The sequence below is a fragment of the Stagnihabitans tardus genome (genome assembly GCF_009925085.1).
Taxonomy (GTDB): Bacteria; Pseudomonadota; Alphaproteobacteria; order Rhodobacterales; family Rhodobacteraceae; genus Stagnihabitans; species Stagnihabitans tardus.
On the sequence record NZ_JAABNR010000012.1, the window covers coordinates 110,251 to 162,340 of the forward strand.

Below are 52,090 nucleotides of genomic sequence, written 5' to 3' on the forward strand. Positions count from 1 at the left end.
CTGATCGGGCGGCCCTGGGACGAGGCGGGGTTGCTGAACCATGCCCATGTGCTGGAGCGTGCGGCGGGTTTTGTGGCCAAGCCTGCCAAATGGTGGTAAGCGGACCGAAAAGAAGAGGCGAGCAGATGCGCAAGGCTTATCTTGGACTGGCAGCAGTGGCGGCGCTTGCGGCTTGCCAGTCGTCGGTGCCCGACAGCAACCCCCAGGGGGCGGGCTTCCAGGACTATAACTCCTATGTCCGCAACCGGGCGGCAGGGGTTCCGATGCAGGGCTCGGCCTATGGCGCGCAAGGTGGCGTGATGGGCGAGGGCGTGGCGACGCAACCCATGGCCAGCACGGGCTTTTCGCCCGATGCGGCGGCGGCGGCGATTGCGGCGGCCGAGGGCGGAAGCACGGCGCCGATGAACGCGACCGGGCTGGTGACGGGCGGGCAAACCGTGGCGAGCGGCGCGGCCTTGCCGCCCATCGATCCGGCCTGCCAGGGCCGTGGCCAGACCATGGCCGGGATCCAGGAGACGACCTCCGAGATGAACTATGCCTCGGGCGGGGTCTCGGACGAGCAGGATTTCGGCGCGGTGACGCAACGCGAATCGATCGAGAGCGACAAGCAGCGCATCGCCTGCAACCGCCAGCAATATGTCGTGGTCCAGCCCGGGGCCATCCCGCAGCGCCCGGGCGACGAGGGGCCGAATATCGCGGCCTATGCCCTGGCCACGACCAATGCGCCGGGGGTGAAGCTTTACACCCGTCCGCCCTTCTACCTGACCAATCCGGAAAAGGCCTGCGCCAAGTTCACCTCTTCGGACAAGGCGCAGCAGGCTTTCCTGGCAGCGGGCGGGCCGCAGCGCGACAGCAAGGCCCTGGACCCCGATGGCGACGGCTTTGCCTGTTCCTGGGACCCGCGCCCCTTCCGGGCTGCGGCGCAGTAAGCATGTCTTCTCCCAATCATTCGGAAAGGCGCGGGGGCATGACCCCGCGCCTTGTCGTTTTGCACTATACCGCCATGGCGAGCTTTGCCGAGGCGAAGGCGCGGCTTTGCGATCCGGCCCATGAGGTCTCCGCCCATTGGCTGGTCGATGTGGATGGGCGGGCCGAGGCGCTGGTGGATGAGGCGCGCCGGGCCTGGCATGCGGGCGCCGGGGCCTGGGGGGGCTGTCAGGATGTGAACTCGGCCTCGGTGGGGATCGAGATCCAGAATGACGGCATGAGCCCCTTTCCGGCGCGGCAGATGGCGGGGGTGGAGCGGCTTTTGGGCGATGTGCTGGGGCGCTGGGGGATCTCTCCGGCGGGGGTGATCGCGCATTCCGACATGGCGCCCTTGCGCAAGCGCGACCCGGGGCCGAGGTTCGACTGGCGGCGGCTGGCCTTGGGCGGCCTCTCGGTCTGGCCCGAGGACCGGGTGGCCAAGGCGCAGGGCTTTTCGTCCTGGGCGGCGGAGTTTGGCTATCGCGGGCCGGAGGAAGCGGTGCTGGGCGCTTTCCGGCTGCGGTTCCGGCCCTGGGGGCGCGGTCCGGTCTCGGCGGTGGATGCGGGGCTCATGCAGGACCTCGCGCAGCGCTTTCCTGCGGTTCTTTAGTGGAGCGGCTTCGCCGCATTGTTTTTGTCTCGCCTCTGGCCTGCGGCCAACCTGCTCGGGGTCGGGGCTTGCGGCCCAACCGGCTCGGGGCTTGACGCTGCGGGCGGCTTGAGGCATTGCGCCCTTGCGCGGAGGGCTGGATGACCGCGGGGGCAACCTCGAGGAAAGTCCGGACTCCAGGAAGTAAGGGTGCCGGGTAACGCCCGGCGGGGGCAACCCCAGGGAAAGCGCCACAGAGAAGAGTCTGCCGGGCCTAAGAGGTTCGCCCTTGGCGGCTGGCGATGGTGAAACGGTGGGGTAAGAGCCCACCACGGACCTGGCAACAGGGACGGTATGGCAAGCCCCACCCGGAGCAATGCCGAATAGGGGTCCTGTCGCGGAAAGGTCCGGGCCGACAGCGAAAGCTGCCGGAGACCTCCGCGGGGGAGCTTCGACCCAGGGACCCGGGTTGGCAGCTTGACCGCCGTGGCGACACGGTTGGCAGAGGAATGGTCATCCAGGGGCGCAAGCCCCGGACAGAATCCGGCTTACAGGCTCTCCGCGCAAATCTGCCTTTGGAACAGGGGCTTGGGGGCGGCAGGACCCGCGCGCCCCGGGCTTCGATTTCACCCCGGATGGTTTGGGGCAAAAACGCCCCGGAATCGCTTCGGGGCCTGTTGACTCTGGCGGGCTTCCGAGTAAAAGGCAGGCTGATCATTTTGACGGGAGCCTATGGCTTTCCCGCTGCAGGAGAGACGACCATGGCCAAACCGGCGACGATCAAGATCCGTCTGAACTCGACGGCTGGCACCGGGCACTTCTATGTCACCAAGAAGAACGCCCGGACCATGACCGAAAAGATGACGGTCACCAAGTATGACCCCGTCAAGCGGGAGCATGTCGAATACAAGGAAGGCAAGATCAAGTAAGATCGCGCCAGGCCGGACTTTGCAGAGCCGCTCCTTCGGGGGCGGCTTTTGCTTTTGCTGCGCCTGGTGGCCTTGGGGGACGACGCGCCTATTTGGACAAGTCTGAATCGGGCTTTTGCGGCTCTGATTGCGGGGGGGCGGCGATGCGGGTGATGATCGTGGGGCAGCCGGGGTCGGGGAAGAGCTGGCTCGCGCGGCAGGTGGCGGGGCCGAAGCTGCGCCATCTTGCGGGGCGGGGCGCGGTGGTTGATTTCCTGCACGGGCTGGGCAAATGAAAAAGGCCGGGGTCTCCCCCGGCCTTTCGCGTCATGTTGGTCCGATCACTCGTTCCGCTGACCCAGGAACTGGAGCAGGAAGGTGAAGAGGTTGATGAAGTCGAGATAGAGCGTCAGGGCGCCCATGATCGCCGACTTCTCCAGCCAGGCCGCGTCACCGCCACGGGCGTGCTGGATGTAGTTCACCTTGATCGCCTGGGTGTCATAGACCGTCAGGCCGGCGAACAAGAGGACGCCGATGAAGGAGATCGCGAAGGCCAGCGCGCCCGAGCCAAGCCAGAGATTGACCAGCGAGGCGACCAGGAGGCCGATCACGCCCATCATCAGGAACGAGCCAAAGCCCGACAGGTCGCGCTTGGTCGTGTAGCCGTAAAGGCTCAGGCCCGCGAAGGAGGCGGAGGTGGCCAGGAAGGTCGAGGCGATCGAGCCGCCGGTGTAGATCAGGAAGATCGAGGACAGCGACAGGCCCATGGCCACGGCGAAGACGTAGAAGAACAGCTGCGCCGCAGCGGCCGACAGGCGGGGCACCATGGCCGAGAAGCCAAAGACCATGACCAGCGGCAGGAACATGATCACCCATTTCAGGGGCGACATGTAGAGCGCCTCACCCAGGCCCGTCAGATAGGCGGTCGACGAGATCTGCACCGCCTCGGCCGAACCGGGGACCGTCGTGACCGCAAGGCCCGAGATCGCCCAGGCCGCCGCAGCGGTCACCAGCATGCCCACGGACATCGTGCCGTAGACCTTGTTCATATGCGCGCGCAGGCCCTCGTCGATGGCAAGGCCGGCACTGGCGCCGTAAGTCCGCGTCTGAAAGTCAGCCATTTTTCCCTCTGTCTGTCATAGGGGCCGGAACTACCGACCACTTGGGCAGAATATCGGGACTGACCTTGTCGATTTCAAGGATTTCCGCGCAGGTTTTCGCAAGACTTCATTTTGCGCCCGACCTCGGGCTCAGCGCGCCTGCCAATGCCCGGGCGCGTCCCAGAGCGGCCTCTCGGCCTCGGCTTCTGCCTCGGCCCGCGTCAGGCCGATGTCGCGCAACATGTGGTCATCCAGTGCGGCCAGGCCCCTGCGGCTGCGGTGCAAGGTCAGGGCGCGGACAAGACCGGACCAGGGGCGGCGGCGGCGGGGCAGGGAGAGAGCGAGTTCCATCACAAATCCTGATATCGTTGAGGGTTTCATCTGTCTTGCAGATGATGCGCCGTTCTGCGACACAACGGAAATGAATGATCGTTGTCCCCTGCATCAGGATTGGTGATATGCCGCGCAACCTTGACCTGACCGCCCTGCGGTCCTTCGTCACCATCGTCGATGCCGGGGGCGTCACCCGGGCGGCGGGGTTCCTGAACCTGACGCAATCCGCCGTCTCGATGCAGATGCGGCGGCTGGAAGATGGCCTTGGCGTCCAGCTTCTGGACCGCAGCTCACGCAAACTTGTCCCGACGGCGGCGGGCGAACAGCTTCTGTCCTATGCGCGGCGGATGCTGGGGCTGAACGACGAGGTCTACGGGCTTTTGACCCAGGCGCGGTTCGAAGGCGAGCTGACGCTTGGCGTGCCCCATGACATCGTCTATCCCGCCATCCCCCAGGTGCTTCAGCGCTTTGCCGCAGAGTTTCCCAATGTGAAGGTGCGACTCCTGTCCTCGTTCACCCGCATCCTGAAGGAGCAGTTCGGGCGCGGCGAGGCTGACGTGATCCTGACCACCGAGGATGGGGTCGAAGAGGGCGGGGTCTCTTTGGCCGAATTGCAGCTGGTCTGGGTCGGGGCTCCGGGGGGGCAGGCCTGGCGGCAGCGGCCCTTGCCCCTGGCCTATGAACAGCGCTGCATCTTCCGCAAGGGGGTGCAAGAGCGGCTGGACGCGGCGGGCATCCCCTGGACCCTGACGGTGGACAGCGACAACACCCGCACGGTCGAAGCGACGGTCAGCGCCGATCTCGCTGTCCATACCGTGCTGGAGGGCACCGAGCCGCGCCATGTCGAGCGCATCAGTCATGGCGGGGCGCTGCCCGAGCTGGGGCGGCTGAAGATCAACCTCTACCAGGGCCATGTGCCGAGCCCCGCCAGCGAGCGTCTCGCTCAGTTGATTCGCGCCGCCTATGCGCCGGGCCGCCCGCGCAGCCAGCCCAAAGAAGACCTGATGCCCGCCTGAGGCGCAGAGGACGGGGAGAATCATTGCATTTTGCGAAAGTTTACCCCGGGGATTTTTGCAAAATGCATTGCAATTTGCCACTCTCCCTTAGGGAGAATGGCTGACCGTTCAAAACCCTTTTCGGCGATTTCGACAGTCAGAGATTGATTTCTTGTCCGGCCGTATAATTGAACCTGTTCAAAAAGACAGGCGCCATGTCGATAAACCGTTTGGTTGCAGCTTTGTCGCGTCCTGCGGGAAATTGGCATGTTTCTTGCTTATAGAGTGGTGGGGACGGTACAGAGTCAGGAGCAAGCTCATGAAACACCCGGTTGACGCCCATGTGGGCAAGCGTATCCGCCATCGGCGCTGGATGGTCGGCATCACGCAACAGCAACTGGCCGAAAAGGTCGGCATCAAGTTCCAGCAGGTTCAAAAGTATGAGACCGGGATGAACCGCGTTTCGGCCTCCCGTCTTTGGGACATCGCCGAAACCCTGGGCGTGTCGATCAGCTTCTTCTTCGAAGGTCTCTCGGGCGCCGAAACGGCCCAGACCAGCGACATGATGAACGACAAGGAGGCCGCCGAACTGGTGCGCTCCTACTACGCCATCCCCGAGGCCCAGCGTCGCCGCCTCTTCGATCTCGCCCGGGTTCTCTCCGAGGCTGCTTGACCGATCCGTCTCGCCCCTCTATCGCCGTTTCAGCGATGGAGGGCGGCATGGACAAGACGCTGGCAGATGAGCTTATGAGCGTGGCCGATGCGCTGGCAGATGCAGCGCGCGCGGCCACGCTCTTGCATTTCCGCACCGAGCTTTCGGCGGAAAACAAGGAGACCGACCGCTTCGATCCGGTGACCGTGGCCGACCGCCTGTCGGAAACCCGGATGCGCGAGATCCTTGCGGCGCGCAGGCCGCAGGACGGCATCCTGGGCGAGGAGTTCGGCACGACCACCGGGACCTCGGGCCTGACCTGGGTGCTGGACCCGATCGACGGGACGCGCAGCTACCTGGCGGGCACGCCGACCTGGGGCGTCTTGATCGCCGTCATGGATGAGACGGGGCCGATCTATGGCCTGATCGACCAACCCTATATCGGAGAACGTTTTTCGGGCGGCCTCGGCCGCGCCGAGGTCGTGGGGCCGATGGGCCGCCGCCAGCTCAAGACCCGCGCCGCGCGGCCCCTGTCGCAGGCCATCCTCTTCACCACCTTCCCCGAAGTCGGCACGCCGGAGGAGGGCGCAGCCTTCAACCGCGTCAAGGCCCAGGCCCGGATGACGCGCTATGGCACCGACTGCTATGCCTATGGGCTCATCGCGGCGGGGCAGATCGACCTGGTGATCGAGGCGGGGCTCCAGGCCTATGACGTCCAGGGCCCCATCGCGGTGATCGAGGCGGCGGGCGGCGTCGTCACCAACTGGGAGGGTGGCCGCGCCCATATGGGCGGCCGCGTCCTGGCGGCGGCCAACAGGGCGATCCATGCCGAGGCCCTGGCGCTGTTGAACGCCTGAGCCGGGCTTCCGGCCTCGCCCTGGCCAAGGTCGAGCCGAAATCGGCTTGTCGGCTGTCGTGTCGCAAAACCAGGCGGCTTGATCTTTCGGCCTGAGCGGAAAGAGTTTCCGCTGGCCTCCCCCTTTGTCTGCGCCCGCCTTTCTGGCACTCTGTCCCCGCGCGAGTCCTTCTCCCCTTCTGTCGCGCAGATGACCCGGCACCGAAGGGGGTGAAAGGGTCCTCTCATGTCCGAAATCCTGATCCGTGGTGGCCATGTCCTGACGATGGACCAGAGAGCCGAGTTCGAGGGCGATGTCCTGATCCGGGATGGCGTGATCGTGGCGGTTGGGCCGGGCCTGACGACGCAGGGCCGCGTGGTTCAGGCGCGGGGCAGGGTGGTGACGCCGGGCCTCGTGAACACCCACCATCACCTGTACCAAAGCCTCACCCGGGCGGTTCCCGGCGGTCAGGATGCGCTGCTCTTTGGCTGGCTGAAGACGCTCTACCCGATCTGGGCGAAGTTCGGGCCGGAGGAGATCTTCACCTCGACCCAGGTGGGCCTCGCGGAACTGGCGCTGTCGGGCTGCACCCTGACCAGCGACCACCTTTATCTTTACCCCAACGGCTCGCGCCTGGATGATTCCATCGCGGCGGCGGCAGAGGTCGGCCTGCGCTTTCACCCGACGCGCGGCGCCATGTCGATCGGCGAGAGTGACGGCGGTTTGCCGCCCGACAGCCTGGTCGAACGCGAGCCCGCGATCCTGGAAGACATGATCCGCCTGGTCGATGCCCACCACGACCCGCGCCCGGGCGCCATGGTCCGCGTGGGTCTTGCCCCCTGTTCGCCCTTCAGCGTCTCGCGCGATCTTATGCGCGAGGCGGCGATCCTGGCCCGGGACAAGAAGGTCATGCTCCACACCCACCTGGCCGAGAATGACGAGGACATCGCCTATAGCCTCGCCAAGTTCGGCTGCCGCCCGGGTCAATATGTCGAGGATCTGGGCTGGACGGGCGATGACGTCTGGCATGCCCATTGTGTCAAGCTGAATAGTTCGGAAATTGCAATGTTTGCCGGGTCAGGCACCGGGATTGCCCATTGCCCATGTTCGAATTGTCGCCTCGGCTCGGGCATCGCGCCCATCCGCCAGATGCGGGATGCCGGGGTGAAGGTGGGGCTCGGCGTCGATGGATCGGCCTCCAACGACATGGGCAACCTGATCGCCGAGGCCCGCCAGGCCATGCTCCTCCAGCGCGTCTCGCGCGGGGCCGATGCCATGTCCGCGCGTGAGGCCCTGGAGATCGCGACCCTCGGCGGCGCCCGGGTCCTGGGCCGCGACGACTGCGGCATGATCGCCCCGGGCAAGCGCGCCGATATCGCAATCTGGGACACCAGCGGCATCGAAAGCGCCGGCTCCTGGGACCCCGCCGCCCTGGTCCTGGCTGGGCCTACCCGCGTGCATGACCTCTTCGTCGAGGGCCGCCAGGTCGTGGGCTCCGGCCAGATGCTGACCATCGATCTGCCCCGTGTGATCGAGCGGCAAAACCATCTGGCCCGCCGCTTGGCCGCGTGATACCCAAGACCATGCGCCACAATTTCGAAGCCCAACGCCGCGAGACCTTCGACACCTTCCGCGACATGCCGAAGGGGCCGAAGCTCCCTGACCGCGCCCCGGTCGATTTCCTCTTCCTGCCCGAGGAAGAGGAGGCCCGCTATGACGCGCTCGGCAAGGCCCTGCGCGCCAAGGGCTTCGACGTGACCCGCGACGACGACCTCCTCGTCGCCACGATCACCCTGGCCATCAAGCCCGAAGCGATCTGGGAGGCCGAACGCCTCGCCACCGAAATCGCCCTCGGCTTCGACTTCTACCCCGACGGCTGGGACCTGGGCGTCGAGGATCAAGCGTAAAGGGCTGAGGCCCTGGTTTCATCTTTTCAAAAATATCCCGGGAGGGGTTTGGGGAGGGCTGGCCCTCCCCAAGCGGTCAACGCGCGATTCCCCCCACCCAGACCGCCCTGATTGCCCGATCATCGCCCAGCATGATCGTGGGGAAGACCTGCTCCCAGATATCCTCGGCCCGGCGCGTCGCCTGTTCGATGGCGGCGGTGCTCTTCAGGTTGACGACCACCAGGTCCGCCTCCATCCCCGATGCGATGTTGCCGACCTTGCCTTCCGCCCGCAAAGCCCGCGCCGAACCGCAGGTCGCCAGCCACCAAAGCTGTGACGGGTGCAAAGCCTGACCGCGCAGCTGCGCCACCTCATAGGCCGCCGCCATGGTCCGCAGCATCGAAAAGGACGACCCGCCCCCGGTGTCGGTCGCCAGCCCCACCCTGAGGCGCGCGGCCAGCCCCATGTCGAAAAGCCCCGAGCCGATGAAGGTGTTGGACGTCGGGCAATGCACCAGCGAGGCCCCGGCCTCCTCCAACCGCGCCCGCTCGCGGGGGGTCAGGTGGATGGCATGGCCATAGACCGCCCCCTCGCGCAGCAGCCCTTGCGCCTCGTAAGTATCGAGATAATCACGGCTTTGCGGGAAGAGCTCCTTGACCCAGGCGATCTCGTCGACCTGTTCCGACAGATGGGTCTGCATCAGGCAATCGGGATACTCGCGCCAAAGCCCACCCAGGGCCGCCAGTTGCTCGGGCGTCGAGGTGGGCGAGAACCGCGGCGTGATCACGTAAGAGAGCCGCTCCACCCCATGCCATTTCTCCAAAAGCGCCTTGCTGTCGTCATAGGCCGATTGCGCCGTGTCGCAGAGGCCCGGGGGCGCATTGCGGTCCATGCAGGTCTTGCCCGTCCAGGCCCGCATTCCCCGGGCGCGGGCGCCTGCAAAAAACGCATCCACCGAGGCGGGATGGATCGTGGAATAGGAACACATCGAGGTCGTCCCATGCGCCAGGGCCAGGTCGAAATAGCGCTCTGCCACCTCCGACGCATAGGCGGGATCGGCGAAGCGCATCTCTTCGGGGAAAGTATAGGTGTTCAGCCAGTCGATCAGCCTTTTCCCCCAACTCGCGATGATCGCGGTCTGGGGGTAATGGACATGGGCGTCGATGAACCCGGCCGAGATCAGGTCCTGGCCATAATCGGTGACCCGGGCCTCCGGATAGGCCGCCCGCAAGGCCCGGGCCCCGCCGCGCGCGAGGATCCGCCCGCCCTCGATCACCAGCGCCTCGTCCAGCCGCGCCGTGCCGCCCGCGAAGGCGTCACCCGCAAAGGACAGGACCTGTCCCATCAGCAAATCGGCCATGACGCTCTCCCCTGTCGTTGCCGCAATTCTAGGCGTCGCAGGCGGCGGGGTAAATTCCTTGGGGCTGCCGTTTGATGGAAACTGCTTTCTGCAAGCGGAAGGTAATGGCCGCAGCAGGGGTTTGCCGATATTATGAACAAGGGAGAGCCGGGTTTTTCATCGGCTGGGGTGGCAGGGCATGGACGACATCAAGGCGCTCGCGCGGAGGGCCGCTTTCGCGAGGCGCAAAGAGGCTTTTTCTCGCGGGCAGGGGCAGGCGGCAGAGATCCTGGCCGATGTGCTGGCGGGATATGCGCAACTGGCCCTGTCGGGCTATATGCCAATGCGGACCGAGATCGACCCGCTGCCCGCCATGGCGCGCCATATCGGCCCGGTGGGTGTGCCGGTGATCACCGCCCCCGCGACGCCTCTGCGGTTCCGCCAATGGACGCCCGAGGCCCCGATGATGACCGGCGATTTCGGCGCGCTGATCCCCTCCGAGGGCGCCTGGATCGAGCCCCAGGTCATGATCGCCCCGCTTCTGGCCTTTGACGCCAGGGGCTTTCGGCTGGGCTATGGCGGGGGCTTCTATGACCGCACGGTCCAGGCCCTGCGCGCGCGCCACAAGGTCACGGTCATTGGCTTTGCCTTTGCCGCGCAGGAGGTGGACGAGGTGCCGATCGACGAACACGACCAGCGGCTTGATGCCATCGTGACAGAAGAGGGCGTGCGATGGTTCGTGTAATCCTGTGCCTTTGGCTTCTGGCTGGCCCTGCGGCTGCGGCTTGCGTCGATCTGCCCAAGGCCGCCATCTCAGATACCGGAGAGCGGGTGGATTTCCTCGCCCGCTCGGGCGGCGATGTGACTTACGAAACGGTGATGTCGAACGGCAAGATCGGCCAGTCCACAATGCGCAACGGCTTTTTCCAGATGCGCATGGCGATCAAGGGGGAAGTGGCGGAACGGGTCTTTACCTGGCCCGAGCAGCTGCCTTTGCCCGAGGAATTGCCACTCGATCAGCCCGTGACCTTCAAGGGCACCATGACCGACGGGCAGAAGTCCGGAGAAGTGACCATGACCCTGACGGCGCTGCGCCACGAGACAGTGTCTCTTGGGGGCTGCGACTACCCGGTGATCGTGGTCAACCGCGAGATGTGGATGAACGGACAGCCCTGGATTGCCATGACCGTCTGGTATGCCCCGACCCAAGCCATGCCCCTGCAATACGCACCCGACATGAACGACCCCACCACGCTTCGCCGCATGGTCAGGCTTGAGTGATCACTTCGCGATCTTTTCGTCCCGCACGAACATGTTGCCCCAGGCGCGGTCGATGAGCTCGGGGGTCATCTGGTAGGGGATGCCCTCGAACTCGCAGATGGCGATCATCTGGTCGATCAGGAAGACCGGCTGGTAGTTGGCGAAATTGTTGTTGATCGTCGGATACTTGACCTTCAACAGATGCAAAAGCGCGGTCTCGTCCAGCGGCATCTTCTTCTTGCGGGCCACCATGGCGAAGATCTTCAGGAAGTTGTCCTGGCTGGGCCCGTCGATCTTGATCTTGAAGAAGATCCGCCGCAAAGCCGCGCCGTCGAAAATCTCGTTCGGGTGGAAGTTGGTCGAGAAGATGACCAGCGTGTCGAAGGGCACCGTGAATTTTTCGCCCGATTGCAGCGAGAGGATGTCGCGGCTTTCTTCCAGGGGCACGATCCAGCGGTTCACCAGCTTCTGCGGCGGCTCGGCCTGGCGGCCCAAGTCGTCGACGATGAAGATGCCGCCCGAGGATTTCAACTGCAGGGGGGCCTGGTAGGTGCGGGCGACGGGGTTGTATTTCAGGTCCAGCATGTCGAGGGAAAGTTCACCCCCCGTGATGACCGAGGGCCGGTCGCACATGACATAGCGGGTGTCGAAACGAAGCCCGCTGCGGCGGAGCGCGGTCGGGTCATCGACCTGCTCCACGGCGGCAGAATGGACGATCGGGTCATAGACCGTGATGATCTGGCCGGAGTATTCGATGGCGCGGGGGATATAGACCTTGTCGCCCAGGGCCGCCCGGATGCCGTTGGAAATAGAGGATTTCCCGTTGCCCGGCGGGCCATACATCAGGATGGACCGCCCCGAACCCACGGCAGGCCCGAGGTTTCCGATCAGGTCATCGGGCAGGATCAGGTGGCCCATGCCCTTCATCAGGTTGTCGCGCGTGATCTTCATGTTGCGCACGGACTGCCGCTTGACCTGTTCGGTATAGGCCGCCAGGGGCACGGGCATGGCGCCGTAATACTCCGACTGCGACAGCGCGTCCAAGGCCCGCGCCTTGCCGCCATCGGTCAGCTGATAGCCCATCTCGCCGCCCGAGGTCGCATGCAGCGTCCCCGTGGCCTCGACGAGGCGCTGCTGGCGGGCCATGTCGATCAGCTCTTGCACCAGGGTGCCGGGCAGGCAGATCACCCGGGCCAGCGCCGAGACCTGGTCCAGGTTCATCCGGAACATGGTCTTCAACAGCAGGTCCCGCATCATCACGATCGAGATCCCGACCTCGTCCAGCGTCTTGGGCTGGGCGGGAGGGGTGACGCCCGAGGCGGGCGGGGCGACTTGCATGTTCATCTCGGCACCTCGCATGAATATCCGCCTCTTCTACCCGTCAAAAAGGGCAGAGTGATGGCAGCGGCTTGGCTATTTCATCGCCTCTGAGAGCAGGTAAAACACCAGGATGCCGCTGAGGCAGAGGCCGAAGGGCATGTAGCGCTTGCGCTTCCAGCTTTCCCAATCGGGGGTGGCAGCGGTCACGGCGGGGATGGCTTTGGCCAGGCGGTGGCAGGCCAGGCCGCCGATCATGCAGGCCGAGATGAGGAAAAGCGAGAAACGCAGGTCGGCCTGGACGAAGAAGGGCGCCATGGCGGTGGCGAATTTCACGTCGCCTGCGCCCACGCCCATGACGAGATAGGTGATGAAGCCCACGACAAAGGCGATGGCCGCAAAGCCAAAGCCCCAAAGCCAGTCCGACCAGGGCATGACGAAGGGCCCGATGACCAGCCAGACCGCCCCAAGGGCCAGCACGGCGAGGTTGGGGATCTTCATGGTCGAAAGGTCTTTCCAGCTGACCCAGATGGCGATGACCAGGGTAAAGGGCAGGAAGATCAGGGCAGAGGTTGCAGGCATCATTGGCCCTCCAGCGCGGCGAGGCTGCGGGCGGCCTCTTCGAAATAGGTGGGGGCGGTGTCGACGGCCTCTTGCAGCAAGCGCTTGCCCGTCGTCGGATCGCCCTGTTTCACGGCGGCAAGGCCAGCGGTGTAAAGCAGTTTCGCCCGTTCATCCTGCGTCATGGTGATCACGGGCAGGTCGTATTTGCGCTGCAGCGCGCGGGCCATGACCAGGTTGTTCTTGGCGGTGAACATCTTGGAATCATAGGTCAAAGCCTGAAGGAAGAGCTTCTCGGCCCCCGGACCATCGCCCCGCGTCAGCTTGGAAAAGCCCCAGTTGTTCAGGATCGACTGCGGCTTGTTCGTCAGGCCCACGGCGACGGAGTAAAAGCTGTCGGCCTTCTTCCAGTCCTTCTTGCTGTCGGCCACCATGGCCTCAAGCCGATAGCGCTCATAGGTCTCGACCGTGGGCGGGATCGCGTTCAACGTCGCCGCCGCCTTGTCCCACTCGTTCGACCGGATCAGCACATCGGCGAGCGCCAGGCGGTCGTCGTCATTGGCCTCGGGCAGGGCGAGGATCTCGCCCAAGGTCGCGGTGGCCTCGGCGTAAAGCCCGGCGCGGGACTGGCTGCGGGCGAGGCCGCGCTTGAGGTCCAGGTTGTCGGGCGTGACGGCCAGCGCGTTCTTGAAATAATTCACCGCCTCCATCGGATCGGCGACGGTCAGCATGATATCGGTCAGGTTGGATTGGTCGACGGCCTGGGCCTCGGCGACGGCGCGGTCGGCCTCTTCGCGGCTGAGGCCCTGTTGACAACCGGCCAGAAGACCCGCGCCCAGAAGGCACAGGACCAGAAGATTGGGGTGGCGCATTTTGCGTCCTTTTGCTGCTCGAACCCGGAAGGGCGCCTAAAGCTGGCTCAGCAGGACGAAATCACCCGTCCCGCGTCGCACGAGATTGAACTTTGGCGCCTCTTGGGCATCCTCTTCACCATAGACGGTTTTTTCCGACCGGGCGATAGCCAGCTTCAAATTCTGCCGGATCGAATCCGAATTGCCACTGTCGAGCTCGAAGGCCTGCTGGAAGATCGCCTTGGCCTCGCCGAACTTGCCCTGTTCCATCAGGACCACGCCCAGGTTGTTCAGGGCGGGGACGAAGGTCGGCTCTTCCGTCAGGGCGCGGCGCAGGACCTGTTCGGCCTGGTTCAGCCGCCCAAGTTTCAGGTCGGCCGAGCCCACGGCCGAAAGCACATCGACCGACATGCCATCCTCGGCGGCGGCGCGGTAATAGGCCTTGAGCGCGAGTTCATATTCCCCCGCCTCCATCAACCGGTGGCCGACCTCCAGCCCATCGACACCGCGCGCGCTGCCATCGACCGCCGGGGGCGTCATGCCGCCAGAAGAAAGCCCCCCGCCACAGGCAGGGAGCATCAAGAGCGCAATCAGAAGAAGCTTTCGCAAAACCCACCCCTTGCGGGAGGCTCAAGGGCTTCCCATCGCCAGCATCTTTGTGATGCCCATGACCGAAGGCCCGATCAGAATGATCATCAAGGGCGGCACCGTGAAGAGCATTGTGCCCAAGGTCAGCTTGGTCGGCAAGGTATTGGCCTTTTCCTCGGCCCGCAACACGCGTTTGTCGCGCATTTCCGAGGAATAGACCCGCAGGGCCTCGGAAATCGAGGTGCCATAGGTGGCCGATTGCACCAGGGTCGTGACGAAGGAGGAGACGTCGGGCACGTTCACCCGCTCGGCCATGTCCTTCAAGACCATGACGCGCTCCTTGCCCGCCTTGACCTCGTGCGAGACCATGTCGAGCTCGTCGGCCAGGGCCGGATAGCCGGCACGGGTTTCCTTGGCCATGCGGTTGATCGACTGGTCCAGCGACTGACCGGCCTCGATGCAGACCAGCATCAGGTCCAGCGCATCGGGAAAGCCCTGGATGATCTGCTTCTGCCGCTCGCCCACCCGGCGGGTCACCCAGTATTGCGGCAGGTAATAGCCGCAGGCGCCGGGGATCAGGACGACGAGGATCTTGAACTGGGTCGAAACCTCCGAGGTCTGGCTGACGATGACCATGTAGATCAGGCCAGCGAGCAGAAGGCCGATGCCAAGCGCGAACTGGGCGAAGTGGAACATCCGCACCGCGTTCTTGTTGGTATAGCCCGCCCGCACCATGCGCAGCCGCGCGGCCGACATGGTCTCGGCGTCTTGCGGTTCCAGGAAGGCCGAGAACTTTTGCAGCTTGTCGACCTTGCCATCGCCCCGGCGCAGCGCCTGGCCCTTGTCCTTGGACTTGGGGTCGGCTGCGGGGGCCCGCATGGCCTTGAGCTTTTCGAAGGGCTCGGGCTTGCGCTTCATCACCTGGGGCAGGACCGCCAGGATCAAGAGAAGCCCAAGCAGGCCAACGACATAGAGCGGACCCAAGGGACCAAGCTTGGCGGTGATGGTGGTCTGGAGAGCGTCGAGCATGTGGGTCAGACCTTGATGTTGACCATGACCTTCATGAAGATCACGTTGACGGTCAGAAGGACGGCGACGATCAGGCAGGCGGGAATGAAGGCCGCCGTCTCTTTCACGTCGTCATAATAATTGGGCTGGATGACGTTGATCATGACCAGCGCGCCGAGCGGGAAGGCCGAGAGGAAGCCGCCCGACCACTTGGCCTCGGCCGTGATGGCGCGGACCCGGCGGAAGAGCTTGAAGCGCGCCCGGATCACCTTGGCCAGGCCCTCGAGGATCTCGGCCAGGTTGCCGCCCGATTGCTGCTGGATCGTCACGGCGACGGCCAGGAAGCGCAAGTCCTGGTTGTCCATGCGCTCGGCAAAGGCTTTCAGGCTTTCGGCGATGTCGCGGCCGTAAGAGGCCTCGTCGGCGATGACGCCGAATTCGGTGCCCAAGGGGTCGGCGACCTCTTTCGACACATTGGCGATGGCGGACGAAAACGGGTGACCGACGCGCAAGCTGCGGACCATCAGTTCGACCGCGTCAGGCAGCTGTTCCTCCAGAAGCGACATGCGCTTCTTGGCCTTGTTGTTGACCCAGACATAGACCCCGCCGATGCCCATGGCGACCGCGATGCCGCCGCGCACGACCGGAGAGGCCTCGGTGCCGATGGTCAGGCCGACGAAGGCAAAGACGCCAAGCCCGGCCATGATCATGACCAGTTGCTTGGGGCTGAAGGCGATATTGGCCTTCTGCGCCTTGGAGGCCAGAAGCGAGTAAAGCGGGATGCCGCGCGAATTCATGTGCTGCGACATCTCCTTGCGGAGCTGTTCCAGCACTTTCTCGCGGTCCTGGTTCTTCTCCAGAAGCGCAAGGCGACGCGACAGGCGGTTGTTCAGCTGGATGGATTTGCCAAAGACCGTGAGGTAGAGGCCTTCCACCAGGAAGATCACCGCGACGAAGACCAGAAGGTAGATAAGCGGAGCTGCGCTGAGCGTCATGATGGGACCTTAGACGATGGGTTCATAGATCGACGCCGGCAGGTCGAAACCCCATTGCCGGAAGCGCTCGGAGTAATGGCTGCGCACGCCCGTGGCGTTGAAGCGGCCGATGATCTTGCCATTGGGCTCGACGCCGAGGCGCTCGTAGCGGAAGACTTCCTGCATCGAGATGACCTCGCCTTCCATCCCGGTGATTTCGGTGATGGACACCATGCGGCGCGAGCCGTCTTGCAGGCGGCTTGCCTGGACGATCAGGTTGACGGCGGAGGCGATCTGGCTGCGCACGGCCTTCAGCGGCATTTCGATGCCCGCCATGGCGACCATGTTTTCAAGACGCGAGATCCCGTCGCGGGCAGAGTTCGCGTGGATCGTGGTCATGGATCCGTCGTGGCCGGTGTTCATCGCCTGAAGCATGTCGATGACCTCTTCGCCGCGGGTTTCGCCCACGATGATCCGGTCAGGCCGCATCCGCAGCGCGTTGCGCAGGCAGTCGCGCTGGGTGACCGCGCCCTTGCCTTCCACGTTCGGCGGGCGGCTTTCCATCCGGCCCACGTGCACCTGTTGCAGCTGCAGTTCGGCCGTATCCTCGATGGTCAGGACGCGCTCGTGGTTGTCGATGAAGGACGACAGCGCGTTCAGCGTCGTCGTCTTCCCCGAACCCGTACCACCCGAGACGATCACGTTCAGACGGCAGGACACCGCCGCCTGCAGGTAAAGCGCCATCTCTTCGGTAAAGGCGCCGAAGTTCACCAGGTCCTGGACCTTCAGCTTTTCCTTCTTGAACTTCCGGATGGACACCAGGCTTCCATCCACCGCCACCGGCGGCACCATGCAGTTGAAGCGCGAGCCGTCCGCCAGGCGCGCGTCGCAATAGGGGTTCGATTCATCGACCCGGCGCCCCACGGCGGAAACGATCTTGTCGATGATCCGCAAGAGGTGGCGTTCATCCTTGAAGGTGATGTCGGTCAGCTCCAGCTTGCCCTTGCGTTCGACGAAGACGCGCTGCGGCCCGTTCACCAGGATGTCGTTGACGGATTCGTCCTTCAGCAGGGGCTCCAGCGGCCCCAGCCCCATGACCTCGTCATAAAGCTCCTGGTTCAGCTGGGCGCGGTCGGTGGCGTTGAGTGCCACCGACATTTCCGACAGCGCCTCGGAGGAGATATCGGCGATCTCGGTCTTCAGGCTGGCCTCGGTGGCCGATTCCAGCGCGGCGAGGTTCAGGTTTTCCAGCAGGCGCTTGTGAAGCTCGACCTTGAGCTCCATCATCTTTTCCTTGCGCTTGCGCTCCTTGTCGGAGGCAATCGCCTCGGCGGGGGCGGCAGCGGGCGCCGCGCGCGAGGGCGCTGCGGGCTTGGCAGCAGGCGCAGCGGGTGCCGCGACCCGGTCGCTCGCAGCGCCAGAGCCCACCGGGGCCAGGCTCGGCTTTCCTGCCGGCGTTTCGTTCTTCTTGAAGCGAGAAAACATGAAGGCCCCCGTTTACTTGCGCGCGGTTTCGACGGATTTGTTGAGGTCGAACAAGGACTTGGCCAGCTTCTGAATCTCCTTGCGCAGGGGATTCTTCGCGGCGGTCTCGGACAGGGGCAGGCCGTGGTCATTGGCCTGCGTCACCTGGGCGCCTCCGTCGGGCAGTTGCAGTTCGATGGAAATGTCCAGGCTTTCGGCCATGCGCTTGACGCGGCTCTTGCCCGACAGATCGGTGAATTTCGGCGCATGGTTCAGCACGTAGCGCAGCTTTTCATGCGGCAGGCTCTCGGCCTTCAGCGCGCGCACCAGGCGCAGGACGTTCTGCGCCGAGCGCAGGTCAAGCTGCAAGAGCGCGAAATAGACATGGGCGCGGGAGAGGACCGCTTCGGTCCAGGCCACGACGGTCTTGGGCATGTCGATGATGACGAAGTCGAAGTTGGCCCGCGCCATGTCCAGGATGCGGCTGATCTCTTCCGGGCCAATGATGTCCAGGGGCAGCATGTCGGCGGGTGCCGTCAGCACATGCAGCTTGTCGTTGAAGGTCACCATGGTCTGCAACAGCGCATCGCTGTCGGCATTCACGGCGTCCGACAGGAAGTCATAGACGGTTTCCTTGCGCGGCAGGTCCAGATAGGTCGCGGCTGAGCCGAACTGGAAGTCGAAGTCGATCAGGCAGACGCGCGGCGCATCGCCCGGCATCGCGGCCAGCTCCCAAGCCAGGTTGGTGGCAAAGGTCGAGGCCCCGGCCCCGCCGCAAAGTCCATGGACCGGCAGGATCACCCCGTCGCGGTCGCCCTTGGCCTTGAAGCCGGGATGGGCCGCCTCGGGCTCCTGCGAATGGGTGGTCAGAACGGCCGGAGGCGCGGGCTTGCGGATGCGCTCGATCGTCTCGTGCAGCGCGCCCTCGGGCAGGGGATAGGGCAGGAAGTCGTCCGCCCCCAGCCGCAAGAGCTGGTGCAGCGCCATGGGCCCGATCTGGTTGGCGACGATCAAGACCTTGATCGTCTTGGCTTTCGCCTGGCGGATGATGTCGGTGATGCGGGCCAGGTCGCCCTCGTCCTCGCTGTCGACGGCGATCACCACGAATTCCAGCGTCTGGCTGTCAGGCTGGTCCAGGAAGACCGCCGCATCCTCGAACCCCAGATCCCCCCAGCTTTCGCCCAGCTCGATCTCCATGTCGTCGATCAAGAGGTCAAAGTTCTGCACATCGCGCGAGATGGTGCAGGCCAGGATCGACGCCGGCTCCGGCTGAAGATTTGCAATGCTCGACATGAACCCATCCTCGTTTTTCGACCAGCTTGGACAAGACGGATTTTCCGGCTCATCCTGGCCCGGGTCGGCTCTTTACGGCCGACACTCGTGCCCCCGGGTATGAAGGTGCCGTCAGATGGTGGCGAGATTGGGGCCGAAATGCCGTGAATCTGGGGAATTTGGGCCTTGGGCCACGATTTGACGAAGGGGCGTGAACAATCGGCGGGAATGAAAAAGGCCCCGGAAACCCGGGGCCCCTGTCGGTCTGGATGGGCTCAGTTGCCGCCGCCCGCGTCGCCGATGGCGGTCTCGACCGTCGTGTTGGGCGTATGGGGCCGCGTGCCGCTTTCGACATAGTCGCGCATGATGATGGCGGCATATTTGCCGTTCAACAGCCCCGCATAGCCCTTGGCAAAGCCCGAAACCGTGGTGACGGCGCGGCGGTTGCGCTCTTCGCGGCTTTGGGTCTGGACCACGGGCTGGGTTTCACCCAAGGAGACCAGCGCCTCGAGCCTTCCGCGCGAAATCCCCTGGGACACCAGGTAGTTGACCGCCGCCTTGGCGCGGCGCAGGCCCAGGCCCTTGTTGTAGGATTCCGATCCCACGAGGTCGGTATGGCCATAGACCGAGAACTTGACCTCGGGGAAGCGCTTGATCCAGACGGCCTGGGTCGCCAGGACCTGCTTGGCCTGCGGCGTCAGCACGTCGGAGTTGAAGGCAAAGGTGATGACCGTGGGCACTTCGGCGTTGAACCGCGTGCCCAGGAGCTCGGTCGCCTGACCCTCGCCCATCATGGCCATCGAGTTCATCATCGTCGGCGTGCCAAAGGCGCCTTCATCGACCTCGGAGCCCACTTCGCCCGTGGTGCAAGAGGCCAGGGCCAGGAGGGCGGCGGCCAGAAGAGAGGTGGTTTTCATCATGCTCATGGCCTCATTCCATCGAATAGCCATAGGCGCCGCTGAAGTCCTGCCGGGCCACTTCGCCCGCCGGGGTATTCGCGCTGCCTGCGGTCTTGCCGAAAAGGAAGAGCTCTTTCTCGGAGGGCAGGCGGACGCGGTCGGTCGGCAGGGCCAGGGTATCGCCGCGCACCGGGGTCACAAGGTGCGGCGTGACGATGATGACCAGTTCGGACTGCTTGCGCTGGTAATCGGCCGAGCGGAACAGCGCGCCCAGGATCGGCACATCGCCCAGCCACGGAACCTGGTTGTTCAGGTCGGTGAAGTCGTCCTGCAACAGGCCCGCGATGGCAAAGCTCTCCCCGTCGCGCATCTCGACCGTGGTCGAGGTCTCGCGGCGCTTGAAGGCATTGACCGAGATCCCGTTCGTCGTCACCGAGGTCGTCGTGTCGATCGAGGACACGGCCGCGTTGATCTGCAGGTTGATCGTGTTGCCATCCACCACCACGGGGGTGAAGTTCAGCTCGACCCCGAAGGGCTTGTATTCGATGGAAATCGCGCCCGAATCGGAGGTCACCGGGATCGGGTATTCGCCACCCGCGAGGAACTTGGCCTCCTGGCCCGAAAGCGCGGTCAAGTTGGGCTCGGCGAGCGTGCGCACGACGCCCTTGGCCTCCAGCGCCTCGAGCAGGACGCCGAATTCCAGCGAACCGGCGGTGAAGCCCAGGCCCAGCGCGCCTTGCGTGCCGTCCTTCAGCTGAAGGAAGCCGTTGTTGATATTGTCAGCCGTCTGCGCGGCCAGGGTGCCCGTGGCGCCAAGCGCGCCCACGCTGTTGCCCCCGCGCAGGCCCAGCGAGGAGGACAGGCTCTTCGAGACCGACCGCTGCATCTCGGCGAAACGGACCTTCAGCATGACCTGCTGCGTCCCCGCCACCATCAGAAGGTTCGATACCTTGTCAGGCGCATAGCGCAAGGCCAGGTCAAGCGCCCGGTCTAGCTTGGCGGTGGAGGACACCGTGCCCGACAGGACGATCCCGTCATTGGCCGTCCGCACCTCGATGGGCTCGCCCGGCAGGATCTGCTGCAGGCGCTCCTTGAATTCCTCGATGTCGAGCGTGACATGGACCTCGACGTTCGAGATCAGCTTGCCGTCCTGCGACAGAAGCGTCATCGTCGTGCGGCCCGGCGTCTTGCCCAGGACATAGATCGTCTTGTCCGACAGGGTCGAGATATCGGCGATGCCCGGATTGGCCACCGACAATTCGGCAAAGGGCGTGTCGCTTTCGACGACGACCGCCCGGTTGATCGGAACGCTCAACGGCTCGTTGGCATTGCCCTTCATGATCGAAAGGGCCTGCGCCAGTGCCGCATCAGGCATGACGACGGGGCTGGCCACAGCCAAGCCCATCACAGCCGCCACCCAAAGGCCTCGCATCTTCATCGACCTGCCCTCTCAACAATGCCCAACGACCGGGTCTTTTCTGCCCGTTTCCAGTCCAAAATGCCCCAAAGGGCATTTTTAAGCAAGAATCAAAAGCTTGGGGCAAGTTCCTTATGTGGATAACCTGCAACACCCGCTGCCAGTTGCGCCAAAAGCTAACGGCCCCACAGGATATGGGGCCGTGATGCGCCTAGTTCGTGCAGGGAATCTCGGTCGTCACCACTTCGGTCCCCTTGCGGGTCTTCAGCGTGCAGACCTTTTCGGCCACGGGGGCCACGGCGGCCTGTTCGGGCGTGATGCCCAGGAGCTGGTTGCTGTCGACCTCGATCTTGGCGGTGATCTCCGAGGCATCGGTGCCCACGATCGCCAGGTTCAAGCGGCCCGTCGCGGCAGCTTGCGTCAGACGCGCCACCTGTTCCCGAGAGGCCGCAAGCGTCACGGTCCGCGCCACGCCCTCGGTCGCGACCGAGTTGTCGGCCTGCTGGTCGACGCCCACGACACGCACGCCGCCTTCGATCAGCCGCGTCATCTCGCCTTCCTGCATGCCGCCCGCAGCACCCGTCCAATAGACGTCCACCCGGTCGCCGACATTGACGAAGCCCGCCACGCCCGAGGCCATGTCGACCTTGACCGCAAAGGCGCTTTCGCCCTTTTCCAGCGCGGCCGAAAGACCGGCGGGCTTGCCCGGCTCGGTCACGGTCTCGGCCAGGACGGGCGTGAATTTCTCCATCTGGCGGCTGACATAGCGCGCCGTCTTGCCATCGTCGGGGAAAAGATCCTCCGGCGTGGTGAAGGCGTTCTCGGGCAGGGCGCTTTGCTGGACGAAGATCAGCTGGACGTCGTCCTTGGTCAGGACCTCGCCGTATTTCTTCACCTTGTTGACCGCGAAGATCTGCACCAGGGGCCCGGTCTTGGCGCGCAGGTCGCGCTCGCGGGCCAGTTCGGCCTGGGACTGGTTGAAATATTTCTGCGTCATGTAGACGGCCGAGCCCGCGAGGGCCACGCCAACCACCAGGACGAGCGAGAAGACTGCGCGCATCACATTACCCCATTACCCGAGAAGGCCGGAGGGTTCGCCCCCGACCTATTGCGATTGATAGCCGACGCCCTGGGCCCCGATGTTGTCCCCGATCAGGCTCGAGGCGCTGTCGGCGCTGAAAGCGACCGGCATCAGCACCAGCATCCCGATCCCGATGAGGGCAGCGGTCAGGACCACCCAGTCCACGGTGACGGCGCCGTTCTCATCCTTGCGGAAGATAGTCCATGAAAGCTTCATGATGACCTCTTGTGCCTGCCGGCTTGCAGCCGAGGCGTGGTTAATCCTGCTGACCCTGGCGGATCGTTCTGGCCGAATTGCGGCGCCACTTGGGCCGGATTCAGACAAGGAGCAGGGCTTCGCCACAGTCTTGCCCATTTGGTAAAGGCGCGCCTGGCGCCTTTGAAAGATCGGGCCGCACCCGCGAGGGGCGCGGCCCAGGCCGGGAGAGCTTCAGCTCTCCTGCACCAGCGATCAGTTGCCCGAGGTGTAGCCGATGGACTGGCCGCCCAGGTTGTCCGAGATGTTCGTGCCCATGGTCTCGATCCCGCCGCCGACCGAGGTCACGACGACCATGCCCAGGCCCACGATGGCGGCGGTCAGCACGACCCAGTCAACGGTCACGGCACCGGTTTCGTCGGAGGAGAAAGCTTTGAAGAGTTGAGCGAGTTTCATGATGTCATCCTTCGATGTTGGTTGTCGGTTTCTACCGTTCGGCTTAGTGGCTGCGGGCCTCTGTTCCCGCGTCCCCGTCCGGATAAGTCTGTTATCCCCCCCCATCGTGGCCGCGATGCGTCGCGCTTTGGGGGTTTTGCGTGTCTTTTGCGGGCATTTTTGTGGCATTCGGACCCGGGCCCCGGTTTCGCGCCCGAGCTGCGGGACAGGCCGCGCCAGCTGCGGGGTGATTCTCCCGGGGCGCGCTCCGCGCCTGGTGAACGCCAAGGCGCGGCCAAAAGCGAAAGGCCGCGTCTTGCGACGCGGCCTTCGTCTTCTGCGGTGTGACCCGCGAAGGGCTTAGTTGCCCGAGGTGTAGCCGATCGACTGGCCGCCCAGGTTGTCCGAGATGTTGGTGCCCATGGTCTCGATGCCGCCGCCGACCGAGGTCACGACGACCATGCCCAGGCCCACGATGGCGGCGGTCAGCACGACCCAGTCAACGGTCACGGCACCGGTTTCGTCCGAGGAGAAAGCTTTGAAGAGTTGAGCGAGCTTCATGATGATATCCTTGCGATGTTGGTTTCGGTTTCTACCGTTCGGCTTAGTGGCTGCGGGCCTCTGTTCCCGTGTCCCCGTCCGGATAAGTCTGTTTTGCCCCCCCATCGCGGCGCCGATTGGTCGGGAAAAGGGAAAATTCGGACAGATTTCATGGCCGAATTGTGGCGGGGAGGGGCCTGGCACAGTCCTGGAGCGGTCCTGGCCCTGGGTGGGCAAAAGCAAAAGGCCGCGTCTTGCGACGCGGCCTTCGAATGTCTGCGGTCGGAACCGCCGGGGGCTTAGTTGCCCGAGGTGTAGCCGATCGACTGGCCGCCCAGGTTGTCCGAGATGTTCGTGCCCATGGTCTCGATCCCGCCGCCGACCGAGGTCACGACGACCATGCCGAGGCCGACGATGGCGGCGGTCAGCACGACCCAGTCAACGGTCACGGCGCCGGTTTCGTCCGAGGAGAAAGCTTTGAAGAGTTGAGCGATTTTCATGATGTGATCCTGTCAGTGTTGGTTGCGGTTTCGCCGTTCGGTTTCGCTGGCTTCGGCCTCTGTTCCGTTTGCCCCGTTCGGATAGGTTTGTTTTGCCCCCCCATCGCGGCGCCGATTGGCCCGGAAAAGGGAAAATTCGGACAGATTTCATGGCCAAATTGTGGCCTTTCGGTCGAGAATCCCGGCTTTGACGGCGCAAATCCCTGAAATCCTTGGCGCGACCCGGCTTCTCTGGCAGGGTCGCGCCAAAGAAGAAACGAGCAGGCAATTCCCATGACGGCGAGATTTCGGGCCCTTGGCCTGGTCCTTTGCCTTTGCGCGCCCGGTCCCGGCCAGGCCGAACCGGTCCCCGGGCCGGGTGATTCTGCCGCCATGCCCGACGAATCGGCGCAAACCCCGGTGGCCGAGCCCGAATCGGGCCCCAAGATCATCAAGCCCGGCAATTTCACCTTCAAGCGGCTGAAGGTCTCGGACATCAACCCCTCCAAGCGAATCGCCGTGCAGATCGACCCGGAGGAGCAGGCGGCCCTTTTGGCCGCCGCCCCCAAGATCGACCCGCGCCCCGATTACCGCGACACCGAACCCGAAGCCCCCGCAACGCCGCTTCAGCCGCAAGTGGCCACCTCGGCACATTACGACTGGTTCTGGAACACGGTCCCCACCGCCATCGGCGCCAATGACGACCGATTCTTCCTGGCGCTTTCCGCCCTCTCGCAGGGGCCCGATGGCGCAGAGGTCGCAGCCCCGCGGCTTCAGACCATGCAGAACCTCGCCTCGACCTGGGGGGCGACGATTCTGCAAGAGACCGTGGGCACCAAGGTCTCGCCCGCCCTGGTCCTGGCGGTCATGGCGGTGGAGAGCGCGGGCAATCCAAAGGCCGAAAGCCATGCCGGGGCGCAGGGTTTGATGCAGCTGATCCCCGCCACGGCCGAGCGCTTTGGCGTCACCGATTCGCTGGAGCCCGGTCAGAACATCAGGGGCGGCGTCGCCTATCTGAACTGGCTGATGGGGAATTTCGACCTCGACCCGCTCATGGTCATCGCGGCCTATAACGCCGGAGAGGGCGCGGTGGCCGCCAACCAGGGCGTGCCCCCCTATGCCGAGACGCGCGACTATGTGCCCAAGGTCCTGGCCGCCTGGCAGGTGGCCCAGGGGCTTTGCGTCTCGCCGCCCATGCTGATGACCGACCCTTGCGTCTTCAAGGTGATCTCGGCCGCCCAAACGACCGAGGCCGAGGCCGCCGGGGTCCAGGTCATCGGAGCTAGGCCTGCCGCCCCGCCGCCCGATGGGCTGAACCCCTGACCCTCTCAGCCCGCAACCGTCTCCATGATGCTGCGGGCCATGATCACGCCATAGGCCGCGTTCATGTGGCTGTAGTCGAAATCGTTGCCCGCCAGCGCATCCCCGGCATCCGGGGCACCGGCGCGCGAGAAATCGGCCCGGGTCAGCCCGGTTGCGCCCAGGACCTCGGGCGGAGGGGTGATCAGGTGCAGGCCCTTGTCCGCGAAGACTGCCCGGGCGCGGTCAAGAAAGAGCTGCAACCCGGGCCCCTTCACCAGGCCGCGCCGGATCAGCTCTGCCCAGGGTTTCGTGCGCGGACTGGTCCCCTTGACGCAGCCCTCCGACATGCGGGGCTTGGCCACGAAGATCACGCGCGGCCTGATGATCGCGGCCCAGGCCGGGTCGGGCAAGAGCCCGGTCAGGTAGGAGTCCATCAGGGCGAGATAGGTCTCTTGCGTCAAGGGAGGCAGGTCGGGCGCCTCTGACAGGCCCGCGACGGAATGGCTGTTCAGGACCTGGGCATTGACGATTTCCTCGATCCTGTGGCCCAGGATCACCACGGTGTCATAGGCGCGCAGGTCGACCTCCCTGCGGCCAAAGGTCCTTTCGACGCGCTGCGCCTCGACCTCGGTCACCTGGGACGTGGCCGTGATGCCGAACTGCAGGTCCTCGGTCAGGGCCATGGCGGCGAAGACCTTGGCGGGGGCGCCGAAGAAATCGACCTCGGCCCCGGGGAATTCCGCCGCGATCTGCTCGTAGCCCAGCTTGACCGCCCCAAGATGGGACGAGCCCATGAAGAGGATCTTGCTCATGTGTTGAAAGCCTCCAGCAGGGCTTCCTCGCAGATCAGCCCATCCTCTTCCTCCAGTGACTCCACCGGCTCGGCCTGGGCCTTGACGCGCTTGGCCCGGAGCTTTTCCGCGCCGGTCTTGTCATGGGCCGCCATGAAAAGCCCCATCGCCGTTTCGACCCCACGGCTGTTCACGCTGCGCAGGTTGGGCTCGTAATAGGCCCCCCGGGCGCTTTGAGAGGTGATGACTTCATACGAGGGGAAATAGTCGACCGCCTTGAACCGTGCCGAGATCGCGCCGCAGGCGGCCCGCAGGACCGATTTGGAATAGACCGTCGCCACCTCGACATGTTCGCCCGAGGCCGTGGCGGTCAAGGGCACGGGCGAGACCGTGACGATGAAGCGCAGGCGCGGGTTGAAGCCGCGCAGGATCTGGCGGACCTGGATGAAATCCGCGACGATTTCGGGATAGGCAAAGTTCTTGAATTCGAAAAGCTCGGGGTCGAAGCGGCCCGCGATGGTCCCGGGCGCCGTCGGATAGACCGTGCCCTCGGCCCCGCGCGACACCCAGGCCTCGGTCAGGCCAAAGGTAAAGACCATGATGTCGGTCTGTTGCATCATCTCTGCCACGGCCTTCAGATGCCAGGCGCGGTGCAGCATCACCTCTTCAGGGCTGGCAAAGCCCCTGAGCTCGATCCCGGGGCGCAGGGCGTCGTAAAAGCGGCCGTCCTTCTCCCAGACCGGATGGGCCGGGGTGAACTGCCCCAGGGCCTCCTGGAACAGCTGCAAGAGCTGGCGGATCGTGTAGACATTGCCATAACGCGCCGAATAGAGCCCATAGCCTTGGGCCTGGGCCACCTCGGCAGAGACCTTGCCTTGCAGGGCCTTGGGCAGGGGTTCAAGGTCAAGGACGTTGTAGCCTGCCTTCTTCAAGGTGCGCCCGACATGTTGGGCGAAACACGAACTCGCCGTGGCGATTCGGGTCAGTAAAGAGCGCGGCGGAACAGCTCGCCGGGTCAAAGGCCAGAGGCTCGGTAACGCCGCTGCGCCAGAAGGCCCTTGGCTCCGGATCCTGGCAGGGAGAGGTCATCTGGTCGTCCTTTTCGACAGTCGCAGATCGCAGTCGGGCCACCGTGGCGAGAGACCTCCACCCGTCTTGGTGCCCAGGAAACTGCGCCTTGCCGATCCTGTCATTGCAGCGTTGGCCGCTCCGGTTGAAGGCCGCGCCTCGGGCTGATAGGACCAAGGCGCGGGCTCATACTCCAACCGGTAGAGAGAGTGGACTTAAAATCCATACAGTCTGGGTTCGATCCCCAGTGGGCCTACCACCGCCTTTCCCGGGCCTTTGAACGAAAACCCCTGGCCCGGTTCGAGGAAACGTTAATCCTGCCTTGGCACACTGGCCGCGAAACCCAGGGGGATCGCGCGCGATGGTGGAAAGGACGGGCGGGGCCGGCAATGATGTGCTTGACGGCTCCCAGGTGGATGATGTGCTTGTTGGGCTTGGCGGCGATGACCTGCTGCGCGGGCTTGGCGGCAATGACCTCCTGGTCGATACGATGGGCCTGGCTTCGACGATCGAGGGCGGGGGGGGCAACGACACCCTGGCCATCGGCAACACGACGCTTGCGGGCAGCCTGGGCGGCGGCAGCGGAGAGGACGTGCTGCGGCTGGGCACCGCGGGTCTTTGGGCGCTGACGCTGCAATCCATCGAGGTGCTGGAGGTTTCGGGCGTCGTCACCGCCCGCGCCGACCAGTTCGAGGCTTTCGACCAGATCCGCAAGGCCTCCGGGGACCAGAGCTCTTTGGTCCGGTTGCAACTGGCCGCACCGCAGGGCCTGGCGCTTTTGAACCTGACCGACGAGCTTTCGGCCGGAGGCGGTTTGCGTGCCGTGGCGCTGGGCGGCTCGGGGCTCGGCGACCAGGTGACGCTGGGCGGGGGCGATGACACGGCCGAGGGCTTTGGCGGCGACGACAGCCTGACCGGGGGCACGGGCAACGACTGGATCGACGGCGGGCTCGGGGCCGATCAGCTTGACGGCGGGGCGGGGGATGACACGCTGATCGGCGACGAGGGCGAGGATCAACTGCTCGGCGGCGGGGGCAACGACCTCTTGCGCGACACCTCGGGCGTGACGGCGGCGCTTTACGGCGGGGGGGGCGACGACCTGATCCAGATCGCCTCGGCGCGGTTCCTGGGCGGAACGATCTCGGGCGGGACGGGGATCGACCGGCTGGCGCCCTCGGTGGTGGACCTGTCGCCCCTGACGCTCGAGGGGATCGAGGTCCTGGAGCTGACCATGGGCATCTCGGGCCGGGCGGCGCAGTTCGACGGTTTTGACACGATCCAGATTGCGGGCCTGCCGGGGGCGCGGGTCTCCTTGACCCTGACCGCCTCGGGGGCCGATTCGGTCCTGGACCTGTCGGACGAGCTTGCGGGCCGCAGCCTTTGGCTGCTGGGCAGCGCCGATAACGAGACCCTGGTGGCGGGCGCCCTGGACGACCGGGTCGAGGGGGGCCTCGGCCGTGACAGCATCGCGGGCGGGGCGGGGGCGGATTGGCTCTCGGGCGGGCAGGGGGATGACAGCCTTTCCGGAGGGACAGAGGCCGATACGCTGGTGGGGGGGCTGGGGTCCGACGTGCTGACGGGCGGGGCGGGCGACGACCTCTTGCAGGACAACGAGCTTCTTGCCGGCGCGATCTATGGCGGCGAGGGCAATGACCGGGTCGAGATCTTCGGCCCCGGGACCGGGACGCTGGCCGGAGGGACGGGGGTCGATGTGCTGGCCAATGCCTCGGCCACATCGGGGGTGGATATCTCGGGCCTGGCGCTGTCGGGCTTCGAGGTGCTGGAGACAAGGGGCCAGCCCATCCGTCTGACCGCCTCCGAGCTGGGCGGTTTCGCCACGATCCGCACCGGGGCCACGCCGGGGACGGTCTTCCTGTGGCTGGCCACGGCGGACGCGGCGGTGGACCTTGCCCCGCGCCTGACCGATGGCCTGCGGGTCTGGGGTTCGGTCATCACGGGCTCGGGCCTTGCCGATACGGTGACGGGCGGGGCGGGCAATGACACGATCGCGGGCGGCAATGGCGACGATCTGCTCAGCGGCGGGCTGGGGCGCAATGCGCTCAGCGGCGGGAATGGGGTGAACACCCTGACCTACCAGGCCTTTGACCGGGGGGTCAGCGTCTCGCTCCTTGGCGCCCGGGCCGACTACCTCGGCGGCGGCGACACGATCTCGGGCTTTCGCATCGTGCTGGGCTCTGGCCTGGACGACAGCCTTGGCGGCGACAGCGCCGAAAACACCCTGCGCGGCGGGGCGGGCAACGATGTGATCCGGGGCCTCGGCGGCGCGGATCTGATCGAGGGCGGCACGGGCGATGACACGCTGGAGGGAGGTCTTGGGCCTGACCGGTTCCTCATGGGTGCGGGCTTTGGCGCGGACCGGATCGAGGGCTTCGTTCCGGGTCAGGACATTATCGACCTTTCCGCCTTCGACATCTATTTCGAAGAGCTTTCCCTGACCACGACGGGTGCGGACACCGAGGTTCTCTTGCCGACCGGCGAGCGCATCCTTCTCGCGGGCCTGACCGAGGTGCAGGCCCTGGCCTTCGACTTCGGCTCCCATGCGGCGCGGCGTTTCGACGGGACAGCGGGGGCCGACCTGGCCAGCGCCTCGGGCCTGGCCGGATTCGCAGGCATCGCGGCCGCCATCGGGGACGGGACGGGCGACAGCTTCTACGGCGGGGCCGGGGCGGACACGGTTCAGGCCGGCCCGGGCAATGACAGCATCTTCGGCGGCGCCGATGCCGACAGCCTCTCGGGCGGGGCGGGGGCGGACAGCCTCGCGGGCGGGGCGGGGGACGACCTCTTGCTTGGCGGGGCGGGGGCGGACACGCTTCTGGGCGATGGGAACAATGACACGATCCGCGGCGAGATGGGCGACGTGGTCGACGGTGGCAACGGGATCGACCTCTTCGACGGCTCCGAGGCAGGCGCCCTGACCCTGACCCTGGGGCTGGACGTCCTTGGGATCGAGGATCTTCTCGGCAGCGGCTTCGACGATGCGATCACCGGCGACGCGCTGGCCAATCGGCTGGACGGCGGGGCGGGCAACGACAGCCTCTCGGGCGGGGCCGGGGATGACACCTTGACCGGCGGCCTGGGGGTGGATTGGCTGGACGGCGGGGCGGGCAATGACCTGATCCTCGCCGAGGCGCAGGATATCGTGACGGGCGGCGCGGGGATCGACACGGTCCTTGCGGCGGAAAGCGTCACCCTCTCCGCCGATGTCGAGAACCTGACCCTGACGGGCACGGCGCTTTCCGGCACCGGGAATGGACTGGCCAATGTCCTTCAGGGCAATGCGCTGGACAATATCCTGACCGGAGGCAAGGGCTCGGATACCTATATCGTCCAGAACGCCGGGGACCAGGTCGTCGAGGTGACGGGCGAAGGCAACGATACGGTGAACGCCTGGGTCAGCTACAGCCTGGACGGCGTGCTGGCGGTCGAGAATCTGACACTGCTGGGCAGCGGCGACCTGGCGGCCACGGGCAATTCCCAGGCCAACCGCCTGACGGGCAACAGCGGCGCCAACCGGTTGGAGGGGGGCATCGGCAATGACACGCTGACCGGGGGGGGCGGGGCTGATGTCTTTGTCTTTTCAGGAGAAAGAGGCGCCGATCAGGTCACTGACCTCTCCCTGGCCGAAGGCGACCGGATCGACCTTTCCGCCCTGACGGGGGGGGTGGCGCAAAGCTCCTGGGTGACGGTGCAGGGGGGGGATGTGCGCATCGACCTGACGGCGAATGCCTCGGTCCTGGTCCTGGGCGCCACGCTGTCCGATGTGCTGGCATCGGTGATCTGGTAGCCCGTTCGGCGCCGAAATCCCCGGCGGGTTCAATATCTTGGACCCCATCCCGGTCACGGGGCGCCCTTGGTCTCGGGTCGCCGCAGCGGGGCGCTTGTGGCGGCCAGCGACCAGGCGCCTTTCGACCCCGGGCCAAAGATGGACAACCCGTTCCGGCACTCCATCACCGAGATGACCGGGAGCGAGGCGACCCGGTCCCCGCGTCTTCAGGGGGACGCATGCAGCGGGCAGGGGCGGATCACCGGTGCGATGGACCCGAATCGTGCCGGCCAGGTCAAGGCGAGGGCGATAGCCAGGTCCTGTCCTCCGCGCGCCGCATCCGGGCCCGCGCCCGACCTGGCCGCCATCGCCTCCCCTGCCGGCATCATCTCCCATGACCTCGAGGGCAATCTCCTGTCGATGACCGAACGCGCGCTTTCCGCGATGGCGCATGGCAGGCTCGGGCGGATCGCCAAGTCCCTGGCGTGACCACCGGGTTCGCCCCCCCCCTGGCCAACCGTTTCGTCGTGGCGGAACATGGGTCATGCTGCGACAGAACCCTCTCCGCCGCCGGGCGGCGACCCTGGCCGAGCTCTTGGGCGGATGGAGGCCCGGCATCCCGGCCAGCGCGAGGTGGCGGCGTCCTCGCGCGCCCGGCTTGCTGGCCGCGACCGGGTCATCGCCTTGGCCCTGGCCCATAGGCTGCGCCCCTCAGGTCCTTGGCGCGGTCGCCGATGACCTGCGGTTTCCAGGCGCAGATCCTCGCGCGCGAGCTGCCGTCGGCCGCCGACACCCCGATCTTTCCGGGCGATGAGGAAGCGGTCCTCGCCCTGCATGGCCGCAATTTCAGGGGCCAGCCTGCCGGCCTGGCCCCGGATGCGCGGCGCAAGGCCCTGGTCTTGCTTGCAGACCTGGCCGAGCGGCAGATGGCCCGCTTGACGGATGAGACGATGAACCGCGCCTCCCCGCCGTGTCGCTGCGCGGCCCTGAAGGCCGAGAGGCGGGCGACGGGGACGGTTCATGCGATCTCGACCAAGGGCGTCTTCCTGGATGTCGTCTCGATGGCAACCATCGTGGCGCGGTTGGCGCCCGAAAAGCTGACGACCCTGTTCCAGCTCTGGTCGATCCTGACCCTGGCACGGGCCAAGGGCCTGCGCGAGAGGGAAAGCGCTTTGCCCTGTCGGCTTCGGCCCAAGCCCTGCGCCGCATCGGCCCGGAGCTTGTGGCCGACCGCCTCCCGGGGCGCGCGGTCAGGGCCCCGGCCGCCACCGATCCGCTCCAGGCCCAAGGTCTGCCTCAGGCGGCGGCAGGGTTCATGGACAGACCGCGGGCCTTGGCATGAGGCGGCCAGGTTTCGACCGAGCCCACGACGGCGCGCCGCGCGATCGCGGCAAGTTCGATGCCCACCCGCGAGATGCGGATGAAAGCGTCGATCCCCACGCCCGTAGCAAGGATGCGGTCGACGACCTCGCGGTGGAGGTCGAGGCCATAGTCCGGCCATCATCCTGGCCCCAACAAGACGCTCCCCGCCCAGCTTTACGCTGAATTCAAAGGGTTTTTCCCGGAGCTTGTCGGTAGCCATTTCTGTCTTCGTGACATGGGCGCGGTGCCGGATCTTTCGGGCGCATCACGGCTAGACCCCGGAAGAAACGGCGATTTCCCGCGCGCGACAGGAGAGGCGCCGCTCGTCAGGCTTGTCGAAATCGCACCCCGCCTGCTTTGGGCCAGGGCCTGGGTCTGCATGCCGATTGGCGGATCCGCAGTGCAGTTTCTGCCCGGGCCCCTTGGTCCCGCGGCCAGATCGGAGCCTTGGGCGCGGGTGCCGTGTGAAAACGCGGCCCCTGTCGGGCCGCCTTCGGGAGGGATTTGCCAGCCTTCCTGGCCCGGTTGCGCAGGTTCAGCTTGCCAGCGCCTGATGCCGCATCTGCGTCGCGACGATCTCGGCCAGGAGGAAGCGCAGGTCCTGGAAGAAATCCTGCTGGGCCGCGCGGAAGGCCTCGAAGCCGGGCAGGCTCGCGCTGGATTCGCGGTCGGCGGCGCGCTGGGCCAGGGCCAGGATCGCATCGGCCAGGGGCTCGCCGCGCGGTTGGGTCGCGACCAGGGCCTCGATCTGCGGGGCGAGATCGGAGAGCGGCCGTGCCTCGGCCTCCATCCGGTCGGCCAGGGTCTCGATCCGGTGCAGGGTGGCGCCGATGGCGGTGGCGAAGCCCGCGAAGCTCTTGCGCTGTTCGGTCAGGTCGAGCGTGGGGGCCGGGCGCCGCTCCAGCGCGGTCAGCCGCTCGGTCAGGGCCTCGACCCGCTCGGTCAGGGTGGACAGCGCCCTCTCCATCGGCGCCAGGGTTTCGGGCGGGACGGTCAAGGTTGCGACATGTTCGGTCAGGGCCGTCAAGGCGGCCCCGATCGGCGACAGATCGGCGGGCCGCATCTCGTCGATCCGGTCGCCAAGCGCGGTCAGGCCCGCCCCAAGCTTTTCGATCTCGGCCTGCAGGGCCGGGGTCTGGTCCAGCTTGGCATCCAGGCTCTCGATCCGCCGCAGCGAGGTCGAGAGCGCGGTGGCAAAGGCCGCGAAGCTGCGGCGGTTCTCGGTCATATCGAAGACCGGCGCCGGCCTGCTTTCCAGCGCCGAGACCCGGTCGACCAACTGGCTCAGCGTCGCCTGCATCGGCGCGAGGCAAGCCTCCAGCCGGGCGAAAAGCGGGTCGAGGTCAGGCGCCTTGGGCTGAAGCGCGGCCAGTTGTCCCATCAGCCTTTCGGGCTCGATCGCGGTCAGTCGCGCCTCGAGCCTTGTGACAACATGTTGCATCCCTTGCAGAAATTGCGCGTTCATCTGGCGCAGGGGGCTCAGGTCGGGTGTTCTTTGCAAGAGCGCCTCGATCCTTTCGGGATCGGGAAGGCGGGCGAGGATCACTTCGGCCAGGTCCGAGGTCGGGGCGGGAGAGCGCGTGGCCTCGAGCAGTTGTTCGACGCGTTCGACCACCGAGGGGCCCGCCTCCTGCTCTGCAAAAAGGTTCAGCACCTCGTCGGCGATGACGCCCTGAAGCCGTTCGGCCAGGCCGAATTCCACCGCGTCAAGGCGGTCGGCCATCCGCTCCCTTTCCTGCAGTTCCAGGGTCAGGGTGCTGAGCTTCTGCTCCATCCGGGCGAGGCGATCCTCGACGCCGGGCTCGGCCTCTTCGACCAGGCCTTCCAGCTCTGCGGGCAGGGCGGCGGGGCAGTCAAGCAGAAGGCTGCCGTCGGATTGCATGTGCAAGCCGGTCAGCGCCCCGCTTTCGACCAGGCCTTGCAGGTCGATGCGGGTCAGGGTCGGTTGGCTGGGCGCGCGCCAACTGCGCGCAGCGGTGGCAGGGCCGTCGAGAGTGGCAGGCAAGGTCATGGCAATCTGTCCTTGGGCGAAAAGGCGGGAAAACCCCGGATGATTAGAGTTAAACTCAACGCGCTTAATGAAGGCTTAAGGCCGGACTGGACCACGCGGCCCAAAGCGCCCAAATCCAGCGCCAAATCCCCTGGCCGCAGGCCAAACGGGCGGCAAGGCGGCCTCGGCGCGCATCAGGGTCTGGCCAGGCTGCCCTTTCTCGGCGGGCGAAAGCCCCCCGCGCCCCGCCTGCGAATCGCCCGAAGCTCCATCACCTGTCGCAGGAACTCCATCCGCCCTGGGGCCAGGTCCTGCCCGGCGGTCTCGGGCTCCAGGTTCTGCCGCTCCCCGGGGGCGATCTGTCCCATGCGCCCCTGGATATCGGTGGGCGGATGTCGAGCCGCCTCATGGGGCGGCCGCGAAAGCCAGGGAGCGGCCCGCGCAGATGCTGGGGCGAGGTTCAGGAAATGCGCGGTCTCGTCGTCGGACTGGATCAGCCCGCCCAACGTGCCGACCTTCGGGGCCTTGTTGGCCTGGAAGCCATCGATTTTGACCTGAAGCGCGTTTTCGGTGCTGATCTTCGTTTCGGCGACTTGTGCAGGTATCTGCCTGGCAGGATGGCTTCGGCTTAACCTGCTGGATTTTCCGCTGGCTCCTGTCACCTGCCATTCCGCCCTGGCGAGTGGACGGGTTGTGACTGCAGCTGTGCTTTTGCCCGCGACTGCGGTCACCCTCGGAGGCGAGCGCAAAACTGCGGCTGGACAAGGCCGTTGCCGCGGCATCGCTTTATTGCAGTGCAGGCATTGCCTGACGTTGGAAGCAGGGGGAGGCGCCCATGAGCCGCATCACCATCAGGAACCTTGATGACGACGTGAAGCGCCGCCTCCTCGCTCGCGCAGCCGAGCACGGAAGGTCGATGGAAGAGGAGGCGCGGGAAACCCTGTGCCAAGTGGTCACCTGGCCCAGGGCGTTGCGCGACCTCGGCCAGTCCATCCAGCGCGGTTTGCCGAAGTCGGAGGCTTCGATCTTCCCCAGCCCAAGCGCAGCGAGATGAGGCCGCCCCCTCGACGGTCTTTCTCATGTCAGGATCGCCGGAAAACTGGTTCGACAATCGCCCCTTGCGTGCCTGATGTCCCATGGGGGGACGGAAAACGCCAGGCAACCGGTTGATTTCCCGTGCCGGTGGACGGCTTGCCGATCCCCTCTTCGGCGGGCGATCGGGCCTTGCGCCTTGGTCCATGTCACGATGCGGCAAGCGCGGTCCAGCATCACGGCGCTGAAGGGCAGCTATTGAGCGTCCAGCGGTTCACGGGCGAGGATCATGTCCAGCTCCGCGCTGCCGAATCGGTATCTTTCCCTTTCTCCGCTTGGAATTCCAGCGGGGCAGAACCCTCTTCGACCAGGGCTTCTGCTTCAAGCCCGGCGCTTTTGCTGCTGACCCCCGCTGTGGTCAGAAGGACTCATCCGGGATGGCCCCCCGGATGATGGGCTTCCAACCGGGAAATCGGAACCCATGCGGCCCAAGGGCTTGGATGCGACGCCCACTTTCGCGGATTGGCATGTTGCGCCTTCCGTCTGGCGCAGACACCCTACCGGAGTTTGCGGATGGCTTTCCCCGGTCGCCAGGGGTGAACCGGCAAGCAGTCAGGGAGTCCCCGAGCTTTGCTCCCGCAAGGCCCAAGCCATTTGCCCATGCCTGACAGGTTCCTGTTGCTCCGTTGATTTCAGAGCGGCGCTTCCCGCCCGGCAGAGACCCCTGGGGCGGGGGAAGCTTGACCAATAGGCCACCGGGACCTGTCCGACCCGCCCTGCCAGGGTCAGGAGCCTGCTGATGCCGGGGATGACGACAGAGGGGAGCCGATCCGACCCGCGGCCGCGTCGAACAGGTCGCGCTTGACCGCCTTTCCTGGGCGAAGCCCACCCGCACCGGTCGTCGCATCGCCCGGCGCGAGGCCGAGGCGCTGTCGAAGACCGTCTGACGCGCCCTGGGCCCCGGGGGCCCGCGCCCCGCTGCCCCTCATGCCGCGCCTCTGCGTTCCTCGCGCGAAGCCCCCCAGACGGGGGCGTGACGATGGCCCCAAGGGCGCGTGCCCCTTGTCTCGACATCCAGCCGGCATGAGGTCGAAGCGCCCTGCAAGGGGCACTTTTGGCAAAGGGAGGAAGGGAGGAGGCGGCGCGCTCGAGGGAGGAGGAGGAGCGCGCCGCAGGTCGGAAGGCCCGAGGGAGGAGGAGGGGCCATCGACATCGGTGGAGCCGAAGCTCCGAAAGGTGGCAACGGAACCCAAGGGAGGAGGAGGGCCCCGTCGCTTTGGCCAGTCACCCGGGAGGCGGGTGCGCAGCCGATCCGGCCCAGGGAGGAGGGACCGGGAACCTGTGGCGGCGCCCCCGGGAGGAGGTGGGGTCGCCGCCGATCCGGGGCCCGAGGGAGGAGGAGGGGCCACAGGAACTCTGGAGCCGAAGCTCCGAAATGGGGGGGCGGCGCCCCCGGGAGGAGGTGGGGTCGCCGCCGATCCGGGGCCCGAGGGAGGAGGAGGGGCCACAGGAACTCTGGAGCCGAAGCTCCGAAATGGGGGGCGGCGCCCCCGGGAGGAGGTGGGGTCGCCGCCGATCCGGGGCCCGAGGGAGGAGGAGGGGCCACAGGAACTCTGGAGCCGAAGCTCCGAAATGGGGGGCGGCAACCCTGGGAGGAGGAGGGGGTTGCCGCCAGTTCGAGACCCGAGGGAGGAGGAGTGGGTCGTCGAAGTCTGAACCTTACGGTCCGTATTGTTTCTGCACCGTTAACGGCCAGGCCGTCTCGGGCAGGTCAGTTGCGGTAGGCCGCCTCGCGGGCCACGCTGTCGATGTTGCTGCGCGACAGGCCAAGGTCGGCCAGGTCGCGGTCCGAGAGGGCGCTCAGCTCTTCGACCGTGCGGGCATAGATCCTGCGACGTTCGATCATCTCTTGCGCCACTTTCAGAAGGGCGCTGAAGCGATCAGAAAAGCTCACGGACACGGAGCGGGTCGAATTCACATAAGCCATGTTCAGCCTCACAGTTTTCTCTTTGGCGCCGGCCCTTCCCTGGATCGTCCAAGGTTCTCCGTCGCTGTTAGGGCAAACATGGGGCATTTGCTGCAACTGCACAATCCGCCCCTGCCTCAATGCCGCCATGCAGCATGCGCATGGCTAGGCTTAACAAAAAGTTCATATTAATCATGTTGATCGCTGAATCTTTGAGCAATTGGTCAAGCGGTGCTTGCCCTTTGCCCGCAAAGGTTCCACCCTGCTTGCGAACTGGGCAGCGGAGAAAGAAATGAGCCTCTCACGCGAGGATGTGATGGCGGTGCTGGCAGGGATCAAGACGCCCACGGGCGGGTCCCTTGTCAGCGAGGACTTGATTCGGGCGCTGGCGATCGAGAGCGGAAATGTCCGTTTCGTGATCGAAGCGGCCTCGCCCGACCAGGCGCGGGCTTTGGCGCCCGCCCAAGGCGCGGCCGAGGCGGCCTTGAAGGCGGCCGGAGCCGCCAGCGTGTCCATCGTCATGACCGCGCATGAGAACGCCAAGTCAGCCGGGGCCCGGCCCAAGCTGACCATCGGCGGCCATCCGACGCCGCACCAGGGCGGGCCGCAAAAGGTCTCGGGCATCGACCGGATCATCGCGGTGGGTTCGGGCAAGGGCGGGGTGGGGAAATCCACCGTCGCCTCGAATCTCGCCGTGGCCTTGGCGCGGCAGGGCAGGCGGGTCGGGCTTCTGGACGCCGATATATATGGCCCCTCGCAGCCGCGCATGATGGGGGTGTCCAAGCGCCCCGCCTCGCCCGATGGCAAGCTGATCGAGCCCTTGCACGCCCATGGCGTCACGGTCATGTCCATCGGCCTGATGCTGAAGGAGGACGAGGCGGTGATCTGGCGCGGCCCCATGCTGATGGGCGCGCTGCAGCAGCTTTTGACCCAGGTGATGTGGGGGCGGCTTGACGTTCTGGTCATCGACCTGCCGCCGGGGACGGGCGATGTGCAGCTTTCGCTGGCGCAGCGCACCCAGCTGACCGGGGCCATCGTGGTCTCCACCCCCCAGGACGTGGCGCTTCTGGATGCCAAGAAGGCGCTCGACATGTTCGCCAAGCTCAAGGTCCCGGTCCTGGGCCTGATCGAGAACATGTCGACCTATATCTGCCCGAATTGCGGCCATGAGGCGCATATCTTCGGCCATGGCGGTGTGGCGGTCGAGGCCGCGCGGCTGCAGCTCCCCTACCTGGGCGAGTTGCCCCTGAACCTCGAGGTCCGCCTCGCGGGCGACGACGGCACCCCGATTGCCGCGACCGACAGCCCCCTGGCCGAGCCCTATCTGCGCCTCGCGCAACGCCTGATCGACGGCGGCATGGGCTGAGACCGCCTGTCCCATGGGGCTGACAGGTTGCAAACGGGCAAAGCCCGATTGCAACCTGTCAGCGGGGGGTGCGGGGGGCTCCGCCCCCCGCACCCCCCGCCCCCCCCTCCCGGAGAGGGCAAGGGCGCAAGCCCGCAGGCCGCTCCGGGACAGCGCTCTCTGTCCATGAAGGCGCAGAGGGGGCTGCTCCTTCCCTCTGCCACCCGGGTGAAGACCGCCCTCCCGGGCATGGTCTCCGGGAAATCACCCCGCTCCCGGGAAATCCCCCCTCGGACAGCTGTTCCGACACCGGGATCGCCGCTCTTCCCGGGATCACGCCCCCTCACCCGGGGGTGATTCGCCGTGTTTCCCCCGGGATTTCCCGGGAAATCCCCATCTCCATCCCGTTTTTGCCCAAAACCCGGGCGCCCTTGGTCCTGGCCGGGAATTCGCGGGATATCCACATCTAGTGGGTCCCACCGCCTCCCCCCTCTACCTGTGCCCCGCCGGACCCCAACATCTTGTCCCGCACCCCGGTCCAACCCCAAAGGTGGGGCCAATTCCCGAGAAAAGGCTTGAAGTGGGGCGCTATCCCGGGCATAAAGATCACACAGACCGAGCAGCACTGAAGCGGATCACAAATCCGACGATAACAAGAACCCGAGGCAGGTTTCATCAGGCTTCCAGGTCGACGACGACAACGAAGAACAAAATCGAATCCGGCGCGCGGCGCGAGCAGACATCACCCCCAAGATGGTGTCGCGCAGCTGGACGCCCAGCGATGGGACAGCGGCGGATCGAGCAGAGGCAGCAGCTCGGTCCGCCTTTTTATTTTCCGGCCCCCAGGTCCTTGAAAGGGCGCAAGGGCCAAAGCGGGAGGCGCGTCCCAGGTGGCGGGCGAGACGTTCAGGGGCGAACACTACCTCAAGGTAGATGCCAAGGGCCGCACCATGCTGCCCTCGCCCTTCCGCGCCGTCTTCCAGGCCCAGGACAAGCCCGCAGCCTCTCCCGAACCGGCCGAAAAGCCTACGGAAAAGCCGGCCGAGGGCTACAAGATGCTCATCGTCTATGGCGGCGCCAATCGCGCCTATGTCGAGGCCTATACCCAGACCGGGGCCGCCGAACTGGACCGCCGCTTCGACCAGTTGCCCTATGGATCCGAAGAGGCCGACCTTTTCTCCGCCATCTATTACGAACAATCCGTCACGGTCGAAACCGACAAGGATGGCCGCTTTTCCCCGCCGCCCCAGGTGCGCGAGAAGCTGGGCCTTGGCCGCGACGAGGAAGAGCTCTGCTTCGTCGGCGCCCGCGACACGATCCGCATCTGGCGCGCCGAGACCTACCGCGAGCGCCGCAAGGCCGAAATCGCCGAGATGGAAAAGCGCCTCCTGGGCGAGGGGCCGCGGGCTGCCGATCCGCGCTCGCTCTTGCGCAACACGGTCTGAGGCGCCATGGACCAAACCCGCGCGCCCCATATCCCCGTTCTCTTGAAGCCGATCCTGACCCTCTGCGCCCCGATCCAGGGCCTTTGGGTCGATGGCACTTTCGGGGCAGGGGGCTATTCCCGGGGGCTGCTCGATGCGGGCGCCCGCGTGATCGGCATCGACCGCGACCCGCTCGCCCATCAGATGGCCGCGCCCTGGGCCAAGGACTATCCCGGCCTGCGCCTCGCTCTGGGCACCTTCTCGGACCTTGACGAGATCGCGGGCGAAAAAGTCGATGGCGTGGTCCTCGACCTCGGCGTCTCCTCGATGCAGATCGACCAGGCCGAGCGCGGCTTCTCCTTCCAGAAGGACGGCCCCCTCGACATGCGGATGAGCCAGGAAGGCCCCACCGCCGCCGACCTGGTGAACGAGGCTTCCGAGGACCATATCGCCGACGTGCTCTTCCACTTCGGCGAAGAGCGCGCCGCCCGCCGCATGGCCCGCGCCATCGTCGAGGCCCGCGCCAAGCAGCCCTTCACCACCACTCTGCAACTGGCCGAAGTCATCGCCCGCTGCCTGCCGCGCCCGAAACCTGGCCAAAGCCATCCCGCGACCCGCGCCTTCCAAGGGCTCCGCATCGCCGTCAACGCCGAGTTCGACCAGCTCGCCCAAGGGCTTGCGGCGGCCGAGCGCGCGTTGAAACCCGGCGGGCTCCTCGCCGTCGTGACCTTCCACTCGCTGGAAGACCGCGTGGTGAAACGCTATTTCCAGCAGGCCTCCGGTCAGGAGGGCAATGCCAACCGCTATGCCCCCATGACCGCCCAGGTCACCCCGCGCTTTACCCTCGTCACCAAGAAAGCCGTCGAGGCCGACGCGGAGGAACTCTCCCTCAACCCCCGCGCCCGCTCTGCCCGCCTGCGCATCGCGCGCCGCACCGAGGCGCCCGCCAAGGCGCCAAAGGCCGACGACATCGACCTGCCGCAAACCCCTGACAAACCCACCCGCAAGAAATCCCGGTAGAATGCGTCCGCTGCTCTATATCCTCCCCTTTTTCGCCGTCATGGGCCTGGCTTTCTGGGCCTATCACGAGAATTACGCGACCCAGGGCCAGCTGAAACAGATGGGGCGGCTGCAGGACGAGATCGGGCGGCTGCGCGATGAAATCGCCATGCAAAAGGCCGAATGGGCTTACCTCAACCGCCCCTCCCGCCTGCGCGACCTGGCCGCGATCAACTTCGACCGCCTGGGCCTCATGCCCATCGAGCCCGCGCAACTGGGCCTCGCCACCCAGGTCACCATGCCCCCGGCGGGCCCCCTGGTCGTCACCGGCACCACCATGACCTCCGCCAGCGACGAGGAGCAGATCCCGTGATCCGCACGCCGCTCCGCCCCCTCGCCCGCATCCTCGACGCCCGCGCCCGCGGCCAGAACCCCGACACGATCGAGGCCGCCAACCTCGCCGCCCGCCACGAAGAGATGAAGGACCGCGCCCGGCTCCAGGCCGAGCGCCGCCTGCGCTTTCTCGCGCTTGGCTTCATCGTCGCCTTTTCCGTCATCGCGCTCCGCATGGGCACGCTGGCCGCCACCGAGCCCTCCGAGCTTGGCACCACCTCCTCGGGCTCCGAGATCACCGCGCAGCGCGCCGATATCCTGGACCGCAAGGGCCGGATCCTGGCGACCAACATGATGACCCATTCGCTTTACGTCCAGACCGCCGACCTCGTCGATCCGGCCCGGACGGCAAGCGAACTCGCCCGAATCTTCCCCGACCTCGACGCCGAGACGATGCTGCGCCGCTTCACCGATGGCCGCAGCTTCCTTTGGGTCAAGAAGGTCCTTAGCCCCGAACAAATGCAAGAGGTCCACGAGATCGGCGATCCGGGCCTCTATTTCGGCCCGCGCGAGATGCGGCTTTATCCCAATGGCCACCTCGCCGCCCATATCCTCGGCGGCTCGGCCTTCGGCAACGAGGGCGTGGACAGCGCCGAGGTCATCGGCACGGCGGGCATCGAAAAGGCGCTGGACACGCGGCTCCGCGACCCTGCCCAGTCCAACACCCCCCTGCAGCTTTCCATCGACCTGACGCTTCAGGCCAATGTCGAAGAGGTGCTGGGCACGGCGATGAAGACCCTGAACGCCAAGGGCGCGGCGGCGATCCTGATGGACACCCATACCGGCGAGATCCTCGCCCTGGCCTCCTTGCCCGACTTCGACCCCAACGACCGCCCCGCCCCCGCCCTGACCGGAGACCCTTCGGAAAGCCCGCTCTTCAACCGTTCCGTCCAGGGCGTCTATGAACTGGGCTCGACCTTCAAGATCTTCGCCGTGGCCCAGGCCATGGACCTGGGGCTGATCAACGAAAACACGGAAATCGACACCAAGCAGCCCTTCGTCTACGACGGTTTCCGCATCAACGAATTCGACAACCACAATTACGGCCCGACCTTGCCCGCCTGGGAAGTCATCGCGGTCTCCTCCAACATCGGCTCCGCCCACCTCGGCCTGATGATCGGCGGAGAGCGCCAGCAGGCCTTCCTGCGCACCCTTGGCCTCTTGGACCCGCCCAAGGTCGAACTCGCCGAGGCCCCCGGCGCCCGCGCGCTCGTGCCCAAGAACTGGTCGGGCATCGTCACGGTGACGGCCTCCTATGGCCACGGGATTTCGACCTCGCTGATGAACCTGGCCGCCGCCTATGCGACCTTGGGCAATGGCGGGCTCAAGATCACGCCGACGCTGATCCACAGCGATACCCATACGCCCGGCCCCCGCGTGGTCTCCGAGGACACCGCCCTGGCCGCCGTCCGCATGATGCGCAAGGTGGTCACCGACGGGACCGCGACCTTCGCCGATGTGCCGGGTTACGGCGTGGCGGGCAAGACCGGGACCGCCGAAAAGCCCAAGAAGAACGGCAAGGGCTATGATGCCGACAAGGTGATCAACACCTTCGCCAGCGTCTTCCCGGCCGACAACCCGAAATATGTGCTGATCGTCACCCTGGACGAGCCCGTCGAGACCGCAGGCTCCAAGCCCCGCCGCACCGCAGGCTATACCGCCGTCCCCGTGGCCGGAGAGATCATCCGCCGCATCGGCCCCCTGGTGGGCTTGCGTCCGGACGGAGAAAACCCCATGGGAACGCTCGTTGCCTACAAGGACCCCGTGGCCCAGGAATGACCCCAGCACCTCGCCCCCTCTCCTCTTTGGGCCTCTCCGCAAGGGGAGGTCTTGATCCTGTCATCACCGGGATCACCGCCGACAGCCGGGCCGTGAAGCCCGGCTTTCTCTTCGCAGCCCTTCCCGGCGTGGCCGTCCATGGCGCGACCTATGCCATGGCGGCGTTGGAACGCGGCGCGGCGGCCGTCCTGACCGATGCCAAGGGCGCGGCGCTCTTCCAGGGCCCGACCGTCGTGGCCGAGGACCCGCGCGAGGCCCTGGCCCGCGCGGCCGCCCTCTGGTTCGGCGCCCAGCCCGCCACCATGGTCGCGGTCACGGGGACCAACGGCAAGACCTCGACCGCGACCTTCTGCCGCCAGATCTGGAACCTCCTCGGCCATGCCGCCATCAACATCGGCACCACCGGGGTCGAGGGCTCCTGGGCCGCGCCCTCGTCGCATACGACCCCCGACCCCGTGACGCTGCACGCGATGCTGGCCGCAGCCGCCGAGGCCGGCGTGACCCATGCCGCGATGGAGGCCTCCTCCCACGGCCTCGACCAGCGCCGCCTCGATGGCGTGCGGCTCAAGGCCGGGGGCTGGACCAACTTCACGCAAGACCACCTCGACTATCACAAGACCTTCGAGGCCTATTTCGCCGCCAAGGCCGCGCTCTTCACCCGGGTTCTGCCGCCCGAGGCCGTGGCCGTCCTGAACCTCGAAGACCCCGCTTTGGCCGATTTCCACCCGCCGCAAAGCCTGCTGACCGTGGGCAAGCATGAGGCCGACCTTCACATCCTGGGTCAGCGTTACGACGCCACGGGCCAGGACCTGCGGGTGAGCTTCCGCGGCGTGACCCATCAGCTCCGCCTGAACCTCATCGGCGGTTTCCAGGCCGAGAATGTCCTGATGGCCGCGGGCCTCGTCATCGCCGCCGGAGAGAAACCCGGCGATGTCTTCGCCGTCCTCCCCCAACTGACCGGCGTGCGCGGGAGGATGCAACTCGCCGCCACCCGCCGCAATGGCGCGACGGTTTTCGTCGACTACGCCCATACCCCCGACGCCATCGAGACCGCGCTTCAAGCGCTCCGCCCCCATGTCATGGGCCGCATCGTCGTGGTCTTCGGCGCGGGCGGAGACCGCGACACGACCAAGCGCCCCCTGATGGGCGCCGCCGCCGCGAAATGGGCCGATGTTGCAATAGTGACAGACGACAACCCCCGCAGCGAGGAGCCCGCCCTGATCCGTGCAGCAATTCTGCAAGCCGCCCCCGAGGCCACCGAGGTCGGAGACCGCGCTGAAGCCATCCTGCGCGGCGTCGATGCCCTCGGCCCGGGCGACGCTTTGCTCATCGCCGGCAAGGGGCACGAGACGGGCCAGGTCATCAAGGGCGACATCTATCCCTTCGACGACGTCGAACAGGCCTCGATTGCCGTAGCAGCCCTGGATGGAGTGATATGACGCTCTGGACCCATACCGATGCCGCCCTCGCCACCGGGGGCCAGGCGACCAAGCCCTGGAGCGCAACCGGCGTCTCCATCGACACCCGCACGCTGCAACCCGGCGACCTCTTCATCGCGCTGAAGGATATCCGCGACGGCCATGACTTCGTGGCGACCGCGCTCGCCAAAGGCGCCGCCGCCGCCATGGTCTCTTATATCCCCACCGGGCTCCCCCCCGACGCGCCGCTCCTCATCGTGCCGGAAGTCCTCGCAGCCCTCACCGCGCTCGGCGCCGCAGGCCGCGCGCGGTCAGACGCCCGGGTCATCGGCGTCACCGGCTCCGTCGGCAAGACCTCGACCAAGGAGATGCTGCGCGCCATCCTGCAAGGCCAGGGCCGCACCCATGCCGCCGAGGCCTCCTACAACAACCACTGGGGCGTGCCCCTCACCCTCGCCCGCCTGCCGCAAGACGCCGATTTCGCCGTCATCGAGATCGGCATGAACCACCCCGGCGAAATCGCCCCCCTCTCCCGCCTCGCCCGCCCCCATGTCGCGATGATCACCACCGTGGGCCCGGCGCATCTGGAGGCCTTCGGCTCCATCGAGGGCATCGCCGCCGAGAAGGCCGCGATATGCGAGGGGCTGGAGCCCGGCGGCACCGCCGTCCTGCCCGAGGGCCTGACCGTCACGCCGATCCTGCTTGCCGCCGCCGACGAGGCCCGGGCCCAGATCATCACCTTCGGCGCCGAAAAGGGCGCCTATATCCTCGCCTCGACCCAGCTCTGCGGCACCGCCACCATCACCCGCGCCCAGACCCCCAGCGGAGAGCGCCTCTTCAAGGTCCTCTCCCCCGGCCGTCACTTCGCGCTGAACGGGCTCGCGGCCCTGGCGGTCGCCGATGCCCTGGGGCTGGACCCGGCCATCGCCGCCGCCGACCTCGGCCGCTGGGAGCCGCCTGCGGGCCGGGGCCTCCGCGAACATATCCTCCTCGATTCGCTCGAGGACCAGGGTTTCGACCTGATCGACGACGCCTTCAACTCCAACCCCGCCTCTCTGGCCGCCGCGCTGGATGTCCTGATCGAGGCCCAGCCCCAGGACGGGCCGGGCCGCTTCTCCAAGGGCCGCCGCATCGCGATCCTGGGCGACATGCTGGAGCTCGGGCCCACCGAGCTTGACCTTCACGCGGCTGTGGCCCGCCATCCGGGCCTCGCCTCCATCGCGCAGATCCATTGCGTCGGGCCCCGCATGCGCGCGCTTCATGCCCAGCTGCCGCGCAACCAGCGCGGCGAATGGGTCGAGACTGCCGCCGAGCTTCTGCCGCGGCTGCGCGGTCTGGTCGATGCGGGCGATGTCGTTCTGGTCAAGGGGTCCAAGGGGATCAAGGTCTCGACCCTGGTTGACGGGTTCCGCAAAATGGGTCAGAGAGCCCAACCGGTTTTCGGAGGGGAATGAATGCTCTATCTCATGACGGAATTCGCCGATGGCGGCGGGCTCTTCAACCTCTTCAAATACATCACCTTCCGCGCGGGCCTGGCCTTCATGACCGCGCTTCTCTTCGGCTTCGTCTTCGGCCGGCCGCTCATCGACCTCTTGCGCCGCAAGCAGGGCAAGGGCCAGCCGATCCGCGATGACGGGCCGCAGAGCCACCTGTCCAAGGCGGGGACGCCGACCATGGGGGGGCTTCTGATCCTCTCGGCCCTGATGTTCTCGACCCTGGTCTGGGCGCGGCTCGACAATCCCTATATCTGGATCGTCATGCTGGTGACCCTGGGCTTCGGCCTGATCGGCTTTGCCGATGACTATGCCAAGGTGACCAAGCAGAACACCAAGGGCGTCTCGGGCCGGGTGCGGATGCTCCTGGGGCTTCTGATCGCGGCGCTGGCGACCTATGCGGCGGCGCGCTTCCACCCGGCGGGGCTGACGAATGAGCTTGCCCTGCCGGTGCTCAAGGATGTGCTGATCAACCTTGGGTATTTCTTCATCCCCTTCGGCATGCTGGTCATCGTGGGCTCGGCCAATGCGGTCAACCTGACCGATGGGCTGGACGGGTTGGCCATCATGCCGGTGATGATCGCGGGGGCGACCCTGGGGGTGATCTCTTACGTCGTGGGCAACTACAATTTCGCCGACTATCTCGGCGTGCATTTCGTCCCCGGCACCGGCGAGATCCTGATCTTCGCCGCCGCCCTCTTCGGCGCGGGCCTGGGCTTCCTGTGGTATAATGCGCCGCCCGCCGCGGTCTTCATGGGCGACACGGGGTCCCTGGCCCTCGGCGGCGCCTTGGGCGCCATCGCCGTCTGCATCAAGCACGAGATCGTCCTGGCCGTGGTCGGCGGCCTGTTTGTCGTCGAGGCCCTGTCGGTGATCATCCAGGTCCTCTACTACAAGCGCACCAAGAAGCGCATCTTCCTGATGGCCCCGATCCACCACCATTTCGAAAAGCGCGGCTGGGCCGAGCCGCAGATCGTCATCCGCTTCTGGATCATCTCGCTGATCCTGGCGATGATCGGCCTGGCCACGCTCAAGGTCCGCTGAAGGCCCGGGTGGCACCGCGCCGCAAGACCCGAGCCGGTTGGCCGCAGGCCAGAGGCGAGATGAAAGCAATGCGGCGCAGCCGCGCAATTTGGAGCAGGGCGGGGCCAAGGCCCCGCCCTGTCGCTTACCAGTGCCCGGTATTGCCCATCGAGGCCCAGGGTTCCGCCGGGGCGAGGCTTTCCCCCGCCTGCAAGATCTCGATCGAGACATTGTCGGGCGAGCGGACGAAGGCCATATGCCCATCGCGCGGCGGCCGGTTGATCACCACGCCGGCCGCCTGCAGCTTGGCGCAGGTCTCGTAGATATTGTCGACCTCATAGGCCAGGTGGCCGAAGTGGCGGCTGTCACTCGGCAGGCCGGTATCGCCATCCCAGTTGAAGGTCAGCTCCACCGGCGCCTCGGGCTGGCCGGGCGGGGCCATGAAAACCAGGCTGAAGCGGCCCTTGTCATTGTCATAGCGCCGGATCTCCTCCAGCCCCAGAAGCCGGTAGAATTCCATCGACTTCTCCAGGTCCAGGACCCGGACCATCGTGTGCAGATATTTCAACGCCATCGCGCAATCTCCCTTTTCTGAGCGAAACCTAGGCCGCGGCCCCGGCTTTGACCAGATCAGAAGCGCGAGCGGATCGTCAGGGCCAGGCCAAGGCTCTCGGTGTCATGGATCAGGCTGTTGGAATTGCCCCGCGCCCAGTTGACCGCAAGCACCGGGGCGAAGCCCAGCCAGGAGGCGCGGGTGATCTCGGCCTCGAGGCTGGCGCGCAGTCGCCCTTCGGTCCGTCCCGAGCGGTAATTCGCCCCGTTCACGCCCAGATGCGCGGCAAGAGCCATGCCGCCCAGGGGCCGCGCCGCCTGCCAGTCCAGCGAGAGCCCCGCCTCCTGCCGCGCCACCGTATCCTCGCCCGACCGCGCCGCCATGAGGCTGGCCCCCAGCGCCCATTGGTCGCCGCCCGGCCCGTTCAGCGCATAGGTGACCGCAATCCGCCCCTGGCTCGAGGAGGCCCCGGGCTGGTCCAGCCGCATCTCCCGCGTCAGGCTAAGGCTGAAGCTCGCCTCCCCCGGCCCGATCTCGCGCGAAAGCGTCCCCGTCAGCCCCAGCGTCGCGCTGAGATCCGCCCCGCCATACCAGTTCCGCCCGAGGTCCAGCGCCAGCTTGTCGCCGCCCCGCATCTTGCGCGCAATCCCCAGGCCCAGGTGCAGGAAATCAAGGTCTCCCTCCTGCGCGCCCAAAGCCTTGGCCTCCGCCGACAAGGCCGCACCCGAGCGCTGGAGCCCGAAGGTCAGCGCCGTCTCGCCCCCGGGGTCCGCCGCCAGCCGGTAATCGCCCTGAACCCCAAGGCTCCAGCCCAGGCCCGAAAGCGAGGTCAGACGGGCGGGCAGGGGGAAGCTCACCCCCATCAGCTCGACGCTGTCGACCTTCGCGCCGCCATTCACATTGTCCGAGGGCTGCAACGCCAGGTCGAAGCGCAGCGCCAGTGGCGTCTCGCCCCGGACATAGCGCAGATCCTGCAAAGCCTGCGCCCCCGCCGCCCCCGAGGGCGCATTCTGCACCGCCTGCCGCAGCCAATACTGCGCCCGCAGCCGGTGACCCTGCAAGGACAGCGCCTGGGCCAGGGCCGTCGCCGCCGCATAGCGCGGACCCTTGCCCTCGGCCAGGCGCCAGGCCCGCCGCGCGGCCTCGGCACTTTCCGGATAGCGCCCCTTCATCCGCAAGCCCTGCGCCCGCAGGATCAGCGCGCCCACATCGCCCGCATCGCGCCGCAGCAGCGCCTCGGCAACCCCAAGCGCCTGGTCGGCAAAGCCCCGCTGCAAGGCCGCCTCGCCAAAGGCCAAAAGCTCGGGCGCCCGCATCTGCACGGGCTCCGCCCCGGCCGAGACCCCGCCCAGGGCCAGGGCCAGGGCCAGAACCAGCCGCCGCGCCATTACTGGCGATACAGGATGAAGCCGCCCGTCTCGCGCAGGGTGACGCTGTCGATCTGCGAAGTCACGACGATGACCCCCACGACCTCGTCCGCATCATCGCCCGAAACCACGGCGTAATACTTGCCCTCTTCGAAGCCCTGCGCCCCGCCACCCTGCTTGGGGATCGTCGAGGTCAGATCGCCCTCGATCTCGCCATTGGCATCGATCACCCCGGGCCCGACCGAGAAATTCAGGATCGGCAGCTCGGCGATCGCATTGGTCGTCAGGTTGTTGTCGTCGTTGATCTGGTCGACAATCGACTGCGTGATGTCATTGCCCGCCAGGTCGAAGATCCGCCGGTTCTCGACATAGCCCGTCACCCCGCCCGCCTTGTTCACCCCGCTGGCATTGGCGTTGAAGTCGTCGAAGTCGATGGCCATGGTCATGTCGCCCACCACATAGGTCAGCTTCTCGCCATCCGCCGGAATCCCCTCGGCATCGCGCAGCGCCGTATAGGTCCCGGTGTAATTCGCCTGACCCGAGCCGGGCAGCGTCACCCCGCTGGTGCGGCTGTAGATGAAGCCGCCGAAGCCATAGGGAATATAGGCCCCGGTGCGGACGATGGCGAACTGGCTGCGGCCCGTGGTCGAAACCCCGTAAAGCGCGCGATAGCTGAACTGGTCGATCAGCGCGCCCGTCTGGGCATCGGCATAGGTCGAAGAGGCCGCATAGGCCCGGACCTCGGTCGGCAAGGCGCCATCGGCGGCTGTGGTGCGCGCATAGACATTGTCGCCGTCGAAGGCCAGGTTGTCGACCGCGAAAGTGTCATTGGCCGCATCGTAATTGATCTGGTTGTCCTGGAAGGCGAAACCATTGCCGGTCACCTCATCCGTGGTGCCCTGGCCTTCCGCCTCGCGCCGGACGATGGCCCCGCTGGCCCGGGGCGCCGTGGTCCCCGGCAAGCTCGCGACCGAGCCCGCAGCCGAGCCGCCGCCCGCCCCAGCCGCGAATGGATTGCCGTCGCACCCGGTCAGAAGAGCCAGGGCCAGAACGGAAAGACGCAGCGCCTGCATGAATGCCTCACCTTTTGTTTTGGCGCATCTTGGCGGAAATGTTGGGAAAGGTCAAAAAGCCGCTGATTTTCCGCGAAAATCACGCGCCCCTGATGCAAGCTGGCACCACCAAGCCCATGGTGGTTTTGCTTGGGCGCCCCGCAAGATATAGTCGGTGCCGACTCAACCCCCGCGAAAGGTCTCGCCCGATGTCCCTGACCCCCGAACAGCTTGCCGAGATCGAAGCCCAACGCGCCACGCCCCGCCCGACGCTGCGCGCCGTGTCCGAAGGGATGGAGGCCCGGCTCTACAAGGCGCACCAGGTCCTGGACCACGGGCTGATCCGCGTCATCGACTACATGGGCGACGATGCCGCCATCGTCCAGGCCGCCCGGGTCAGCTATGGCGCGGGGACCAAGCATGTCTCGAATGACGAGGGCCTGATCCGCTACCTGATGCGCCACTGGCACTCGACGCCGTTTGAGATGTGCGAAGTGAAGTTCCATGTGAAATTGCCGGTCTTCGTCGCCCGGCAATGGATCCGCCACCGCACCGCCAATGTGAACGAATATTCCGCGCGCTATTCGATCCTGGACCGCGAGTTCTATATTCCTCAGCCCGAACAATTGGCCGCCCAAAGCACGGTGAACAACCAGGGCCGCGGAGAGGTCCTTTCCGGCGAGGAATCCGCCCGCGTGCTGGAGATGCTGAAGCGCGATGCCGCGACCTCTTACGACCATTACGAGCAGATGCTGAGCCAGGACGGCCAACAAGGCCTCGCCCGCGAATTGGCGCGGATGAACCTGCCGATGAACATTTACACGCAATGGTATTGGAAGGTGGACCTGCACAACCTCTTCCATTTCCTGCGGCTGAGGGCAGACAGCCACGCCCAATACGAAATCCGCATCTACGCCGAGGAAATGTGCCGCATCGTCGCCGATTGGGTGCCCTTGGCGTTCAAGGCCTTCGAGGATTACCGCCTGGGCGGAGAGACCTTGAGCGGCCGGGCCGTCGCGGTCTTGAAGCGGCGGCTGGCGGGGGAAGTGGTGACCCAGGAAGAGAGCGGGATGAGCAAGGGGGAATGGCGGGAGTTTTGCGAGGTGTGGGGGTGAGCCCGTTCACTATCGAAGGCCCGGACGACGTTCCGCTTGAGTTTGCAACTTTGGAAAGTCTCACTCGGTTCGCCACCCGAGAAAAAGAGTTCTGGCAAGCCTTTTCTGGGTATGATGGCTTCGAAACTCTGGTTCACCGATCCGCCTCATTGTGGACGAACAGCGAGCTCATGTCGTCGAACGGCGATGAGGTTCAGCATGAGGAAGTCTTGCGGTCAAGCCTCGGGGAGATGTCCCGCGATGCCAAGAACGGCGTCTATATCTTCTCGGACAGCGCCTTTGCCCTCTTCCTTGCATCTGAGTTGAAGCGTGATCGCCGGGTGGCGGCCGCGATCTATCGTCAATCCTACTCGCCTGACACCCATGTTCGAACCGACCAAATCGAGCTTGCGGCCTTCTTTGCTCTGATTGCATTTCGGCGCGGTCTCGTTTCGGAGGCGCTTTACGAATCTGTAGGTGAGTTGACTGCTAGGGCTGATGACTTGCGAGCTAAGGCAAGTCATTTCGATTCAAAGAGTAGCGCCTTGTTCCGTGACTTTGATCAGGAAATAAACGGGCGCTTGGAAGCTTTTGAGGACCTCCATAGTAAAATCGAGGAGGCCCTAAATGAACGAGAGGAAGTGTACAAGAAGCGCATCGAGCGACTTTCTAGCCACTACCGCTCCAAGCTGGATGAGACTACGGCGGCGAGTACGTCAGAGGTTGACGTTGCCCCCTCCAGCTAATCCAGTTTGAGTTAGACTCTGGCCCAACCGAAAGGACCAGAGATGAAGCGCAGCAGGTTCACCGAAGACCAGATCATTGGCATTTTGAAGGAGCATGAGGCCGGTGTTTCCGTCGCCGATCTGTGCCGCAAGCACGGCGTCAGCGATGCGACCGTCTACAAGTG

Annotated in this window: 54 protein-coding genes, 1 tRNA gene, 1 other RNA gene and 2 pseudogenes (1 of these 58 cut by a window edge); 30 read left to right on the forward strand and 28 right to left on the reverse strand. The window is 65.9% G+C overall.

Going from position 1 to position 52,090, the window contains the following annotated elements:
* The 6 genes from gatA to GV832_RS22340 form a co-directional block, all read left to right on the forward strand.
* Positions 1 to 99, forward strand: partial view of an Asp-tRNA(Asn)/Glu-tRNA(Gln) amidotransferase subunit GatA gene (gene gatA, locus GV832_RS13835; protein WP_168775476.1) — the final stretch only. The gene continues 1,377 nt to the left of window position 1, outside the view; the window shows 99 of its 1,476 coding nt (coding positions 1,378–1,476); its start codon lies off the left edge, out of view; it ends in the stop codon at positions 97 to 99.
* A gap of 26 nt (positions 100 to 125) precedes the next feature.
* The gene (locus tag GV832_RS13840; protein ID WP_168775477.1) at positions 126 to 929 is read left to right on the forward strand and encodes a hypothetical protein; all 804 of its coding nucleotides are present in this window, start codon (positions 126 to 128) and stop codon (positions 927 to 929) included.
* A 38-nt stretch (positions 930 to 967) separates the two neighbouring features.
* A complete protein-coding gene (locus GV832_RS13845; protein WP_435531761.1) occupies positions 968 to 1,576 on the forward strand; it encodes an N-acetylmuramoyl-L-alanine amidase in 609 nt (202 codons plus the stop codon).
* A gap of 128 nt (positions 1,577 to 1,704) precedes the next feature.
* Positions 1,705 to 2,122, forward strand: an RNA gene (gene rnpB / locus GV832_RS13850) — RNase P RNA component class A.
* A 194-nt stretch (positions 2,123 to 2,316) separates the two neighbouring features.
* The gene (gene rpmG / locus GV832_RS13855; RefSeq protein WP_168775479.1) at positions 2,317 to 2,484 is read left to right on the forward strand and encodes a 50S ribosomal protein L33; all 168 of its coding nucleotides are present in this window, start codon (positions 2,317 to 2,319) and stop codon (positions 2,482 to 2,484) included.
* Positions 2,485 to 2,627: 143 nt separating this feature from the next.
* The gene (locus GV832_RS22340; RefSeq protein WP_265332514.1) at positions 2,628 to 2,759 is read left to right on the forward strand and encodes a hypothetical protein; all 132 of its coding nucleotides are present in this window, start codon (positions 2,628 to 2,630) and stop codon (positions 2,757 to 2,759) included.
* A 45-nt stretch (positions 2,760 to 2,804) separates the two neighbouring features.
* Here GV832_RS22340 and GV832_RS13860 read toward each other — a convergent pair whose 3' ends face one another.
* Both GV832_RS13860 and GV832_RS13865 read right to left on the reverse strand, forming a co-directional pair.
* Positions 2,805 to 3,584: a Bax inhibitor-1/YccA family protein gene (locus GV832_RS13860; RefSeq protein ID WP_168775480.1), complete on the reverse strand. Its 780-nt coding sequence runs from the start codon at positions 3,582 to 3,584 to the stop codon at positions 2,805 to 2,807.
* 129 nt (positions 3,585 to 3,713) lie between these two features.
* Positions 3,714 to 3,914, reverse strand: coding sequence for a YjiS-like domain-containing protein (locus GV832_RS13865; protein ID WP_227754418.1), 201 nt, complete (start codon positions 3,912 to 3,914; stop codon positions 3,714 to 3,716).
* A 107-nt stretch (positions 3,915 to 4,021) separates the two neighbouring features.
* On the opposite strand from GV832_RS13865, the gene GV832_RS13870 reads away from it, so the two are divergent.
* The 5 genes from GV832_RS13870 (at position 4,022) to GV832_RS13890 (ending at position 8,286) form a co-directional block, all read left to right on the forward strand.
* Positions 4,022 to 4,912 (forward strand): LysR family transcriptional regulator, encoded by an 891-nt coding sequence (locus GV832_RS13870; RefSeq protein ID WP_168775482.1) that lies wholly within the window; start codon positions 4,022 to 4,024, stop codon positions 4,910 to 4,912.
* A 298-nt stretch (positions 4,913 to 5,210) separates the two neighbouring features.
* On the forward strand, positions 5,211 to 5,564 hold the full coding sequence (locus tag GV832_RS13875) for a helix-turn-helix domain-containing protein (protein ID WP_168775483.1): 354 nt from the start codon (positions 5,211 to 5,213) through the stop codon (positions 5,562 to 5,564).
* A 47-nt stretch (positions 5,565 to 5,611) separates the two neighbouring features.
* On the forward strand, positions 5,612 to 6,400 hold the full coding sequence (hisN, locus tag GV832_RS13880; protein ID WP_435531762.1) for a histidinol-phosphatase: 789 nt from the start codon (positions 5,612 to 5,614) through the stop codon (positions 6,398 to 6,400).
* 225 nt (positions 6,401 to 6,625) lie between these two features.
* Positions 6,626 to 7,951 carry an 8-oxoguanine deaminase gene (locus GV832_RS13885; protein ID WP_168775485.1) on the forward strand — a complete coding sequence of 442 codons (1,326 nt, stop codon included), beginning with the start codon at positions 6,626 to 6,628 and terminating at the stop codon, positions 7,949 to 7,951.
* 11 nt (positions 7,952 to 7,962) lie between these two features.
* Positions 7,963 to 8,286 carry a hypothetical protein gene (locus tag GV832_RS13890; protein WP_168775486.1) on the forward strand — a complete coding sequence of 108 codons (324 nt, stop codon included), beginning with the start codon at positions 7,963 to 7,965 and terminating at the stop codon, positions 8,284 to 8,286.
* A gap of 76 nt (positions 8,287 to 8,362) precedes the next feature.
* On the opposite strand, the gene guaD is transcribed toward GV832_RS13890, so the two are convergent.
* The gene (gene guaD, locus GV832_RS13895; protein ID WP_168775487.1) at positions 8,363 to 9,625 is read right to left on the reverse strand and encodes a guanine deaminase; all 1,263 of its coding nucleotides are present in this window, start codon (positions 9,623 to 9,625) and stop codon (positions 8,363 to 8,365) included.
* Positions 9,626 to 9,803: 178 nt separating this feature from the next.
* On the opposite strand from guaD, the gene GV832_RS13900 reads away from it, so the two are divergent.
* Positions 9,804 to 10,349: a 5-formyltetrahydrofolate cyclo-ligase gene (locus GV832_RS13900; RefSeq protein WP_168775488.1), complete on the forward strand. Its 546-nt coding sequence runs from the start codon at positions 9,804 to 9,806 to the stop codon at positions 10,347 to 10,349.
* Positions 10,337 to 10,885, forward strand: coding sequence for a hypothetical protein (locus tag GV832_RS13905; RefSeq protein WP_168775489.1), 549 nt, complete (start codon positions 10,337 to 10,339; stop codon positions 10,883 to 10,885). Before GV832_RS13900 ends, GV832_RS13905 begins: the two co-directional genes overlap by 13 nt.
* On the opposite strand, the gene GV832_RS13910 is transcribed toward GV832_RS13905, so the two are convergent.
* From GV832_RS13910 to GV832_RS13980, 15 genes are all read right to left on the reverse strand, one after another.
* Entirely contained in the window at positions 10,886 to 12,208 is a 1,323-nt protein-coding gene (locus GV832_RS13910) for a DUF8689 domain-containing protein (RefSeq protein WP_168775490.1), read from the reverse strand.
* 69 nt (positions 12,209 to 12,277) lie between these two features.
* On the reverse strand, positions 12,278 to 12,766 hold the full coding sequence (locus GV832_RS13915) for an A24 family peptidase (protein WP_227754419.1): 489 nt from the start codon (positions 12,764 to 12,766) through the stop codon (positions 12,278 to 12,280).
* Positions 12,763 to 13,614 (reverse strand): tetratricopeptide repeat protein, encoded by an 852-nt coding sequence (locus GV832_RS13920; protein ID WP_168775491.1) that lies wholly within the window; start codon positions 13,612 to 13,614, stop codon positions 12,763 to 12,765. The genes GV832_RS13915 and GV832_RS13920 overlap by 4 nt, the downstream gene beginning before the upstream one ends.
* A 36-nt stretch (positions 13,615 to 13,650) precedes the next feature.
* The gene (locus GV832_RS13925) at positions 13,651 to 14,172 is read right to left on the reverse strand and encodes a tetratricopeptide repeat protein (protein WP_168775528.1); all 522 of its coding nucleotides are present in this window, start codon (positions 14,170 to 14,172) and stop codon (positions 13,651 to 13,653) included.
* 51 nt (positions 14,173 to 14,223) lie between these two features.
* Positions 14,224 to 15,210: a type II secretion system F family protein gene (locus GV832_RS13930; RefSeq protein ID WP_168775492.1), complete on the reverse strand. Its 987-nt coding sequence runs from the start codon at positions 15,208 to 15,210 to the stop codon at positions 14,224 to 14,226.
* A gap of 5 nt (positions 15,211 to 15,215) precedes the next feature.
* Entirely contained in the window at positions 15,216 to 16,184 is a 969-nt protein-coding gene (locus tag GV832_RS13935; protein WP_168775493.1) for a type II secretion system F family protein, read from the reverse strand.
* A 9-nt stretch (positions 16,185 to 16,193) separates the two neighbouring features.
* Positions 16,194 to 17,648 (reverse strand): TadA family conjugal transfer-associated ATPase, encoded by a 1,455-nt coding sequence (locus tag GV832_RS13940; RefSeq protein WP_168775494.1) that lies wholly within the window; start codon positions 17,646 to 17,648, stop codon positions 16,194 to 16,196.
* A 12-nt stretch (positions 17,649 to 17,660) separates the two neighbouring features.
* Positions 17,661 to 18,920: a CpaE/TadZ family protein gene (locus GV832_RS13945; protein WP_168775495.1), complete on the reverse strand. Its 1,260-nt coding sequence runs from the start codon at positions 18,918 to 18,920 to the stop codon at positions 17,661 to 17,663.
* 254 nt (positions 18,921 to 19,174) lie between these two features.
* The gene (locus tag GV832_RS13950; protein ID WP_168775529.1) at positions 19,175 to 19,819 is read right to left on the reverse strand and encodes an OmpA family protein; all 645 of its coding nucleotides are present in this window, start codon (positions 19,817 to 19,819) and stop codon (positions 19,175 to 19,177) included.
* A gap of 10 nt (positions 19,820 to 19,829) precedes the next feature.
* Entirely contained in the window at positions 19,830 to 21,236 is a 1,407-nt protein-coding gene (locus tag GV832_RS13955; RefSeq protein ID WP_168775496.1) for a type II and III secretion system protein family protein, read from the reverse strand.
* 190 nt (positions 21,237 to 21,426) lie between these two features.
* The gene (gene cpaB / locus GV832_RS13960; protein ID WP_168775497.1) at positions 21,427 to 22,275 is read right to left on the reverse strand and encodes a Flp pilus assembly protein CpaB; all 849 of its coding nucleotides are present in this window, start codon (positions 22,273 to 22,275) and stop codon (positions 21,427 to 21,429) included.
* 45 nt (positions 22,276 to 22,320) lie between these two features.
* Entirely contained in the window at positions 22,321 to 22,512 is a 192-nt protein-coding gene (locus tag GV832_RS13965; RefSeq protein WP_168775498.1) for a hypothetical protein, read from the reverse strand.
* A gap of 234 nt (positions 22,513 to 22,746) precedes the next feature.
* Positions 22,747 to 22,947, reverse strand: a complete 201-nt coding sequence (locus GV832_RS13970) for a pilus assembly protein (protein ID WP_168775499.1) — start codon at positions 22,945 to 22,947, stop codon at positions 22,747 to 22,749.
* 339 nt (positions 22,948 to 23,286) lie between these two features.
* Entirely contained in the window at positions 23,287 to 23,487 is a 201-nt protein-coding gene (locus GV832_RS13975) for a pilus assembly protein (RefSeq protein WP_168775499.1), read from the reverse strand.
* 278 nt (positions 23,488 to 23,765) lie between these two features.
* Positions 23,766 to 23,966: a pilus assembly protein gene (locus tag GV832_RS13980; protein ID WP_168775500.1), complete on the reverse strand. Its 201-nt coding sequence runs from the start codon at positions 23,964 to 23,966 to the stop codon at positions 23,766 to 23,768.
* 372 nt (positions 23,967 to 24,338) lie between these two features.
* On the opposite strand from GV832_RS13980, the gene GV832_RS13985 reads away from it, so the two are divergent.
* A complete protein-coding gene (locus tag GV832_RS13985; RefSeq protein WP_168775501.1) occupies positions 24,339 to 25,268 on the forward strand; it encodes a lytic transglycosylase domain-containing protein in 930 nt (309 codons plus the stop codon).
* A 5-nt stretch (positions 25,269 to 25,273) separates the two neighbouring features.
* On the opposite strand, the gene GV832_RS13990 is transcribed toward GV832_RS13985, so the two are convergent.
* Positions 25,274 to 26,059 (reverse strand): hypothetical protein, encoded by a 786-nt coding sequence (locus GV832_RS13990; protein WP_168775502.1) that lies wholly within the window; start codon positions 26,057 to 26,059, stop codon positions 25,274 to 25,276.
* A complete protein-coding gene (locus GV832_RS13995; RefSeq protein ID WP_435531763.1) occupies positions 26,056 to 26,970 on the reverse strand; it encodes a GSCFA domain-containing protein in 915 nt (304 codons plus the stop codon). Before GV832_RS13995 ends, GV832_RS13990 begins: the two co-directional genes overlap by 4 nt.
* Positions 26,971 to 27,288: 318 nt before the next feature.
* On the opposite strand from GV832_RS13995, the gene GV832_RS14000 reads away from it, so the two are divergent.
* From GV832_RS14000 to GV832_RS22540, 4 genes and pseudogenes are all read left to right on the forward strand, one after another.
* Positions 27,289 to 27,365: transfer RNA gene (locus GV832_RS14000), tRNA-Leu, on the forward strand.
* Positions 27,366 to 27,467: 102 nt separating this feature from the next.
* Positions 27,468 to 30,911 carry a beta strand repeat-containing protein gene (locus GV832_RS14005; RefSeq protein WP_168775504.1) on the forward strand — a complete coding sequence of 1,148 codons (3,444 nt, stop codon included), beginning with the start codon at positions 27,468 to 27,470 and terminating at the stop codon, positions 30,909 to 30,911.
* A 138-nt stretch (positions 30,912 to 31,049) separates the two neighbouring features.
* Entirely contained in the window at positions 31,050 to 31,379 is a 330-nt protein-coding gene (locus GV832_RS14010) for a hypothetical protein (RefSeq protein WP_227754421.1), read from the forward strand.
* Between the two features lie 245 nt (positions 31,380 to 31,624).
* Positions 31,625 to 31,849 (forward strand): annotated as a pseudogene (locus GV832_RS22540) (aromatic amino acid lyase); the annotation flags it as partial.
* Between the two features lie 59 nt (positions 31,850 to 31,908).
* On the opposite strand, the gene GV832_RS22345 reads toward GV832_RS22540, so the two are convergent.
* The 4 genes and pseudogenes from GV832_RS22345 to GV832_RS14025 form a co-directional block, all read right to left on the reverse strand.
* Positions 31,909 to 32,037: a hypothetical protein gene (locus tag GV832_RS22345; RefSeq protein WP_265332515.1), complete on the reverse strand. Its 129-nt coding sequence runs from the start codon at positions 32,035 to 32,037 to the stop codon at positions 31,909 to 31,911.
* Between the two features lie 149 nt (positions 32,038 to 32,186).
* A pseudogene (gene gvpJ, locus GV832_RS14015) lies at positions 32,187 to 32,360 on the reverse strand (gas vesicle protein GvpJ); the annotation flags it as partial.
* A 427-nt stretch (positions 32,361 to 32,787) separates the two neighbouring features.
* The gene (locus GV832_RS14020) at positions 32,788 to 34,263 is read right to left on the reverse strand and encodes a hypothetical protein (RefSeq protein ID WP_168775506.1); all 1,476 of its coding nucleotides are present in this window, start codon (positions 34,261 to 34,263) and stop codon (positions 32,788 to 32,790) included.
* Between the two features lie 173 nt (positions 34,264 to 34,436).
* Positions 34,437 to 34,973: a hypothetical protein gene (locus GV832_RS14025; RefSeq protein ID WP_168775507.1), complete on the reverse strand. Its 537-nt coding sequence runs from the start codon at positions 34,971 to 34,973 to the stop codon at positions 34,437 to 34,439.
* Positions 34,974 to 35,077: 104 nt separating this feature from the next.
* On the opposite strand from GV832_RS14025, the gene GV832_RS14030 reads away from it, so the two are divergent.
* Complete coding sequence (locus tag GV832_RS14030) at positions 35,078 to 35,296, forward strand: FitA-like ribbon-helix-helix domain-containing protein (protein ID WP_227754422.1); 219 nt, start codon at positions 35,078 to 35,080, stop codon at positions 35,294 to 35,296.
* 1,749 nt (positions 35,297 to 37,045) lie between these two features.
* Here GV832_RS14030 and GV832_RS14035 read toward each other — a convergent pair.
* Positions 37,046 to 37,261 (reverse strand): DUF1127 domain-containing protein, encoded by a 216-nt coding sequence (locus tag GV832_RS14035; RefSeq protein WP_168775508.1) that lies wholly within the window; start codon positions 37,259 to 37,261, stop codon positions 37,046 to 37,048.
* 271 nt (positions 37,262 to 37,532) lie between these two features.
* On the opposite strand from GV832_RS14035, the gene GV832_RS14040 reads away from it, so the two are divergent.
* The 8 genes from GV832_RS14040 to mraY all read left to right on the forward strand — a co-directional run bounded on the left by GV832_RS14040 (position 37,533) and on the right by mraY (position 47,135).
* On the forward strand, positions 37,533 to 38,606 hold the full coding sequence (locus GV832_RS14040; protein WP_168775509.1) for an Mrp/NBP35 family ATP-binding protein: 1,074 nt from the start codon (positions 37,533 to 37,535) through the stop codon (positions 38,604 to 38,606).
* A gap of 869 nt (positions 38,607 to 39,475) precedes the next feature.
* The gene (locus GV832_RS14045; protein WP_168775510.1) at positions 39,476 to 40,030 is read left to right on the forward strand and encodes a division/cell wall cluster transcriptional repressor MraZ; all 555 of its coding nucleotides are present in this window, start codon (positions 39,476 to 39,478) and stop codon (positions 40,028 to 40,030) included.
* Positions 40,031 to 40,036: 6 nt separating this feature from the next.
* On the forward strand, positions 40,037 to 41,029 hold the full coding sequence (gene rsmH / locus GV832_RS14050) for a 16S rRNA (cytosine(1402)-N(4))-methyltransferase RsmH (protein ID WP_168775511.1): 993 nt from the start codon (positions 40,037 to 40,039) through the stop codon (positions 41,027 to 41,029).
* A 1-nt stretch (position 41,030) separates the two neighbouring features.
* Positions 41,031 to 41,381, forward strand: coding sequence for a cell division protein FtsL (gene ftsL, locus GV832_RS14055; RefSeq protein WP_168775512.1), 351 nt, complete (start codon positions 41,031 to 41,033; stop codon positions 41,379 to 41,381).
* Entirely contained in the window at positions 41,378 to 43,180 is a 1,803-nt protein-coding gene (locus tag GV832_RS14060) for a peptidoglycan D,D-transpeptidase FtsI family protein (protein WP_168775513.1), read from the forward strand. Before ftsL ends, GV832_RS14060 begins: the two co-directional genes overlap by 4 nt.
* The gene (locus GV832_RS14065) at positions 43,177 to 44,619 is read left to right on the forward strand and encodes a UDP-N-acetylmuramoyl-L-alanyl-D-glutamate--2,6-diaminopimelate ligase (protein ID WP_168775514.1); all 1,443 of its coding nucleotides are present in this window, start codon (positions 43,177 to 43,179) and stop codon (positions 44,617 to 44,619) included. The genes GV832_RS14060 and GV832_RS14065 overlap by 4 nt, the downstream gene beginning before the upstream one ends.
* Positions 44,616 to 46,052: a UDP-N-acetylmuramoyl-tripeptide--D-alanyl-D-alanine ligase gene (locus GV832_RS14070; RefSeq protein WP_168775515.1), complete on the forward strand. Its 1,437-nt coding sequence runs from the start codon at positions 44,616 to 44,618 to the stop codon at positions 46,050 to 46,052. The genes GV832_RS14065 and GV832_RS14070 overlap by 4 nt, the downstream gene beginning before the upstream one ends.
* A complete protein-coding gene (gene mraY, locus GV832_RS14075) occupies positions 46,053 to 47,135 on the forward strand; it encodes a phospho-N-acetylmuramoyl-pentapeptide-transferase (protein ID WP_168775516.1) in 1,083 nt (360 codons plus the stop codon).
* Between the two features lie 124 nt (positions 47,136 to 47,259).
* On the opposite strand, the gene GV832_RS14080 is transcribed toward mraY, so the two are convergent.
* The 3 genes from GV832_RS14080 to GV832_RS14090 are packed head-to-tail and all read right to left on the reverse strand — an operon-like array spanning position 47,260 to position 50,107.
* On the reverse strand, positions 47,260 to 47,688 hold the full coding sequence (locus GV832_RS14080) for a VOC family protein (RefSeq protein WP_168775517.1): 429 nt from the start codon (positions 47,686 to 47,688) through the stop codon (positions 47,260 to 47,262).
* Positions 47,689 to 47,744: 56 nt separating this feature from the next.
* Positions 47,745 to 49,055: a tetratricopeptide repeat protein gene (locus tag GV832_RS14085; RefSeq protein WP_168775518.1), complete on the reverse strand. Its 1,311-nt coding sequence runs from the start codon at positions 49,053 to 49,055 to the stop codon at positions 47,745 to 47,747.
* Positions 49,055 to 50,107: a hypothetical protein gene (locus GV832_RS14090; protein ID WP_168775519.1), complete on the reverse strand. Its 1,053-nt coding sequence runs from the start codon at positions 50,105 to 50,107 to the stop codon at positions 49,055 to 49,057. Before GV832_RS14090 ends, GV832_RS14085 begins: the two co-directional genes overlap by 1 nt.
* A gap of 188 nt (positions 50,108 to 50,295) precedes the next feature.
* Between GV832_RS14090 and thyX the strand changes: the two genes are divergently transcribed.
* From thyX to GV832_RS14105, 3 genes are all read left to right on the forward strand, one after another.
* Positions 50,296 to 51,201 (forward strand): FAD-dependent thymidylate synthase, encoded by a 906-nt coding sequence (gene thyX, locus GV832_RS14095; RefSeq protein ID WP_168775520.1) that lies wholly within the window; start codon positions 50,296 to 50,298, stop codon positions 51,199 to 51,201.
* Positions 51,198 to 51,926, forward strand: coding sequence for a hypothetical protein (locus GV832_RS14100; protein WP_168775521.1), 729 nt, complete (start codon positions 51,198 to 51,200; stop codon positions 51,924 to 51,926). Before thyX ends, GV832_RS14100 begins: the two co-directional genes overlap by 4 nt.
* A gap of 42 nt (positions 51,927 to 51,968) precedes the next feature.
* Positions 51,969 to 52,090 (forward strand): transposase (locus GV832_RS14105; protein WP_168775522.1); only part of this gene is annotated, 122 nt, incomplete at its 3' end.

What these genes read in the sequence shown, in the direction of transcription:
- GV832_RS13840 (WP_168775477.1), top strand. Translation starts at nt 126, where the DNA reads ATGCGCAAGGCTTATCTTGGACTGGCAGCAGTGGCGGCGCTTGCGGCT.
- GV832_RS13845 (WP_435531761.1), top strand. Translation starts at nt 968, where the DNA reads ATGACCCCGCGCCTTGTCGTTTTGCACTATACCGCCATGGCGAGCTTT.
- rpmG (WP_168775479.1), top strand. Translation starts at nt 2,317, where the DNA reads ATGGCCAAACCGGCGACGATCAAGATCCGTCTGAACTCGACGGCTGGC.
- GV832_RS22340 (WP_265332514.1), top strand. Translation starts at nt 2,628, where the DNA reads ATGCGGGTGATGATCGTGGGGCAGCCGGGGTCGGGGAAGAGCTGGCTC.
- GV832_RS13860 (WP_168775480.1), bottom strand. Translation starts at nt 3,584, where the DNA reads ATGGCTGACTTTCAGACGCGGACTTACGGCGCCAGTGCCGGCCTTGCC.
- GV832_RS13865 (WP_227754418.1), bottom strand. Translation starts at nt 3,914, where the DNA reads ATGGAACTCGCTCTCTCCCTGCCCCGCCGCCGCCGCCCCTGGTCCGGT.
- GV832_RS13870 (WP_168775482.1), top strand. Translation starts at nt 4,022, where the DNA reads ATGCCGCGCAACCTTGACCTGACCGCCCTGCGGTCCTTCGTCACCATC.
- GV832_RS13875 (WP_168775483.1), top strand. Translation starts at nt 5,211, where the DNA reads ATGAAACACCCGGTTGACGCCCATGTGGGCAAGCGTATCCGCCATCGG.
- hisN (WP_435531762.1), top strand. Translation starts at nt 5,612, where the DNA reads ATGGACAAGACGCTGGCAGATGAGCTTATGAGCGTGGCCGATGCGCTG.
- GV832_RS13885 (WP_168775485.1), top strand. Translation starts at nt 6,626, where the DNA reads ATGTCCGAAATCCTGATCCGTGGTGGCCATGTCCTGACGATGGACCAG.
- GV832_RS13890 (WP_168775486.1), top strand. Translation starts at nt 7,963, where the DNA reads ATGCGCCACAATTTCGAAGCCCAACGCCGCGAGACCTTCGACACCTTC.
- guaD (WP_168775487.1), bottom strand. Translation starts at nt 9,625, where the DNA reads ATGGCCGATTTGCTGATGGGACAGGTCCTGTCCTTTGCGGGTGACGCC.
- GV832_RS13900 (WP_168775488.1), top strand. Translation starts at nt 9,804, where the DNA reads ATGGACGACATCAAGGCGCTCGCGCGGAGGGCCGCTTTCGCGAGGCGC.
- GV832_RS13905 (WP_168775489.1), top strand. Translation starts at nt 10,337, where the DNA reads ATGGTTCGTGTAATCCTGTGCCTTTGGCTTCTGGCTGGCCCTGCGGCT.
- GV832_RS13910 (WP_168775490.1), bottom strand. Translation starts at nt 12,208, where the DNA reads ATGAACATGCAAGTCGCCCCGCCCGCCTCGGGCGTCACCCCTCCCGCC.
- GV832_RS13915 (WP_227754419.1), bottom strand. Translation starts at nt 12,766, where the DNA reads ATGATGCCTGCAACCTCTGCCCTGATCTTCCTGCCCTTTACCCTGGTC.
- GV832_RS13920 (WP_168775491.1), bottom strand. Translation starts at nt 13,614, where the DNA reads ATGCGCCACCCCAATCTTCTGGTCCTGTGCCTTCTGGGCGCGGGTCTT.
- GV832_RS13925 (WP_168775528.1), bottom strand. Translation starts at nt 14,172, where the DNA reads ATGCTCCCTGCCTGTGGCGGGGGGCTTTCTTCTGGCGGCATGACGCCC.
- GV832_RS13930 (WP_168775492.1), bottom strand. Translation starts at nt 15,210, where the DNA reads ATGCTCGACGCTCTCCAGACCACCATCACCGCCAAGCTTGGTCCCTTG.
- GV832_RS13935 (WP_168775493.1), bottom strand. Translation starts at nt 16,184, where the DNA reads ATGACGCTCAGCGCAGCTCCGCTTATCTACCTTCTGGTCTTCGTCGCG.
- GV832_RS13940 (WP_168775494.1), bottom strand. Translation starts at nt 17,648, where the DNA reads ATGTTTTCTCGCTTCAAGAAGAACGAAACGCCGGCAGGAAAGCCGAGC.
- GV832_RS13945 (WP_168775495.1), bottom strand. Translation starts at nt 18,920, where the DNA reads ATGTCGAGCATTGCAAATCTTCAGCCGGAGCCGGCGTCGATCCTGGCC.
- GV832_RS13950 (WP_168775529.1), bottom strand. Translation starts at nt 19,819, where the DNA reads ATGATGAAAACCACCTCTCTTCTGGCCGCCGCCCTCCTGGCCCTGGCC.
- GV832_RS13955 (WP_168775496.1), bottom strand. Translation starts at nt 21,236, where the DNA reads ATGAAGATGCGAGGCCTTTGGGTGGCGGCTGTGATGGGCTTGGCTGTG.
- cpaB (WP_168775497.1), bottom strand. Translation starts at nt 22,275, where the DNA reads ATGCGCGCAGTCTTCTCGCTCGTCCTGGTGGTTGGCGTGGCCCTCGCG.
- GV832_RS13965 (WP_168775498.1), bottom strand. Translation starts at nt 22,512, where the DNA reads ATGAAGCTTTCATGGACTATCTTCCGCAAGGATGAGAACGGCGCCGTC.
- GV832_RS13970 (WP_168775499.1), bottom strand. Translation starts at nt 22,947, where the DNA reads ATGAAACTCGCTCAACTCTTCAAAGCTTTCTCCTCCGACGAAACCGGT.
- GV832_RS13975 (WP_168775499.1), bottom strand. Translation starts at nt 23,487, where the DNA reads ATGAAGCTCGCTCAACTCTTCAAAGCTTTCTCCTCGGACGAAACCGGT.
- GV832_RS13980 (WP_168775500.1), bottom strand. Translation starts at nt 23,966, where the DNA reads ATGAAAATCGCTCAACTCTTCAAAGCTTTCTCCTCGGACGAAACCGGC.
- GV832_RS13985 (WP_168775501.1), top strand. Translation starts at nt 24,339, where the DNA reads ATGCCCGACGAATCGGCGCAAACCCCGGTGGCCGAGCCCGAATCGGGC.
- GV832_RS13990 (WP_168775502.1), bottom strand. Translation starts at nt 26,059, where the DNA reads ATGAGCAAGATCCTCTTCATGGGCTCGTCCCATCTTGGGGCGGTCAAG.
- GV832_RS14005 (WP_168775504.1), top strand. Translation starts at nt 27,468, where the DNA reads ATGGTGGAAAGGACGGGCGGGGCCGGCAATGATGTGCTTGACGGCTCC.
- GV832_RS14010 (WP_227754421.1), top strand. Translation starts at nt 31,050, where the DNA reads ATGGACAACCCGTTCCGGCACTCCATCACCGAGATGACCGGGAGCGAG.
- GV832_RS14020 (WP_168775506.1), bottom strand. Translation starts at nt 34,263, where the DNA reads ATGACCTTGCCTGCCACTCTCGACGGCCCTGCCACCGCTGCGCGCAGT.
- GV832_RS14030 (WP_227754422.1), top strand. Translation starts at nt 35,078, where the DNA reads ATGAGCCGCATCACCATCAGGAACCTTGATGACGACGTGAAGCGCCGC.
- GV832_RS14035 (WP_168775508.1), bottom strand. Translation starts at nt 37,261, where the DNA reads ATGGCTTATGTGAATTCGACCCGCTCCGTGTCCGTGAGCTTTTCTGAT.
- GV832_RS14040 (WP_168775509.1), top strand. Translation starts at nt 37,533, where the DNA reads ATGAGCCTCTCACGCGAGGATGTGATGGCGGTGCTGGCAGGGATCAAG.
- rsmH (WP_168775511.1), top strand. Translation starts at nt 40,037, where the DNA reads ATGGACCAAACCCGCGCGCCCCATATCCCCGTTCTCTTGAAGCCGATC.
- ftsL (WP_168775512.1), top strand. Translation starts at nt 41,031, where the DNA reads ATGCGTCCGCTGCTCTATATCCTCCCCTTTTTCGCCGTCATGGGCCTG.
- GV832_RS14065 (WP_168775514.1), top strand. Translation starts at nt 43,177, where the DNA reads ATGACCCCAGCACCTCGCCCCCTCTCCTCTTTGGGCCTCTCCGCAAGG.
- GV832_RS14070 (WP_168775515.1), top strand. Translation starts at nt 44,616, where the DNA reads ATGACGCTCTGGACCCATACCGATGCCGCCCTCGCCACCGGGGGCCAG.
- mraY (WP_168775516.1), top strand. Translation starts at nt 46,053, where the DNA reads ATGCTCTATCTCATGACGGAATTCGCCGATGGCGGCGGGCTCTTCAAC.
- GV832_RS14080 (WP_168775517.1), bottom strand. Translation starts at nt 47,688, where the DNA reads ATGGCGTTGAAATATCTGCACACGATGGTCCGGGTCCTGGACCTGGAG.
- GV832_RS14085 (WP_168775518.1), bottom strand. Translation starts at nt 49,055, where the DNA reads ATGGCGCGGCGGCTGGTTCTGGCCCTGGCCCTGGCCCTGGGCGGGGTC.
- GV832_RS14090 (WP_168775519.1), bottom strand. Translation starts at nt 50,107, where the DNA reads ATGCAGGCGCTGCGTCTTTCCGTTCTGGCCCTGGCTCTTCTGACCGGG.
- thyX (WP_168775520.1), top strand. Translation starts at nt 50,296, where the DNA reads ATGTCCCTGACCCCCGAACAGCTTGCCGAGATCGAAGCCCAACGCGCC.